55 protein-coding genes (1 of these 55 running past the window's edge) are annotated in these 57671 nt (G+C 66.7%); 21 read left to right on the plus strand and 34 right to left on the minus strand.

The window, feature by feature from the left end:
- The 10 genes from QQG74_RS03315 to QQG74_RS03360 form a co-directional block, all read right to left on the minus strand.
- A protein-coding gene (locus QQG74_RS03315) for an Hsp70 family protein (RefSeq protein WP_341718819.1) crosses the window boundary here: on the minus strand, positions 1–906 show its start. It extends 981 nt beyond the left edge of the window; the window shows 906 of its 1887 coding nt (coding positions 1–906); its start codon is at positions 904–906; the stop codon falls past the left edge of the window.
- A 209-nt stretch (positions 907–1115) separates the two neighbouring features.
- Positions 1116–1334: a hypothetical protein gene (locus QQG74_RS03320; RefSeq protein ID WP_341718820.1), complete on the minus strand. Its 219-nt coding sequence runs from the start codon at positions 1332–1334 to the stop codon at positions 1116–1118.
- Positions 1321–2046, minus strand: a complete 726-nt coding sequence (locus QQG74_RS03325; protein WP_341718821.1) for a DddA-like double-stranded DNA deaminase toxin — start codon at positions 2044–2046, stop codon at positions 1321–1323. Before QQG74_RS03325 ends, QQG74_RS03320 begins: the two co-directional genes overlap by 14 nt.
- Positions 2047–2144: 98 nt before the next feature.
- Positions 2145–3032, minus strand: coding sequence for a sugar phosphate nucleotidyltransferase (locus QQG74_RS03330; protein ID WP_341718822.1), 888 nt, complete (start codon positions 3030–3032; stop codon positions 2145–2147).
- A gap of 156 nt (positions 3033–3188) precedes the next feature.
- On the minus strand, positions 3189–5321 hold the full coding sequence (locus QQG74_RS03335) for a hypothetical protein (RefSeq protein ID WP_341718823.1): 2133 nt from the start codon (positions 5319–5321) through the stop codon (positions 3189–3191).
- Complete coding sequence (locus QQG74_RS03340) at positions 5318–6904, minus strand: hypothetical protein (protein ID WP_341718824.1); 1587 nt, start codon at positions 6902–6904, stop codon at positions 5318–5320. The genes QQG74_RS03335 and QQG74_RS03340 overlap by 4 nt, the downstream gene beginning before the upstream one ends.
- 44 nt (positions 6905–6948) lie before the next feature.
- Positions 6949–8031 carry an Ldh family oxidoreductase gene (locus tag QQG74_RS03345; protein ID WP_341718825.1) on the minus strand — a complete coding sequence of 361 codons (1083 nt, stop codon included), beginning with the start codon at positions 8029–8031 and terminating at the stop codon, positions 6949–6951.
- Positions 8028–9830, minus strand: a complete 1803-nt coding sequence (locus tag QQG74_RS03350) for a glycoside hydrolase family 3 N-terminal domain-containing protein (protein WP_341718826.1) — start codon at positions 9828–9830, stop codon at positions 8028–8030. Before QQG74_RS03350 ends, QQG74_RS03345 begins: the two co-directional genes overlap by 4 nt.
- A 113-nt stretch (positions 9831–9943) precedes the next feature.
- Positions 9944–10579 carry a GNAT family N-acetyltransferase gene (locus QQG74_RS03355; protein WP_341718827.1) on the minus strand — a complete coding sequence of 212 codons (636 nt, stop codon included), beginning with the start codon at positions 10577–10579 and terminating at the stop codon, positions 9944–9946.
- A 75-nt stretch (positions 10580–10654) separates the two neighbouring features.
- Positions 10655–10834 carry a hypothetical protein gene (locus QQG74_RS03360; protein WP_341718828.1) on the minus strand — a complete coding sequence of 60 codons (180 nt, stop codon included), beginning with the start codon at positions 10832–10834 and terminating at the stop codon, positions 10655–10657.
- Between the two features lie 610 nt (positions 10835–11444).
- Here QQG74_RS03360 and QQG74_RS03365 point away from each other — a divergent pair.
- The 5 genes from QQG74_RS03365 to QQG74_RS03385 all read left to right on the plus strand — a co-directional run bounded on the left by QQG74_RS03365 (position 11445) and on the right by QQG74_RS03385 (position 19804).
- A complete protein-coding gene (locus QQG74_RS03365; protein ID WP_341718829.1) occupies positions 11445–12800 on the plus strand; it encodes a transcriptional regulator in 1356 nt (451 codons plus the stop codon).
- A gap of 2 nt (positions 12801–12802) precedes the next feature.
- The gene (locus tag QQG74_RS03370) at positions 12803–13513 is read left to right on the plus strand and encodes an SDR family oxidoreductase (protein WP_341718830.1); all 711 of its coding nucleotides are present in this window, start codon (positions 12803–12805) and stop codon (positions 13511–13513) included.
- Between the two features lie 116 nt (positions 13514–13629).
- Positions 13630–15375 (plus strand): class I SAM-dependent DNA methyltransferase, encoded by a 1746-nt coding sequence (locus tag QQG74_RS03375; RefSeq protein WP_341718831.1) that lies wholly within the window; start codon positions 13630–13632, stop codon positions 15373–15375.
- Positions 15372–16667: a restriction endonuclease subunit S gene (locus QQG74_RS03380; RefSeq protein WP_341718832.1), complete on the plus strand. Its 1296-nt coding sequence runs from the start codon at positions 15372–15374 to the stop codon at positions 16665–16667. Before QQG74_RS03375 ends, QQG74_RS03380 begins: the two co-directional genes overlap by 4 nt.
- Positions 16667–19804: a DEAD/DEAH box helicase family protein gene (locus QQG74_RS03385; protein WP_341718833.1), complete on the plus strand. Its 3138-nt coding sequence runs from the start codon at positions 16667–16669 to the stop codon at positions 19802–19804. The genes QQG74_RS03380 and QQG74_RS03385 overlap by 1 nt, the downstream gene beginning before the upstream one ends.
- A gap of 220 nt (positions 19805–20024) precedes the next feature.
- On the opposite strand, the gene QQG74_RS03390 is transcribed toward QQG74_RS03385, so the two are convergent.
- Together QQG74_RS03390 and QQG74_RS03395 are read right to left on the minus strand one after the other, a co-directional pair.
- Positions 20025–20591: an ImmA/IrrE family metallo-endopeptidase gene (locus QQG74_RS03390; RefSeq protein WP_341718834.1), complete on the minus strand. Its 567-nt coding sequence runs from the start codon at positions 20589–20591 to the stop codon at positions 20025–20027.
- 4 nt (positions 20592–20595) lie between these two features.
- Positions 20596–21081, minus strand: a complete 486-nt coding sequence (locus QQG74_RS03395; RefSeq protein WP_341718835.1) for a helix-turn-helix transcriptional regulator — start codon at positions 21079–21081, stop codon at positions 20596–20598.
- 314 nt (positions 21082–21395) lie between these two features.
- On the opposite strand from QQG74_RS03395, the gene QQG74_RS03400 reads away from it, so the two are divergent.
- The 3 genes from QQG74_RS03400 to QQG74_RS03410 are packed head-to-tail and all read left to right on the plus strand — an operon-like array spanning position 21396 to position 25289.
- On the plus strand, positions 21396–22382 hold the full coding sequence (locus QQG74_RS03400) for a cyclic GMP-AMP synthase DncV-like nucleotidyltransferase (protein WP_341718836.1): 987 nt from the start codon (positions 21396–21398) through the stop codon (positions 22380–22382).
- Positions 22379–24133, plus strand: a complete 1755-nt coding sequence (locus tag QQG74_RS03405) for a ThiF family adenylyltransferase (RefSeq protein WP_341718837.1) — start codon at positions 22379–22381, stop codon at positions 24131–24133. The genes QQG74_RS03400 and QQG74_RS03405 overlap by 4 nt, the downstream gene beginning before the upstream one ends.
- A 4-nt stretch (positions 24134–24137) precedes the next feature.
- On the plus strand, positions 24138–25289 hold the full coding sequence (locus QQG74_RS03410; RefSeq protein WP_341718838.1) for an SAVED domain-containing protein: 1152 nt from the start codon (positions 24138–24140) through the stop codon (positions 25287–25289).
- A gap of 228 nt (positions 25290–25517) precedes the next feature.
- Here QQG74_RS03410 and QQG74_RS03415 read toward each other — a convergent pair whose 3' ends face one another.
- A complete protein-coding gene (locus QQG74_RS03415) occupies positions 25518–26273 on the minus strand; it encodes a hypothetical protein (protein WP_341718839.1) in 756 nt (251 codons plus the stop codon).
- On the opposite strand from QQG74_RS03415, the gene QQG74_RS03420 reads away from it, so the two are divergent.
- Complete coding sequence (locus tag QQG74_RS03420; protein WP_341718840.1) at positions 26238–27605, plus strand: IS1380 family transposase; 1368 nt, start codon at positions 26238–26240, stop codon at positions 27603–27605. The two genes, QQG74_RS03415 and QQG74_RS03420, sit on opposite strands and share 36 nt — an antisense overlap.
- A 112-nt stretch (positions 27606–27717) precedes the next feature.
- Here the strand turns inward: QQG74_RS03420 and QQG74_RS03425 are convergent, their stop codons facing one another.
- The 15 genes from QQG74_RS03425 to QQG74_RS03495 all read right to left on the minus strand — a co-directional run bounded on the left by QQG74_RS03425 (position 27718) and on the right by QQG74_RS03495 (position 37965).
- Positions 27718–28251: a hypothetical protein gene (locus tag QQG74_RS03425; RefSeq protein ID WP_341718841.1), complete on the minus strand. Its 534-nt coding sequence runs from the start codon at positions 28249–28251 to the stop codon at positions 27718–27720.
- 703 nt (positions 28252–28954) lie between these two features.
- The gene (locus QQG74_RS03430) at positions 28955–30367 is read right to left on the minus strand and encodes a tyrosine-type recombinase/integrase (protein ID WP_341718842.1); all 1413 of its coding nucleotides are present in this window, start codon (positions 30365–30367) and stop codon (positions 28955–28957) included.
- Positions 30364–30552, minus strand: a complete 189-nt coding sequence (locus QQG74_RS03435) for a helix-turn-helix domain-containing protein (protein WP_341718843.1) — start codon at positions 30550–30552, stop codon at positions 30364–30366. The genes QQG74_RS03430 and QQG74_RS03435 overlap by 4 nt, the downstream gene beginning before the upstream one ends.
- 26 nt (positions 30553–30578) lie before the next feature.
- Complete coding sequence (locus tag QQG74_RS03440) at positions 30579–32387, minus strand: replication initiator (RefSeq protein ID WP_341718844.1); 1809 nt, start codon at positions 32385–32387, stop codon at positions 30579–30581.
- The gene (locus QQG74_RS03445; RefSeq protein ID WP_341718845.1) at positions 32387–32650 is read right to left on the minus strand and encodes a hypothetical protein; all 264 of its coding nucleotides are present in this window, start codon (positions 32648–32650) and stop codon (positions 32387–32389) included. The genes QQG74_RS03440 and QQG74_RS03445 overlap by 1 nt, the downstream gene beginning before the upstream one ends.
- A complete protein-coding gene (locus QQG74_RS03450) occupies positions 32647–33411 on the minus strand; it encodes a hypothetical protein (RefSeq protein ID WP_341718846.1) in 765 nt (254 codons plus the stop codon). The genes QQG74_RS03445 and QQG74_RS03450 overlap by 4 nt, the downstream gene beginning before the upstream one ends.
- Positions 33398–33685, minus strand: coding sequence for a hypothetical protein (locus QQG74_RS03455; RefSeq protein WP_341718847.1), 288 nt, complete (start codon positions 33683–33685; stop codon positions 33398–33400). Before QQG74_RS03455 ends, QQG74_RS03450 begins: the two co-directional genes overlap by 14 nt.
- Positions 33685–34080 (minus strand): hypothetical protein, encoded by a 396-nt coding sequence (locus QQG74_RS03460; RefSeq protein WP_341718848.1) that lies wholly within the window; start codon positions 34078–34080, stop codon positions 33685–33687. Before QQG74_RS03460 ends, QQG74_RS03455 begins: the two co-directional genes overlap by 1 nt.
- Positions 34077–34457, minus strand: coding sequence for an RRQRL motif-containing zinc-binding protein (locus QQG74_RS03465; RefSeq protein WP_341718849.1), 381 nt, complete (start codon positions 34455–34457; stop codon positions 34077–34079). Before QQG74_RS03465 ends, QQG74_RS03460 begins: the two co-directional genes overlap by 4 nt.
- Positions 34454–34756: a hypothetical protein gene (locus QQG74_RS03470; protein ID WP_341718850.1), complete on the minus strand. Its 303-nt coding sequence runs from the start codon at positions 34754–34756 to the stop codon at positions 34454–34456. Before QQG74_RS03470 ends, QQG74_RS03465 begins: the two co-directional genes overlap by 4 nt.
- Positions 34753–35202 carry a hypothetical protein gene (locus QQG74_RS03475; protein ID WP_341718851.1) on the minus strand — a complete coding sequence of 150 codons (450 nt, stop codon included), beginning with the start codon at positions 35200–35202 and terminating at the stop codon, positions 34753–34755. The genes QQG74_RS03470 and QQG74_RS03475 overlap by 4 nt, the downstream gene beginning before the upstream one ends.
- Positions 35203–35289: 87 nt before the next feature.
- Entirely contained in the window at positions 35290–35499 is a 210-nt protein-coding gene (locus QQG74_RS03480; protein WP_341718852.1) for a hypothetical protein, read from the minus strand.
- Positions 35496–36359 (minus strand): FtsK/SpoIIIE domain-containing protein, encoded by an 864-nt coding sequence (locus QQG74_RS03485; protein ID WP_341718853.1) that lies wholly within the window; start codon positions 36357–36359, stop codon positions 35496–35498. Before QQG74_RS03485 ends, QQG74_RS03480 begins: the two co-directional genes overlap by 4 nt.
- 85 nt (positions 36360–36444) lie before the next feature.
- Complete coding sequence (locus tag QQG74_RS03490) at positions 36445–37347, minus strand: hypothetical protein (RefSeq protein ID WP_341721117.1); 903 nt, start codon at positions 37345–37347, stop codon at positions 36445–36447.
- Positions 37348–37647: 300 nt separating this feature from the next.
- Complete coding sequence (locus QQG74_RS03495; protein WP_341718854.1) at positions 37648–37965, minus strand: hypothetical protein; 318 nt, start codon at positions 37963–37965, stop codon at positions 37648–37650.
- 214 nt (positions 37966–38179) lie between these two features.
- On the opposite strand from QQG74_RS03495, the gene QQG74_RS03500 reads away from it, so the two are divergent.
- The 3 genes from QQG74_RS03500 to QQG74_RS03510 all read left to right on the plus strand — a co-directional run bounded on the left by QQG74_RS03500 (position 38180) and on the right by QQG74_RS03510 (position 43867).
- On the plus strand, positions 38180–39517 hold the full coding sequence (locus tag QQG74_RS03500; RefSeq protein ID WP_341718855.1) for a helix-turn-helix transcriptional regulator: 1338 nt from the start codon (positions 38180–38182) through the stop codon (positions 39515–39517).
- Positions 39518–39560: 43 nt separating this feature from the next.
- Positions 39561–40076: an NUDIX hydrolase gene (locus tag QQG74_RS03505; RefSeq protein WP_341718856.1), complete on the plus strand. Its 516-nt coding sequence runs from the start codon at positions 39561–39563 to the stop codon at positions 40074–40076.
- 671 nt (positions 40077–40747) lie between these two features.
- The gene (locus QQG74_RS03510; protein ID WP_341718857.1) at positions 40748–43867 is read left to right on the plus strand and encodes a DNA methyltransferase; all 3120 of its coding nucleotides are present in this window, start codon (positions 40748–40750) and stop codon (positions 43865–43867) included.
- A gap of 504 nt (positions 43868–44371) precedes the next feature.
- On the opposite strand, the gene QQG74_RS03515 is transcribed toward QQG74_RS03510, so the two are convergent.
- The 3 genes from QQG74_RS03515 to QQG74_RS03525 all read right to left on the minus strand — a co-directional run bounded on the left by QQG74_RS03515 (position 44372) and on the right by QQG74_RS03525 (position 47179).
- Entirely contained in the window at positions 44372–45052 is a 681-nt protein-coding gene (locus QQG74_RS03515) for a TrkA family potassium uptake protein (protein ID WP_341718858.1), read from the minus strand.
- Positions 45045–46403, minus strand: coding sequence for a TrkH family potassium uptake protein (locus tag QQG74_RS03520; RefSeq protein WP_341721118.1), 1359 nt, complete (start codon positions 46401–46403; stop codon positions 45045–45047). The genes QQG74_RS03515 and QQG74_RS03520 overlap by 8 nt, the downstream gene beginning before the upstream one ends.
- A gap of 218 nt (positions 46404–46621) precedes the next feature.
- Positions 46622–47179 (minus strand): DUF6506 family protein, encoded by a 558-nt coding sequence (locus QQG74_RS03525; RefSeq protein ID WP_341718859.1) that lies wholly within the window; start codon positions 47177–47179, stop codon positions 46622–46624.
- A gap of 149 nt (positions 47180–47328) precedes the next feature.
- On the opposite strand from QQG74_RS03525, the gene QQG74_RS03530 reads away from it, so the two are divergent.
- The 7 genes from QQG74_RS03530 (at position 47329) to QQG74_RS03560 (ending at position 52958) form a co-directional block, all read left to right on the plus strand.
- Entirely contained in the window at positions 47329–47937 is a 609-nt protein-coding gene (locus QQG74_RS03530) for a helix-turn-helix domain-containing protein (RefSeq protein ID WP_341718860.1), read from the plus strand.
- 136 nt (positions 47938–48073) lie between these two features.
- A complete protein-coding gene (locus QQG74_RS03535; protein WP_341718861.1) occupies positions 48074–48595 on the plus strand; it encodes a hypothetical protein in 522 nt (173 codons plus the stop codon).
- Between the two features lie 67 nt (positions 48596–48662).
- Positions 48663–49220, plus strand: coding sequence for a sigma-70 family RNA polymerase sigma factor (locus QQG74_RS03540; protein ID WP_341718862.1), 558 nt, complete (start codon positions 48663–48665; stop codon positions 49218–49220).
- Complete coding sequence (locus QQG74_RS03545) at positions 49217–50020, plus strand: hypothetical protein (RefSeq protein ID WP_341718863.1); 804 nt, start codon at positions 49217–49219, stop codon at positions 50018–50020. The genes QQG74_RS03540 and QQG74_RS03545 overlap by 4 nt, the downstream gene beginning before the upstream one ends.
- Positions 50021–50159: 139 nt before the next feature.
- Positions 50160–50960, plus strand: coding sequence for an ABC transporter ATP-binding protein (locus QQG74_RS03550; RefSeq protein ID WP_341718864.1), 801 nt, complete (start codon positions 50160–50162; stop codon positions 50958–50960).
- Between the two features lie 76 nt (positions 50961–51036).
- Positions 51037–52371: a hypothetical protein gene (locus QQG74_RS03555; protein WP_341718865.1), complete on the plus strand. Its 1335-nt coding sequence runs from the start codon at positions 51037–51039 to the stop codon at positions 52369–52371.
- A complete protein-coding gene (locus QQG74_RS03560; protein WP_341718866.1) occupies positions 52368–52958 on the plus strand; it encodes a hypothetical protein in 591 nt (196 codons plus the stop codon). Before QQG74_RS03555 ends, QQG74_RS03560 begins: the two co-directional genes overlap by 4 nt.
- Here QQG74_RS03560 and QQG74_RS03565 read toward each other — a convergent pair.
- Entirely contained in the window at positions 52916–53536 is a 621-nt protein-coding gene (locus QQG74_RS03565) for a TetR family transcriptional regulator (protein ID WP_341718867.1), read from the minus strand. The genes QQG74_RS03560 and QQG74_RS03565 overlap by 43 nt on opposite strands.
- Before the next feature lie 101 nt (positions 53537–53637).
- Between QQG74_RS03565 and QQG74_RS03570 the strand changes: the two genes are divergently transcribed.
- Both QQG74_RS03570 and QQG74_RS03575 read left to right on the plus strand, forming a co-directional pair.
- Complete coding sequence (locus QQG74_RS03570) at positions 53638–54792, plus strand: FAD-dependent oxidoreductase (RefSeq protein WP_341718868.1); 1155 nt, start codon at positions 53638–53640, stop codon at positions 54790–54792.
- Between the two features lie 394 nt (positions 54793–55186).
- Positions 55187–56257, plus strand: coding sequence for a hypothetical protein (locus QQG74_RS03575; protein WP_341718869.1), 1071 nt, complete (start codon positions 55187–55189; stop codon positions 56255–56257).
- Positions 56258–56345: 88 nt separating this feature from the next.
- Here the strand turns inward: QQG74_RS03575 and QQG74_RS03580 are convergent, their stop codons facing one another.
- Together QQG74_RS03580 and QQG74_RS03585 are read right to left on the minus strand one after the other, a co-directional pair.
- The gene (locus QQG74_RS03580) at positions 56346–56933 is read right to left on the minus strand and encodes an ATP-dependent Clp protease proteolytic subunit (RefSeq protein ID WP_341718870.1); all 588 of its coding nucleotides are present in this window, start codon (positions 56931–56933) and stop codon (positions 56346–56348) included.
- A gap of 53 nt (positions 56934–56986) precedes the next feature.
- A complete protein-coding gene (locus tag QQG74_RS03585; RefSeq protein WP_341718871.1) occupies positions 56987–57637 on the minus strand; it encodes a helix-turn-helix transcriptional regulator in 651 nt (216 codons plus the stop codon).
- Between the last annotated feature and the right edge of the window lie 34 nt (positions 57638–57671).

A 57671-nucleotide genomic window follows, 5' to 3' on the forward strand; every position in this document is an offset into this window, starting at 1 on the left:
TCCCACGCAGTAAATCCCCGCCAAGTCGCTGGGAGCCAGTTCAGCGGCGGCGATAGTCTGCTGCGTCAGGTCCGCGACGCGTCGCACCACGGGTCGGACAGCCTCGTCGAGCATGGCGCGGTTCGCGATCACCGGAGTCTGACCAGCCAGCGGTACCGTGACCGCCGGGTAAGAGATCAAAGCCTCTTTCGCCACGCGTACGCTCTCCGCCGTCGCCCAGGGTGCCGTGCCGCTCGCAGCCATGTCCCGGCCGTTTGTCAGCGCCGCTGTCAGCGTCGAGTCGACGCTGGTGCCGCCGGCCGCCTGGTCAGCCAGAGTCGCGAGCACCTCGAAACCTGCCGACCGCCGACGCAGGACCGTTACCTCAGCTCCTGCGCCCACGTCACACACGACAACGGACGACCCCACCGGCAGCCGCACACCAGTCGCCGCCAAGTGTTCGGCCACCGCCACCGGAGCCTCCACCAGACGCGGCTGCGCAAGACCTGCCCGATGGGCGACCTGCCTTATCCAGGTACGCCGACGCGGCCCCCACCCCGCCGGCACCACCAACTGCACATCCCGCACCGGCTCACCAGCGACCCGTTCGGCTTCCGCAGCCGCCCGACGCAGCGGCGCCGCAGCAAGCTCCACCGCCTCCACCCGCGTCCTGTCGACCACCAGATCCCCGTCAGCGGAACGACGCGGACTCGGCACCAACCTGCCCGGCTGCTCCTCGGCGGCCTGCCAAGCCTGCTGTCCCGTCCACACCCGCCCATCGCCCGCCACATATACGGCGCTCGGCAGAAACGGCATACCGTCGAACGACAGCACCGACGCACGACCGTCGGCCCACGTCAACACCGCCACGGTGCTGGCACTACCGCAGTCAATCGACAGCCGGACTCCCACCGCACCCATCGACATAGTCAAACATGAGGATCACATTCACGTCACCTGTCGATCACTCACGGAAAGCGGAGGTCTTAGTTGACGCCGCGAGGCTGGCCTCTTCACGAGAGCGTCCGCGCTGGGGGCGGCGAGCATTGCTCGGTCCTCCGCCGCTGCGCTCAGCAGGCTCACGGCAACCGTGCTGGACTGACGGCACGTAGTCATCCAGCGGAACCGAATGCTGCCTATTGATCGTCCGGCCCAACCCAGAACAGACCCCGCTCGGCACCATTCTCATTGTATTCGAGCACGATGAGCCAGCCGGGCCGCGTATCGGGAGGGCGGATTCCCAGCGTCAGGGCGTATGCGGTCAGTGCGGCGGTGTCGAGGCTGTGGGCCCGCTCGTGCAGGTCCGCCACGGCGGCTTCATCGCCCTGTACGGGGTGCTCGTCAGCCTGGATCATCGGTGATTCCTTCCCCGGTTCCATCGAACAGCCAAGCGCGTACGCCCCCGTTGGGGCGAACCTGGTACACGGTCAACCTATAGCCTGCCGGCAGGGTGGCCTTGATGTTCTGGGTGCAGCCGTCCTCGCCGAGGCAGGGGCGCATGTTCGTGTAGAGGACAGCGTGCCGGATGCGGTGTCGACGCATGTGCGCGGTGGCGTTGGACTCGATATGCGTGATGAACCGAAGTGACGGTAGGGGAGCGGTGAGTCCGGTGCCGGCTCCGGTGTCCCCAGGCCCGACCAATGGCGTCAACGGCCGCCCGTCGGCGTCGTACAACCGTCCTGTGGCGACATCGCGTCCGACGTGGGGTCGGATCTCGTCGACTGCCGCCTTCTGTGGCCGGGTCGGGGCCACAGCGGGTGCGACCGAGTTGGCGGCTTCGTCGCTGGCGACAGCGGCTTTGGTCCCGGTGATGATGTCGACGTAAGACGCGACGGCTTCCTCGGCATCGTGGGCAAGTTGCGCCCCCTCACGTAGCCGCTGTGTCCCGGCGGCGAGGCGGGCGAGGGCCGCTCGGGCGTACGGGTTGGTGGAGGCGCCGATCACTGCGGTCAGACGATGAGTGGCCTGATCGACTTGGTCGGCAAGGCTCAGGGTGCGCTTCCGTTGCTTGCTCAAGTCGACGCGGACCGCGTTGAGCCGCGCGACGACATCGGCGATCAAGGACAACCCACTACCTCCCCGCGTCCTGCTTACATGCTGTCGAGATTCGCGAGCTGGAATAATGGTCGAGTAAAAGTCATTCTGTGGCGGCGTTGTGGGTGCTTCTATAGCTTAGCGGCGGCATTGTTCGCCGCGAGCCAACCGGTGACGTTGCCGCAGTCGTAGTAGCTGCCGGTGGTGGGTGAGACGAGGACTTCGTGTTCGGTGGCGTACGCCTCGATGGCGTCGGTCGTCTGGTATTCGCCGTTGACGGGGTTCGGCGCGAGTTGGTCGAAGTAGCTGGTGATTTCGCCGGGTAGTAGGTAGCGGCTGATGTTGATGTAGCAGACGGGCTTCTGCCAGTCCTGGGGTTTCTCGATCATGCCGGTGAGGATGTGCGTGTCGGCGTCGTGGTTGCGGGTGGACAGGACGCCGTATCGGTGGGCTTGGCTGCCGTCGACGGTGGCTGCGGCGAGTGCGGCTGGTGTGCCGGCCTGCTGGCGGCGGGCAACGAGATCGGCGAGGTCGCTGCCGCCGTCGTGCCGCAGGAGAAGGTCGTCGCCGGTCAGGAGCAGGAAGTCGTCGTCGCCGATGAAGTCTCGGGCGATCATCGCGGGTACGGCGGTGCCGTATCGGTCATCGCGGGGCTGCTCGATGAAGGCGAAGTCGGCGAGGTCTTGGAGGTGGGCTGCGGGCGTCCACTTGTCGTCCCAGCCGCGTTGGTGGAAGTACGCCTCGGTGTCGGGATCGGCGGTGAAGTAGTGGCGTACCTGCGAACCGGCTTGGCCGGGCGCGGTGACGATGGCGATTTGGCTGATGTTGGCGCGTACGCAGTCTTCGACGGCATATTGCACGACAGGTTTGTTGAGGATGGGTAGCATGCATTTGTTGATGGTTTTCGCGACGGGAAGCATTCTGCTGCCGAATCCAGCAACGGCGATGATGGCTTTCGTTACCACGGGTTGGTCTTCCCCTTCGCGATTTCTGGCTGCGTAGATCGCCAGTGTACGCAAGGGGTGGGTAGCGGGTGTCCATGTATGACGGATCGGGGTTGGTTGTCGTCGGGACGCTTTGAACCAGCGCAATTGGTGGGCGCGGCTTGCACCGTCGCCCGCCGGTGCGTCAGGGGATCGCCGTGGGCGGCGTGGTGACGTACAGGGCCGCGTCTGTCAGGTTCGTGGCCGTTGGCGAGGTGCGGCCGGTCGGATGGTGAGGCGGGTGGCGGTGTCTGCGGAGATCTGGGATGCCGGGGTGATGCCGCCGGAGCTGGTGATGTGGTTCAAGGTTGGGGTGGGCCGGCGTTCGGGGTCGAGGTGGTGGTCGTGGGCTTGCTGGCGGACTCGCGCGAGCATGGTGTCGTAGTCGCGGGGTGTGCCGACCATGCCGTCGACGTATCGGTGCAGGGCGCCGACGCCGGTTTCGGCGATGCGTCGTCCGGCGAGTCGAGTCAGCAGGAGCAACTCGGTGTCGAAGCTGAGGTGGCGGTCGCGGGTGGCGGGCAGGATCTCGCGGAGTAGGTCGGCGGGGAAGGCTTTGAATCCGGCTTGCGGGTCGGTCACGTGATCCAGGTCGAGGAGTTCCGCGACGGCCTGTTGGTAGAGCTGGCTGGTGCGGTTTGGACCGCTGGCCGGGTAGTAACCGTAGGCGTCTGGGGTGCGGCGAGAGCCTATTGCCGCGCCCACGTTGGGATCGGTGGCGAGTGAGCGGAGGAGTAGGCCGGCCTGGTCGAGCGGATAGGTGAGGTCGAGGTCGGTGTAGAAGATGGCGGGGTATCCGACACCGGCGAGTTGGGTCAGTCCCCACAGCACCGCGCCGCCCTTCGCAGTGTTGTCCGGGCTGCTGGCGGGCTGGATCGCAGGCTCGACGTTGCCCTCACTGGTGGTCGTAGACGTGCCGTACGGGTAGCGGGCAATGGTGATGGAGATCCTGGGGGTGGGCGGGTTGCTGGCGAGGAGCTGCCGGAGACGTTGAGCTGACTCGCCGGTCGGGTCCTCATCGACGAAGAGCAGTCCGACCTTGGCGTCGGGTGTGGTGTCGGTGAGCCAGGCAAGCTGGGCGAGCTTGACCCGGGCGGCGTCCTGGCCGTGCGGGTTGCTCGGGGTAGGGGACTCCAATCGCGCGCTCTCGCCGCGCGTGGGAACGACGATGCCGATGTGGATGGGCTGCTCGGTATCGATGAAGGAATTCTTGGATCGGGCGGCTTTGACGGCGGCCATGAACCCGGCGAGGTGTAGGTCGTCGGGTATCCGGTCACGTCGGAGCTTGCTCAGGCCGCGGGCGAAAGCGAGCAGGACCGCGTCGTCGGTGAAGTGGTCGAGGGGGCGTAGCCCCTGATAGCCGGTGAGCCGGTCGGCGACGGCATGCAGCAAGGTTCTCCCGGCCGTATCGATCGCCCAGCAGGTGATGGGGGTTCCGGCGTGGGTCCGGGCGTGCTCGGTGAGCAGTTGGTATGCGGTGACGAGCACCCGCTGGTGAGGTTCCCATACCGCCCCATCCGGCGTGGTGACGTTGGCCTGCCAAGCCGCCTCCCACTCCTCGACCAGGGCCGGCGCGTGCCCGTCCGGTACGGGTGATTGCCGCTGAAAGGTCGTGACGATGGCCATGGCGGCGGCGACGCCCCAAGGGGTACCCGCGGAGGATTCCAGGCCGTCGAGGAGGGTCTCGGCGACCCGCGTGAGGCCACCGTTACCGGCGGCGCACCAGGCAATGAACCCGTCTCGCGCCGTGGCAAGGGGTTGGACGAGCGTGGTGTGCACGGTTCGGGCCACCAGCGCTGCCGCGCGGTCGGTGAACGGGTCGGGTGCGGTCTGTTGGCGCGCGGATAGGAGGGCCTGCATGGTGGGCAGTCGGTCCGGCGTGAGCGGACGACACTTGAAGGTTCCCGCGAGGGCCTGCATCAGCGCCTCGGGGTCCGCCTCGCCGGCGTGTCGGGCGAAGGATGAGGTGGCGACGAATTCGGCATCGATCATGTCTGGTCGGTGTTCGAGCGCCGCGATCGTGCGGGCGAATCGGTGGCAGCCGGTCGTGGTGGGGAACAGCAGGGCGCGCAGCCGGCCTGTGCTGGCACGCAGGTCGGGGCGGGCTGCGACCAATGCGGTGAGAATCCTGATGGGCAGGTCCGTGCGGACGTCGAGAGCGTGGACAACCTGCTCTGCCGTCTCCGGCTCGGTGACCGTGAGCAAGGAACGTAGCGCGCTGATGTCGGTGCACTGTTGGGCCAGGACCGTGGCGAGGGTGCGGTAGTCGTCAGTCGGGGCGGCCCGGGTGAACAGCGGGCTGACGGTGGTCGAGGTCGGGCTCATCGCGCCACCTGGAGCACGCGGGTGATCTTGGTGGCGGCTTGGGCTTCGGTGTCGACCGGATAGAGGAGGTTCTGGCGCAGGAACGTACGCTCGAACGGGTTGAGCTCGCCGTGGATCACCACGGAGCCGCCTGTGATGGTGAATGGCGTGTGCGGCCGGCCGATGCGGACGATGAGCTGGCGGACCTCGTCGGGTGTCGGTGTTGTCGCGGTGGCGCAGACGGCGTGTTGGGTAAGCGGGCACCGTAGTCGGCAGTTGACCTCCGGCTGGTCGTGGTGGGCGTTGTAGTCGGGCAGGTAGCTGCCGCGCACCACGACGCGTCCGCAGGAGGAGCGCTTCAGTACGGCGGGTCGATCCGGCTCCGGCACGTCTGCGTACACCTGGTCGAAGATCGTCATGATCCGCCGTTCCGTGTCGGCGGTGAGGAGTTTCTTTCCGGCGGTGAAGCTGCCTGCTGGCAGAGGAAGGCCGTAGGACATGAACGAGTTGACGTGATCGTCGGAGAACTTGAGCCCGCCGAGGACGACGACCCGGGCGCCGGCATCTTTGAAGGTCTCCCATACGGAGCGGATGTGTGCGTCGGTCGTGTTGAGCCCTTCGGCGATGGGCCGGTAGTAGGCCAGCACGTTGAGGCGTGACTGCAGAGCACGACGCAGGAAGTCGAGGCGTTTGGTCCGGTTGGGTGGCTCGACACTTTCTGGCATGGCCGCGTAGCAGACGTTGATGTCCAGGTCTACGTTGCGCAGGCCCTCCAGCTCGGCGATTTGCTCGTCGTTGAGGCCGTACTTGGTGATGCAGCTGACCCGATTGGTCAAGCCCAGCTCATCCATCCGACGTAGCGCCTGGAGGGTGCGGGGCCAGAGTTGCGGAATGAACGCCTCCGAGGTGGACATGTGCAGACCGACCGGGGTCACGTGCGGGGTGAACCATGGATGAGCCAGCAGCCGGTTGATTGCCTCATCGGCGGTGATGAACTCGACCGGCGTCCAGGAGCCGAGGTAGCCGCTGACGGTGTCGCCCTCGCGCCGGTAGCAGTAGGCGCACATCAGCGGGCAGCCGATGCCCATGTCGACGCTCATCCCACCCTTCATCTGCGACACCAGGTAGGAGGTGTTCAACCCGTCGGCACCGGCCGTGCGTTGTAGCGCCAGGATCTCGGAAGCGGGCATCACTGGCTGGTACCCGGGGTCAGGCTCGGCTTTGAGTGCCAGCGGCGCACCCGCGCTGCCGACAATGCCCGGGTACTCGAAGGACAGGTTGACCGCGAATCGCAACGCGTCGCAGTCGGCCTGGTCGAGGCCGTAGCGTTCCGTCAACGGGCGGATGATTCGGGCCGGGGCAGCGAGGAACGGTACTCGGCGTCCGGGGGGCTCGTGCATCATCCGGTCGGCGGTCACGGTGGTGAGCGCGGCGTCCAGGGCGTTGCTGGCAGGCTGGTCAGTGACATGGGCGAGTCGGGCGGTCTCGACGGCCAGGTAGGGGTCGGTCAGCGGACGCCGGTCGGTGAGCCGGCCGATGAGGGACGCTCGTGTGGCCGGGCTGTGTAGGCCGGAAGCGGGGATTGGCCGTGTGTTGTTGGGCATCGTTCCTCCAGAGGGGTTCGTTGCGGGACGACCGGCAGATGCGGTTACGGCATTCCGGTGAGGGACTCGGTCAGGGAAGTTGGATCCACGCCGTGTGCGTGACCGGCCTCGATCAATGAGGCCAGGTGCTCATCGCCGAGCGGGATGCCGTGCCAATCGGCGTCGGCGACGGTCTGCCAGGCCCGGTCCCCGGGCATTCGAGGGGCCGATTCCGTCGAAGATGGGCGTGCGCTGCGGACCGCCCGCGCGAGCTGGTCGAGGTTGATGCCGAGCTTGTCGGCGACTCCGAGCGCATCGGGCGAGATCGTGATGGCTAACAGACCGCGGCGCTCGCCAGATGGCAGGGCGGTGGAGCCGGTGAACGCGCCGGCGAGGATCTCGGCGGTCACCGCCAACGCGGAGCCTTTCGCGCCGCCGAACGCCCGCAGGACCGCTGCGCGGTGCGGGTCGCGGGTGGGTTGACCGTCTACGGCGTACGCCCAGCCGGGAGGTAGGAGGCGCCCAGCAGTGGCATGCGCGGACACTGCGCCCCACGAGGCCGTACCGCAGGCAAGGTCGACCAGGATCGGGGGCCGGCCTCCGTTCGGTACGGCGACGGCCAGCGGAGTGTTGCCCAACACTGCCTCAGTGGCCCCGAACGGGACCACGCTTGCCTTGCCCGTCTGTCCCACCACGATGGTGAGCACCCCGGCGAGGGCGCCGTGCAGGGCCGGTGAGCCGGCAGCTCCGATGTGTCCGCAACCGGCGAGGGCGACTACCGCTGCCCCGCCACGGGTGGCGATGGTGACCGCGTACCGAACCGCGATGGCTGCCGCCCACGGCCCGACCGCCAGGTCTGCATCCATCCGCGCACACACCCCGTTGCGGTTGATCAGCCGAATCCGGGGCCGGGGATTTAGCCGACCGTCGGCCAGCTTCGCTAGGTACCCACCGGTGAGCCGGGTGCCGTGCGACACCACCCCGCGTCGGTCGGTGTCAACCTGCGACCGCGCCACCGTACGCGCCGCGCGAGCCGGCACTCCAACCTGCAGGTAGCAGGCGGTCACATACTCGACCAACCGGTCGACCGGGACCCGCCGCGTAGGCCAGCGCTCCCTGCCGTCGGCTGGCGCATGGTCGGGGGTCATGATTTGTCCCAGACCGGAGAACGGAAAGGCAGTATGCCCGTGGCTCGGGCACCGAAGAGCACGTGCGCGACGCTGCGGATGCTGGCCGGGTCTGGGCTGTAGCTGGCGATGGTGACCTGCGCTGGGGACTCTGCGAGGTCGACCGGGTCGCCGGTCGCCAGATGGATGATCGGGAACGGCTTTGCGGACAGCTTGCGAGCCACCGCGAGATGGTCTGCGCTGCTGTGGCAACCGTTGTGGGTCACCACCACCGCTGCCTCCCACCGATTGATGCTTGTGGCGGCAGGTAGTGCATCCCCGGGCTCCGGCACGTCCACGAACTGCACTCGGGCGTGGTGTTCTTGAAGCGCGTTCGGCAAGGTGAATGGGGCTCGCCAAGAGGTGTCGGCGCGGAGTTTCGACGCGGGCGGGATGCGAACCACGCCCACCACCCCGCTCGGGGACAGCCGCAGCGGCAGAGCGTCCGCATCGGCGCGGACCACGGTCACGGCCGATCGGGCGACACGAAGAGCAGCAGCTGCCGCGCGACGGTCGGCGTCCTGCCACGTCTGTTCGTCCAGAAGCTCTCCCGGATCGCTTATCGCGAACCGTGCCGTGAGCGCGTCCACTCGGCGGACAGAGGCAGCCAACCGCTCACGGGTGAGCCGGCCCGTCTCGACGGCTCGCATCACCGCGGCGACGACTGCCTCTCGGCGGATCGCAAGGACGGTGTTGGATTCCCGGACCGCATGCTCTGGCTTGCGGCGACCGATCTCCGAGTCGAGAAGCAGCAGGTCAGCGCCCGCTTCGATGGCTCGTACCGCTGCCTCGCCGATGCCGCCCGCATGACGGATCACCGCCGGGATCGACAGGTTTTCCGTCACGACTACCCCGGTGAAACCCAACCGGTCCCGGAGGAGATCTTCGACGACCTTTGGGGAGAACAGGGCGGGAACGCCGGGGTCGATGTCGGCAACGGACTGGCTGCCGACCATCACCGCGCCGACCTGGGCCGAGATGGCCTCCTGAAAGGGCAGCAGGGCACCGCCCGGCAGACTCTTGACGGCTGAGATGCCGGTGTGTGGATCGACGCCGCCACCCAGGCCGGGGAAATGCTTCGCGGTCGCGGCGACTCCCGCCGCTTGCGTGCCCTTCACCCAGGCAGCGACGAGTGCGGCTACCCGTTCCGGGTCACTGCCGAACGAGCGGGTACCGAGCGCCGGGTTGCCGTCAGGGCCATAGAGGTCACACACCGGCGCCAGATTCCAGGCGACCCCCAGAGCGCGTAACTGCTCAGCGACAGCGACAGCGACTTCCCGTGCGAGCTCAGGGTCGCCGGACGCACCCAGGGCCATCGCTCCGGGCAGTAGCGTCACGTCCGGCCAGTCCAGCCCGTTGAACCGCCCGCCTTCCTGGTTGACCATCAGCATCAGCGGATCTGCACCGAGCGCCGAGGCGAGAATCCTGCGCAGGTTCGCTCCAGCAGGCACTGTCGACTTGGTCAATCGGCCCAAACCCGTACCGAACCACGCCTGGATGCGCCGTGCCTCCGAATCAAATATCAGAGGTCGGAATCCGGGCCGGAGCAGCTTACGTACAAGTGCCACGAGCTGGAAATCGTCGAACCGGGAGAATGGGCTGTTCCCAGGATCGTCCTTCCGGAGTCGTGGCGTGCCGCCGCGCGGACGCAACGAAACTCCAGCTTCGCGTAATTGCCCGCGCACGTAGCCATAGGAACGACCCATCTCGGCAGCGATCCACCGTATGGGCCAACCGTCGCTGTAGCGTGCACGAATATCGCTGGCCGCAGAACTCGTCATGGCGCTCCAAAGCTGAAGGGGTTCGGGAGTTTGAAGTTTGTTGCCGCCGCTGTGGTCAGGTGAAATTCACGCCCTTCCTCGTGCGGAAACCGTTGGTCATATGGAAGAGCCGGTCACCTCGGGTTCCGAGGGTGCGCATGGCCCGAGCGGGGCTGGCGCCACATCGGCCAGAAGGTTGGGCCATCGTGCGGCAGCCGGATCGGCGCACGGTGCATGAGTCGGTAGCCGTGACGTGCGAAGAGATCCCGGCTGCCGGGACTCGTTGCCACGAGATACGAGGAAATGCCTGCGGAGTCGAACGTGGCGTGTCGATGGCGCAGCAAGGCGGTACCCAGGCCGCTGCGTTGACGGTCAGGTGTGACGCCCAGGTAGCCGAGGCGGTGATGTCGGATGGCGGGGCTGTGCGCGGCGAGCACGGCCTCGGCTTGGCGGATGCGTTCGCCAGCAGGGCTGTGGGCGTGAGCGCGGCTGAGGAAGGTGACCAGGCTCGGTAGAGTGCTGGTACTCGGATACCAGATGCCGGCAGCGCTTCGGTCCTCGACGGTGTAGACCATGCCGCCGCCATTGCCGAGGACGTAGTCGATCAGCCCGGCGCAGAGCTCGGCGAAAACGGCACGGCGGGCGTCGTCGTCTGGGATGAACCATGCCGTGTCCGGTGTGTTGACCAGCGCGCTGACGAGCGTGCTGGTGAGAGGCGGCGCGTCGGCAAGGGCGGCATGCCGCACGCTGACGTGCGCGGTGGTGCGCATGGAGATGCGACTCCTTACGTTTGTTTGTCCTGCCCGCCGCCACGCCCTCCCCGGCAGCGACGACGGGCAGGGGCCTCAGACGCGCCAGACGAACTGCAAGTCCTCCGGCGTAGCGCCGATTCCGACGGAGGCTAGGGTGTGCGCGAAAAGCGCACCCCACGCCGGCTCGGTTACACCTTCAGCAGGAGCGAGGCCGCGCCGTTCCAGTGCCTCGTACGTCAATCGCTCGACCGTCGCCGCGTCGACCAGCTGCATCCGGCATCCGCACGCCGAGCGATAGCAGCGTCGCCGGTCAACAGATTCGAGCGGACATAGCGGCAGATCACAGCCGTTGCACACCAACCGACCCCACAACGGGTAGAGGTGGCTAGGCGTGTTCCTGCCCCCTACCATCGCGGCAAGGATCTTCAAGGCGTGCAACCGGGAACGGCATGCCGACCGGCCGCACCCACAACCCTGCGAGGTCGCAGGGTGCGCTCGGTAGACGACGGCAGCGAGGTTGGCCAGGCGCGAATCTCCCAGGCCCACCACGGGCGCCTCCGTCCGGTATCCAGCAGTCGCCGGGGCCATAGGATGTCCTCCCTGGTGAATCGGCCGGCACGGCTTTGTCGGCACCATGCGTACGACGTTTGAGCCGCCGATCGAGTTGGGAAGGCTGACCTTGGCTCCGTAAAGCACCCTTGCCTCCCGCACTTTCGGTGATCTCTCCGTTACGCGATCCGGCAACCACAGCCAACCGGGCAATGACGCGGTTGAACAGGTCCGGGGCGTAGTCTCGCTGTTGTCTCTCGCCGGACCTCCGTCGTTGATCTTCAACGGACGCGCGGGCGCGCATTACAGTGCTTACGCATCGAGGAGGTCAGCGATGGCGTCGCAGTTACCGGCATCCGATCGGGACCGGCTCATCCACCCGCTCAGCGTTGTGCGCGCTGCGAGAGGTTGGACGTACCAGGATGTGGTTGGCGTGATCGCGAAGCGCAGCCGGAACATGGCCGCTCGACGGGAGAAGGCATGGCGGTGGGAGCACTGGGGTGTGGTCCCCGACATCGAAAGCCAGCTCGCCCTCGCCGCCGAACTCGACGTTTCGCAAGATCGGGTACGCGAGGCACCATGGCCGCAGTGGCTCCCCGACGGTGACGCGATTCCGACCTCGTTTGGATGGACTCAGCCGGGTGGACTACAGGCACTCGTCAACGCATTGGAGTACGCGCACGTGGACCGCCGTGCCTTCATGAAGATCACAGGCGTGCCGCTGGCCGGCATCGCCGAAGCGTGGCTGACCATCGAACCCCGAGAGCTCGTCGCCGTCCTGCGAGGCGGTCAGGTCACCGCCGACCTGATCGAACGGATGGAGGAGGGCCTTCCGCGACTGCGGTTCCTGGAAGCAACCCGAGGCGGTGACCGAGCCCGAATCCTCATCCACGCCGAACTCGGCATGGTGGTGGATGTCCTCGACCGATCCGCCTACACGGCCGCAGTGGGTCAGCGACTGTACGCCTTGGCGGCAGAACTTGGCCGGATGGCGGGCTGGGCGTCGTTCGATGCTGGCCTGCATGCGGCGGCGCAGCGTTACTGGCTTGCCGCGCTACACGCCGCACATGCCGCCGATGACCGCCTGCTGGGAGCGAACATCCTTAAATCGATGAGCCTGCAGTGCTACGACTTCGGCCGCCCCCTAGAGGCGTTGAACCTGGCGCAGAGCGCCCACGAGGGTGCCAAAGGGGCCACCCCGCGCGCCGCCGCGATGCTGGCGCTACGGGAGGCCAGGGCTCACGCAGCGATCGGGGACGGCGCAGCCTGCGAACGCCTCCTTCAGCAGGCCGACGTCGAGTTCGGTCGCGTAGCGTCGACCGACACGGAACCCGCGTTTCTCGGGTACTTCGATGAGTCCGAGTTCAATGCCCAGGTCGGGACCTGCTACCTGGATCTGGGCCGACCGAGAGAAGCCGATGCGTACCTCAGTCGTACGCTGCGGCTGGTCCCAGCCACCAAGGTGCGGGATCGTGCCACGTACCTGATCCGTCGCGCGTCCGCGCAGGCGCAGCTCGGGGACGCCGACCAAGCCACGTCGCTCGTCGCGGAGGCGATACCGCTGATCCGTGAGGCACCATCGGAACGGAATATGCGCCGCGTTGTTCGAGCACGGCAACGGCTCCCGTTTGCCAAGACCGACCCGCGCGCTCGCGAACTCGACGACCAGCTCGCTACCCTGGGGGCCTGATCATGGCTGACGACAGCATCAAGGTCGCTGTGGTGACGGGCGCCAACCGTGGGCTCGGCGCAGCCATCGCCCGGAAGCTGGCCGAGCAAGGCTTGCACGTGGTGGTGGCTGGTCGGAACGAGTATTCCGTCGACCGCGTGGTGTCCGAACTATTGAAGGACGGACTAGCCGCCAGCAGCCACCAGCTCGATGTCAACGACCCGGCGAGTGTGGCGCGCGCCTTCGCCGACACCGCTAAGCGACACGGCCGGCTGGATGTGCTGGTGAACAACGCCGGCATCGCGATCGACCGAGGTCAGCTAGCGGCGAGCCCTGACTTCGAGCGGATCCGCAGCGCACTGGACACCAACCTGCTGGGTGCCTGGCGTTGCTGCGCTGCCGCCGTACCGGAGATGAGGAAGAACGGTTACGGCCGCATCGTCAACATCAGCAGCCACCTCGCCTCGCTGGCCACGATGGGCGACACCAACGTCTCCTACCGGGTGTCCAAGGCGGCTCTGAATGCGCTGACCCGGGTTCTCGCGGCAGAGTTGGCCGGCACCGGCATCCTGGTCAACGCATGCTCACCGGGACGCATGAACACCCGAATGGCGTACGGCGAGACCGATCGAACGCCAGCGGAAGGGGCCGACACCCCCGTGTGGCTCGCCACTCTGCCGCCAGACGGACCGACGGGCGGTCTGTTCGCCGATCGGACGCTGATTGACTGGTAGAAGACATCCGTGAGGCATCAGCTGCAGGCTGTGCGCCGCCGCCTGCTCGGACGGCACGCATGGGCTTGCGCTGGGCGTTCAGCATCTGTCGTTGAGTGATTCTCGTAAGGAGCCTTGTGAGCGCGCTCGGTAGTTTCATCTGGTCGATCGCGGACCAGCTTCGGGGCCCCTACCGCCCCAACCAGTACGGCAACGTGATCCTCCCGCTCACAATCCTGCGACGCCTCGACTGCATCCTTGAGCCAGACCGGGAGACGGTACGTGCGCTGGCGGCGAAGTACGACAACCCCAACCGGCTCAAGATCGAGGTCAAGAAGGCGACCGGCAGGCCGTTCTACAACATCTCGAACTACTCCTTCGCCAACCTGCTGGCTGACGCCGATGGGCTGGCGGACAACCTGGCCGACTACATCGACCGCTTCTCGCCTGATGTCGACGTGTTCCAGTACTTCGACTTCAAGAAGGAGATCCTCGCCCTAGAGAAGGCGGGGCTCTTGCGCGAGGTCATCACGTCCTTCAGAGCCGTTAACCTGCATCCGGACGTCGTCTCCAACGCCGACATGGGCGATGCGTTCGAGTACATCATCCGCAAGTTCAACGAGGCCGCAAACGAGACCTCCGGCGACCACTACACCCCGCGGGACGCGATCCGGCTGCTGGTCGACCTTCTCTTTGCCGAGAAGGACGCCGACCTGACCGAGGCCGACATCGTCCGCTCGCTGTACGACCCCACTGCGGGCACTGGGGGTATGCTCGCCCTGGCCGAAGAGCACCTGCTTGCACAGAACCCCGGCGCGAAGCTGCGCCTGTACGGCCAGGAGTACAACCCGCAGTCGTACGCGATCTGCAAGTCCGACCTGCTGGCCAAGGGCCACGATGCGACCAACATCGCCTTCGGTAACACGCTGACCGATGATACCTTCAAGGGCCGTCAGTTCGACTTCTGCATGTCGAACCCGCCCTACGGCGTCGACTGGAAGCAGTACGCCAAGGCGGTCACGAAGGAGCGCGACGAAGCGGGCCCCTACGGCCGGTTCGCCCCCGGCCTCCCGGCGACCTCGGACGGGCAGATGCTCTTCCTGCTTCACCTGGTTCATAAGATGCGGGCACCGGAGGACGGCGGCGGCCGGGCCGGGATCGTGATGAACGGCTCGCCGCTCTTCAACGGCGCCGCCGAGTCCGGCCCCTCTAACATCCGCAAATGGCTACTGGAGAATGACCTGGTCGATGCCATCGTCGCGCTTCCGACCAACATGTTCTTTAACACCGGCATCGCGACCTACATCTGGATTCTCGACAACACCAAGCACCCCGACCGCAAGGGCTTGGTCCAGCTCATCGACGGCACGTCGTTCTGGACCAAGATGCGCAAGAGCCTCGGCTCCAAGGGCCGCGAGATCAGCGATGCAGATCGAGCCAGGGCGGTGGAGTTGTACTCCGACTTCACCGATGCTGACCCGGATTACTCCAAGGTGCTGCGCACTGACGAGTTCGGCTACTGGACCGTCACCGTGGAACGGCCTCTCCTCGACGAGTCCGGCAACCCCGTCGTCGACCGCAAGGGCAAGCCCAAGCCGGACACCAAGAAGCGCGACACTGAGAACGTCCCATTCACCTACGGCGGCTCGACCACCGGTGTGGCTGGCAAGGTCGAGGTCATCCGGGCGTACTTCGACGCCGAGGTGAAGCCGCACGTCTCCGACGCCTGGATCGACTGGAGCAAAGTCAAGACCGGCTACGAGATCCCCTTTACCCGCCATTTCTATAAGTATGTCCCTCCCCGCCCCCTCGCCGAGATCGACGCCGACCTAGAGAAGCAGGTCGCCAAGATCCTTGAGCTACTGCGGGAGGTCGAGCAGTGACACGCGACGAATGGTTCGGCGTGCCGCCCGATGGGTGGTTGTCCGCACCGCTTGGCTATTACTTCGACGTGGCGCTCGGAAAGATGCTCAACGCGAGCAAGGACCCCGGTGACGGCAACTCTGCCCCCTACCTTGCCGCCGGCTCTATCCAGCCGGAGCATCTGATCCTCGATGAGACGAAGACGATGGCATTCTCCAGGGAGGAACTCGTTCAGTACGCGCTGCGCAAGCACGACGTCGTTGTGGTCGAGGGCGGCGCGGGTTACGGACGCAGCTATTTGCTCAGGGACGATCTTCCCGGTTGGGGCTTTCAGAACCACGTTGCTCGCCTCCGAGGCAGGGGTCCCGTTGCCCCCGGCTTCCTCCTCTACTGCTTGAAGGCGTGTTTGGCTAGTGGATACATCGAGGCCAACAACCGGACTGCCACGCTTCCGTCGCTCTCCCGCGATGCCCTTCGCTCGATTCCGGTCCCGATGCCGCCCCTCGAGGAGCAGCGCGCCATCGCCGACTACCTCGACCGCGAGACCGCCCGCATTGACACCCTTATCGAGGAGCAGCAGCGGCTAATCGAGATGCTTCGCGAACGCCGGGAGTCGGTCATCACTCGCACCGTGACCCGAGGACTCAAGCCGGGGATTCCAACGACCGACGCTGGTGTCGCCACGTTGGACCATGTGCCGCAGCATTGGCAGATCGTGCGTATCAAGAACGTCGGCCGTGCCCTGATCGGCCTTACCTACGCGCCGGAGGATGTTGTTGACGAGGGAGAAGGCGGAACTCTCGTTCTGAGAGCCGGGAACATCCAAAACGGACGACTGGCCCTGGGCGACAACGTCTACGTGAACGGGAAGGTCCCTACTGACCTTCGCCTAAGGTTAGGAGACATCGTAATCTGCGCCCGGAACGGCAGCCCAAAGTTGATCGGAAAGAATGCCGTTGCTACGGAAGCCGTTGTCGGGCAGACTTGGGGCGCGTTCATGGTCGTTCTTCGGTCGCCGATCAACGGTTATCTACGTTGGGTGCTGAACTCTCAAATATTCCGATCGCAGACTGGTCTCTTCTCGACGGCGACGATCAACCAGTTGACCTCGGCGACGCTCCACAATCTTCGGTTCGCACTACCGCCAGCAGACGAGCAGAGGCGCATTGCTGCATACCTAGATGAACAGACCGCGAAGATCGACATGCTCATCGAAGAAAGTGGGCGATTCGTCGAGCTCGCTCGCGAGCGGCGGGCGGCGTTGATCACCGCGGCGGTGACGGGGCAGATCGACGTACGGGAAGTGGCGTGATGGGCGATCACAACGAGGTCGTCTTTGAGTCCGAGATCTGCGCGTACCTGGAGTCCCAGGGGTGGCTCTACTCGGCAAACGACACTGGCTACGACCGGGAGCGGGCGCTCTTCCCCGAGGATCTGTTTACCTGGCTGGAGGAGACCCAGCAAGCGGCGTACGAGAAGGCGTTGAAGGCGGCGGGGTCACAGGCGAAGTTCCTCGATGTGCTGACCACGGCGCTCAACAAGCCTCTTGACCATGGGGGCGGGACGCTGAACATCCTGCGCAGCGGGGTGCAGTACATCGGCGGTGGTCGGTTGAAGATGGCGCAGTTTCGGCCCGAGACCAGCTTGAACGCGACCACCAATGAGCAGTACGCGGCGATGCGGGTGCGGGTTATGCGGCAGGTGCACTTCTCCACCGCCGACCGGCGCAGTATCGACCTGGTCTTCTTCGTCAACGGGCTCCCGGTGGCCACCGTTGAGTTGAAGACCGACTTCACCCAGTCTCTCGATGAGGCGATCAACCAGTACCGCAAGAACCGGCATCCGCTGACCAACGGGCGGCCGGAGCCGCTGTTGTCGTTCGGGCATCGGGCGCTGGTGCACTTCGCGGTCTCCAACGATCTGGCCGCGATGACCACCAAGTTGGAGGGCGAGAAGACGCACTTCCTGCCGTTCAACATGGGTCACGAGAGTGGCGCGGGGAATCCGCCGGGTGATGGCGGGCGGTCGGCGACGGTGTACCTGTGGGAGCGGGTCTGGGAGAAGGACGCCTGGCTCACGATCATCGGCCGGCTGATGATCGTGGAGACCAAGGAGGAGTGGGATGTCGCCACCGGGACGTCGGTGCGGCGGACGAGCATGCTGTTCCCACGGTTCCACCAGTGGGAGGCCGTGACGAACATCGTGGCCGCAGTGCGCGAGGAGGGAGTGGGGCATCGCTACCTGATCGAGCACTCGGCAGGGTCGGGGAAGACGAACACCATCGCCTGGACCGCGCACCGGCTGGCGCGGCTGCACGTCAACGACGAGAAGGTTTTCGACTCGGTGATCGTGGTCGTGGACCGCACCGTGCTCGACGGGCAGCTCCAGGAGGCGATTCGGCAGATCGACGGGTCGGGGAAGATCGTAGCCACGATCAGCCCGGAGGACGTGCGTAAGGCGGGGGCGAAGTCGAAATCCGGGCTGCTGGCGACCGCGTTGAAGAACGGGGAGCTGATCATCGCGGTGACGGTGCAGACGTTCCCGTTCGCGCTCGACGAGATCCGGGCCGACTCGTCGTTGAAAGGCCGGCGGTTCGCGGTGATCGCCGATGAGGCGCACTCGTCGCAGTCCGGGCAGATCTCCCGCAAGCTCAGGGCTGTGTTGACCGCGGAGGAGGTCAAGGAGATCGAGGAGGGTGGTGAGGTCGACGTCGAGGCGATCCTTGCCGCGGAGATGACCGAGCGAGCCGAGTCGGAGCGCATCTCCTACTTTGCGTTCACGGCGACGCCGAAGCCCAAGACTCTGGAGCTGTTCGGCCGCAAGGGTGCTGACGGCACGTCGGTTGAGTTCCATCTCTACTCGATGCGGCAGGCGATCGAGGAGGGCTACATCCTCGACGTGCTCAGGGGCTACCAGTCCTACGACACCGCGCTGAAGATCGCCGGTCGGGCCGACAGCGGCGACGGCGGCGAGGTGGTGGAGGAGGCCGCGGCGCGTAAGGGGCTGATGCGGTGGGTGAAGCTGCACCCGACCAACATCAGCCAGAAAGTGCAGATCATCGTCGAGCACTTCCACGCCAACGTGGCCCACTTGCTGGAGGGCAAGGCGAAGGCGATGGTCGTGACTGACTCGCGCAAGGCCGCGGTGAAGTACAAGAAGGCGATTGACGCCTATATCGCCAAGCGGGCTGCCAAGGACGCCTCGTACAACTACCGCACCCTGGTTGCCTTCTCCAACTCGGTGACGATGGCCGAGGACGAGGAGTGGGCTTCGGACTGGGGGCCGCAGCCGAGCAAGGACGACGAGTTCACCGAGGCCAAGCTGAACCCCGGCGCCGGCGCGGACCTGGCCGCCGCCTTCAAGGGCGCGACGTACAAGATCATGCTGGTCGCCAACAAGTTCCAGACAGGGTTCGACCAGCCGCTTCTCTCGGCGATGTACGTCGACAAGAAGCTCTCCGGGGTCACCGCCGTGCAGACGCTGTCTCGGCTCAACCGCACCCACCGCACGGGGGGCGGGGAGCAGAAACGCAAGACGTTCGTCATCGACTTTGTGAACAAGCCCGAGGACATCCGGACTGCGTTCGAGCCGTACTTCACCAACGCCACCCTGGAGACCGAGACCGACCCGTACATCGTCGTGCACCTCTCCAACAAGCTCGCCCAGGCCGGGATCTATACGCCAGAGCAGGTACGCGAGGTAGCCGAGTTGTGGGTCACCCGCAAGGGCAACAACGCGCTCTCGGCCGCGATCAGCCCGGCCAAGAACGACTTCGCCCGCCGCTACGCGGCTGCGATCGAGGCCGACGACAAGGTCACCCTCAACACCCTCGACCTGTTCCGCAAGGACGTCTCCACCTACGTCCGGCTCTACGACTTCATGAGCCAGATTGTCGACTACGGCGACCCGTACCTGGAGATGCTCTCGATCTTCCTTCGGCTCCTGGAGAAGGTCATTACAGACTCCTCCTGGGCCGCGGAGGTCGATCTCTCCGACGTGGTCCTGGTCGGCGTGAAGCACACTAAGGCGACTGCGGTCGACATCTCGCTGACCGGTGACGGCAAGCTCAAGGGCATCGGCGCTGCGGGCACCGGCACCCGGAAGGAGCCGAAGTACGTCGCACTACAGGTCGTCATCGACAAGATGAACGACCTCTTCGGGGCCGAGTCGTTCTCCGCGTCCCAGGTCCGTGAGTTCGTACAGGGACTCGTACAGCGGCTGCTCGCCTACCCGGGCCTGGTCAACCAGGCCAAGGTGAACTCGAAGCGGCAGTTCATGGAGTCGCAGGACTTCCAAGCGGCGGTCACCGAGGCGGTCGTCGACAACCAGGACGCCCACAACACCATGGCCGACTACTTCTTCAGCGACGGTCCAGGCATCAACGCCGTCATCATGGCGCTCGCGGACGCCTTCTACGAAGCAGCGATTGACCAGCAGACCGACGTGTGAGTAGGCCAGCCCCGGCGGATCTCATCGATGCCCAACACCTCGACAGGCTGCGGCTGGACGGGCAGCACCGCAGCGGCATGCACGGCGAGCACGACGACGACCACCAGCCACGACAGGCCGTGATCCCGGGCCGCCTGCACGACCGCGCGTCCCCCGTTGGCGACCAGCGCCGGACGCGGGATTTCCCGCTGGGGGTACGTGGTTGCGTCCGGGGCTCGGCTTAGCGTGTTCCGGGGGTGCGGCTTCGCCGAGCTTGCAGAAGGACACCACTGGTGTTGATGCGGAAGCGCGCCATAGGGAGGCTCACGTTGTGCTTCTGTGCGACGGCTGCGGCGTCCGCTCCGGCGTAGATTTCTTTGAGGAGGAGGGCGCGGGGTAGTAGGAGGCATCCTGCTAGCCAGTTTGCTTCGTCTTCCTGGTCTCGGTCGCAGGTGAAGAAGGTGTGGCCGGCGATCTGCTGCAGCTCTCGTACGTCGTGGGCGAGGAGTAGGTGGGCTAGTTCGTGTGCTAGGTCGCTGTTGGTGCGGCAGGCGTCGCTGCATGGGTTGTATACGACGACAGTGCGGCCGTCGGGTAGGTGGAAGGTCGCGGCGGAGAATGCACCGGGCTGTTCGGCGTTGAGTTGCTCGATTCTGCTGCGGTCGATGAGGTCGTCGGCGGCGTAGATCTCGACTTTGAGCTGTTCGGCGAGGTTGCGGATCGGCAGTGGCGCGTACGGCTGGAGACCGAGTTGGGTGCGGGTTCGGTCGGCGAGCCTTTCGGCTTCGGCCTTGAATCCTCGGCGCATGGCGCTATCCGTTCGCAGCGTCGTGGCGCGTGCGGTCGTGTTTGTTGGTCAGTGCGTGCTGAATGTCGCCGAGCAGCTCGCCGAGCATGCGGGATGCGTCGGGGGTGAAGGTGCTGGCGGCGCGGAGGTGAACTTTGACGGGTCGGTTGGTCACGGCGAGGCTGGTGTAAAGCTCGCGTACCAGTCCGGCGATCCTCTCGGCGGCGGCGTCGGACAGATTCGGGTCGCGGGCAAGGTGGTGTGCGATCACCTCAGGTGTGTCCACCGCGCGGACCTGGGCTGGCTGGAAGAACCGCTCGGGCGCGAGGCCCAGCCATTCGACAATGCGGCGGAAGTTGGCAAGGTCGGGCAAATGACCCTTTTCAACTCGGGCGAGAGTGTTGAACGGGACATCGGCTTGTTCAGCCGCAGCGCGCAGGCTAAGCCCGCGCCGTTTGCGTTCGCCAGCCACGAGAGTCTTGAGTTGGTCGATGTCTACTGGCTCGCTCACCCGTCCTCCTTCCGCGCGAAGTTGAGGCTCACCGTAACGACCGCCTCGGCAGTCATGTTGGGTGACCCGACACGAATAGATCAACTCATATTTGTACCTCCTGAGGTACACGTCGTATGATCTGCTTCAGATCCAGGCTAGCTCGGTCAAGACCCGGTTGCCTCCCTTCTGCGTGGGCTGCAGTCTCGTGTCCCCCCGAAGGTGGTGACGCATCCGCTGAGTGCCTGGGCGACAACGTGAAGCGGCCGGGCCGGCGGCCGGCGGACCCCTTCGGGGATTGATGTGTTCGGCGGGGTCAAGGAGGCCCCCTCCTCATGAAGCTTGTCGGGTACTTCGACACGTTGCTCACCGACACGGTCAACCTGAGCAGGTACAAGCTCGACCGTCTCGATGACCGGGTCGACGCTATCTACCGGGCGCTGAAGAACGACGCGGTCCTCGGCCCGTACGTGCGGTCCAAGATCGCGCAGGGCTCCTGGGCGCACCGCACGATCATCCAGCCTCAGCCGGAAAAGGAGTACGACGCCGACTTCCTGTTGCAACTGGATGAGAACCCGGAGTGGTCGCAGGACAAGGGCCGATACATCGGTGAGGTGTATGCCGCGCTTGGCCGCAGCAGCGCCCACAGCGACATGCCGCGATCGAGGAAGTGCCGATGCGTCAGGTTGACCTACGCCAACCTGTGCCACGTCGACATCGTGCCCTACCTGATCCTGCCTGACGGCCGGGAGGTGATCGTCAACCGCGACCTCGGTGAGTGGGAGGACACCAACCCAACCGGTTTCACCAGGTGGATGCGCACCCAGGACGACATCACCGACGGCAACCTGCGCAAGGTGATCCGCCTGCTGAAGTTCCTACGCGACCACAAGGGCACCTTCCAGGGCGTCCGGTCGATCATCCTGACCACGCTGGTCGGCAACGTGGTGGACGCGAACAAGACGGTCTGGAATCCGGGCTACTACGCTGACGTGCCCACGACGCTGCGCAACATCACCCGCGACCTTGACACCTGGCTTCAGGCGAACGACAGCAAACCGAGCGTCGAGGACCCGTCGCAGTGCGGCACCACGTTCGACCACCGTTGGGACGACGTCACCTACGCCAACTTCCGCGACAAGATGAGCAGATACGCCGCCGCGATCGACAAGGCGTACGAGGAAACCGACAAGACCAGCAGTATCGCGCTCTGGCAGGACCTGTTCGGCGACGGCTTCAAGGCTCCTGCGCCGAAGCAGGCATCGGGACCGTTTACCCCGGCCGCTCCTGCGGTGCCGGTCCGGTCCGGCCGGGCCGGGTGACCCGCAAGAAGACCGCCGGGAAGCCGCAGCTGCGGCCCACGCTCGGTCAGCAGCAGGCAGTCGCCGAACTGCGCGAGATCATCGCCGCCCACACCGGCCTGATCACGTTGGTCGGCGAACCGGTTCTCCGCGAGCAAGGACTCCTCGTGGTGACGGTGCGCCTCGCCACGGGGAGTTTCACGGTAGCCGAGGGCGGCCTGCCCTTGGCCGCAGAGGGCGAGGACGTCGTCATCGGCGTCCCCCGGGACTTCCCATGGATACCACCGCAGCCATGGGTCACTCACACCCGCTTCGCCGGGTATGCGCACGTCTTGCTAGGACGTGCGCTCTGCATCTACCTCGACACGAGCCGCGAGTGGCACCCCGACCTGGGCATGCGAGGCTTCCTCGACCGGCTGTGGAACTGGTTCGCCGACGCGGCGGCAGCCAGGTTCGACCCGGCCACCGCCCTGTTCCACCCGGTCGGCGGGGTGCCGCACCGCACGCCCGGAACGCCGACGATCGTCGTGCGTAAACCCCTGCACGACCAGGGCAGAGCATTCTTCCGCGCCACGCTGAACACCCGAACCCCGGCTCGGCTCGACCTGGACCGCTGGGCCACGTCCGCAGCCGCGGGCGACGTGGCGCAGGTCATCGTCCTGCCCGAAGCGCTACCCTATGGCGCAGGTCTCACCCTGCCTGAGGTTCTGGCTCACGTCGCTAGCACCGGGCACGTCGGTGCGGACCAACTCGCCACGCTGCTGGCCCGCACCGCCACACGTAACGCGAACGGCACCGCGCTCTACCTGATCATCGCCTCGCCGCACCACGCCTCCGCCGGTGGCCACCACCTCGTGGCCGCCCGGTTGCCCGCTCCCGCCGCCGATGTCCTGCGCGCGGTCATGCGGAAAGGCAGTTCACTGGCGACGATCAACAGCCGGGCGATCCCGGCCAGCATCCCGATGGAGTGGTGTCACGTGTCCGACGAACGACCCGAGATTGCCTCCCGCCGCGACGCGTCGCGTCCCGTGTCTCGATTCGCCGGCACAACCGTCGAGGTGTGGGGATGCGGGGGCCTCGGCTCCTGGATCGCCGAGTTCATCGCCCGCGCCGGAGCAGCACGCATAGTCCTGCGCGACCCCGGCGAGGTCCAGGGCGGCTTGCTCGTCCGGCAGAACTACGTCGAGACCGACATCGGCGGCAACAAGGCAGACCAGCTCGCCCAACGGCTACGGCAGATCAGCGACGATCTGATCGTCGAAAGCCATCCCGCAGGATTCCCTACCTGCCACAAGCTCCCCGACTGCGATCTCATCATCGACGCGACGATCAACAACGGTGCCGGCATCTATCTCGATAAGGCGGCCCACCGGACACGCGACACCGCCCGGCCGGTGCTCGCCATGGCCGCAACCGATCTTCGCACCGCAACCCTGGGCCTGCTGACCGTTTCCGCCTCCGGGTATCCGACCGGACCGGCTCACATCGACCAGCAGGCCGGGCCGCGAGTCCTCGCCGACGGCACGCTGGAACGCTTCCACGGCCTGTGGCAAGAGCCCGCCGAAGGAGATGAAATGGTGCCGGCCCGAGGATGCTCGGTCCCGACCTTCCACGGATCCGCAGCCGACGTCGCCGCCGTCGCCGCGTCCCTCGTGAGTCTGCTCGCCCAGCACCTGAACACCACCATGTCCGGAACCCACCTGGCTGCCGTCGCACACGCGCCGGGAAGCGGCCCGCACCATCACTTCATCCCTGCCACGGAAGCCGAGTAACCCGATGGCATTGACCGAACCCGAACGGCGCAAGCTGTGGGTCAAGGCAGGCGGACGTTGCACCCTGTGCAAGGCATACCTGCTGGAAGGCAACCTGACCGCCAAGGAAGTACCGCTCGGAGAAGGCGCCCACATCGTCGGACAGCAAGCCACCCCCGGATCACCCCGCGGTATGGGCTCCGACCTCGGAGCCGACGACCGTGACAGAGCAGAGAACATCCTGCTGGCCTGCGCGTCCTGCCATACAGAGATCGACAAACAGCAGGTCACTGGACTGCTGACCATCGACGAACTGACCCGCCGCAAACTCCAGCACGAGAATCAGATCCGGCACCAAACCGGGCTGACCACCGACCGGCGCACCACCGTCCTGCGAGTCCAAGGCTGGGTACGCGGTGCCGCGATGGAACTCAGCAAGGACACTGCCGCCCTCGCCGTGATTCGCGCCAGCGACCGCTTCCCCCTCTTCATGCCGGCCTTCGACCAGCACGGCATCGAGATCGACCTGCGCCACCTACCTGGCGAAGAAGACGGCACACCCGCGTACTACGCCGCAGGCCGCGCCAGAATCGACTCCGGCGTGAAGGACCGGCTCTACGAAGGCATCCGCACCAATCAGGTCCACCACCTCAGCGTCTTCGCGATCGCCCGCCTCCCACTTCTCGTATACCTCGGATGGGCACTGGACGACGGCGTACCCACTGACGTCTACCAACGCCACCGCAGATCCGACGACTGGCTATGGCCCACGGGCGGCCAAGACACCCAATTCACCATCGAACCCATCCGCGACGAACACGCCGAAGCCACCGACGCAATTCTCATCACCAACCTTTCCGGCACCACTCACCTGAAAAATCTCCCACCCGCTCTTACCACGTGCCCTGCCTTCTGCCTGCGGGTCGACGGAGACGCCGCCCATGAAGACATCATCGCCACACCTCAGGCGCTGAGGTTCCTGGAAAAGGCAATACGGCGGTTCTTTTCCAACCTCGAAGCAACTAACAAACCGCTCCAGCGCCTCCATGTATTCGGCGCCCTGCCGGTATCCGCTGCAGTCACACTCGGCCGAAGCCTCAAAGCCGCCGACCTCAGACCAAAAGTCGTTCTCTACGATTTGACGCAAAGCGGATATGCGCAGGTCATGGAAATTTGACAGATAAAGTCGGCCGGCTCTGGCGACTCCCCTAAACTTAGTTGCCGCAGGCGTCCGGAATGGCTCCCGATCAGGGGATCAAAACGTTAATCTGGCACGGGTGCGCCGAGTCGTGCATAACCGCTAGCCCAGAGGCCGCGCTGCTCGTGTGGAAATTTCTCCAGGCGCGCTATGAGGAAGCATCGACCAGAGGCGCCGGGCGACGCGCGGAAGGACGACAGGAGATTCCTACGGCGTGGGTTGGATCGCGTTCAGCCAGGCGAAGATCTGGGTCGCGGCGAGCACGAGCTGATCGCATTCGTCACGGTCCACCGCTTCGCCCTCGTGGGCGATCTTGTTACGTAGCGTCCTGAGCCGTTTGGCCTTGATGAAAAGCGCTTGGTTCGACAGCCTGAGGGACACCCCGAAGGCTTGTTGATAGAACCGGTCGGTGATCTCATCGAGGTTAGACACCCCGCCAAGCCCTTGGCGGCGCTCAGGATTGGCCCGCTCGATCACGACCCGCTTTGCCTTGACCTCGCAAGCGATGGCAGCCATTAGGACAGCGCGTTGCGCGTCGACGGTGTCGGCTCCGCCAGCGAGGAAACGCGCGTCGGCGAGCAGAGCTTCGGCTGCGGGCGGTTCGCCGGTGGGCACCAATTCGCGTGCGCGATTTAGCTGGTCGACAGAGAGCGCGAGCCCGCCGTGGCGCAGAGTTAGGGATTGTTTGGGGCCGAACGCCAGGAAGCCGACTCCGGTGGCTTCGTCGACCAGCCGGCTTCGGCCATATTGCTGTGGGATCTCGGCGGTGATGCCTAGCCTCGGCCCTTCGTTAAGGGCTGTCCAAGGAGTGGACCGGAAACGAAGAAGTGCCTTCTGATCAGGGAAAATAGGGCTTGTCGAGAGTCCTGTTAACCCGTCACGGAAGGCACTTGCTGGGTGAAGACTACCCGAACACGTCCGAAGATCATGGTCACGGGGGACGGGCGAGGCGTGGTCGGTCACGCCGGCGCCCGTCTGCTCGCCGATCTCGCGGATACGACCGGTTTGACCAGCGCATTCAGCCAGGCACTGGCAGGACTGCGGCAGCGGCAGGGCGGGCACGACCCGGGCCGGATCGCGGTCGATCTCGCCGTGATGCTCGCCGACGGCGGCGAGGCCATCGCTGACCTGGCAGTACTGCGAAACCAGCCATCCCTGTTCGGAACGGTCGCGTCCGACCCGACCGCGTGGCGACTGTTGTCGCAGCTCGACGAAACGATGCTGGCCGAACTGCGGGCCGCCCGGGCACACGCCCGCGAGGTCGCCTGGGCCCAGCACGCCGAGGTCCGCGGCGACCTGCCGCAACCGATGGTGGCCGGTCAGCGGGTGGACGGCCTGGTCCTGGACATCGACGCGACCATCGTGATCTGCCATTCCGAGAAGGAGTCCGCGACCCGCACCTGGAAGAAGACCTTCGGGTTCCACCCACTGCTGTGCTTTCTGGACAACACCGGCGAGGCCCTCGCCGGTCTGCTGCGCGAAGGCCGGGCCGGCTCGAACACCACCACCGACCACATCACCGTCCTGGACCAGGCTCTCGCCCAGATCCCCGACATCCACCGGCACGGGACCCCGATCCTGCTGCGCTCGGATTCGGCCGGATCCAGTCACGGTTTCCTCGCCCACATCCGGTCCTGGCGCGAACGTCACCTCGACATCCGCTTCAGTGTCGGCGCCGCGATCACCGAACCGGTCAGGGAAGCGATCCGGGCCGCGACCGGCTGGGTCCCCGCTGTCGACACCGGCGGTGACCTGCGCGAACATGCCGAGGTCTGCGAGATCACCGGCCTGTTCGAGGCGGCCGGCTGGCCCGAGGGCACCCGGTTCCTGGTCCGCCGGGAACGCCCGCACCCCGGCGCCCAACTGTCGTTGTTCGACACCATCGAAGGCTGGCGGCACCAGGTCGTGGCCACCGACACCCCGCCCGGCACGGGCAGCATCCAGTTCCTGGAAGCCCGGCATCGGGCTCACGCCAGGGTGGAGGACAAGATCCGCACCGGCAAGACCACCGGCTTCGGCCGGTTCCCGTCCCGCGTCTTCGCGATCAACCAGGCCTGGCTCCAACTCGCCCTGACCGGCATCGACCTGCTCGCCTGGACCCAGACCATTCTCCTGGACGGCGACCTCGCCAAAGCCGAACCCAAGAAGCTTCGCTACCGGCTGCTGCACGTCGCGGCCCGGATCACCCGCACCGCCCGCAGGACCCGCCTCGCCATCGCCGCCGACTGGCCTTGGGCCGATGCCCTGAACAGCGCATTCACCAACCTCACGGCACTACCCCGCCCCACCGGCTGACCCCGCGACTCACGCCCCGACCAGCAACACAGAGGAACCCGGCCCCGCGCCGGGCCTTTAGCATGCCACCAAAACAGCAACAAACACCCGAATCACATTCATCGAATGATGGCTATGGGTCGACGCTTAAGCGAAAGACCGAGGCTAGCCAGGGCTGTCCCGCGATGGTGCGAACGTGGGCCAGCCAGGCATGGGTCAGTCGTTCGGCGACGTCCCGGCCACGGGTCCAGAGGTGCTCGGCCTTGCTCTCGTACTCACGGCGCGAGGCAGCGGTGTCGGCGGTTCCCTGTTCCCTTTCCTTCAGCCAGTGCTCCCGGTCGGTGAGCCAGAGAGGCCCGTTGAAGGCGACGCGGACCTCGACGAGATGCACGACGGCTGCCGGGTAGCTGCCGCTGCCGGAGAAGACGGGCGCACGGCTGATGGCAGGAACTGGCTCCACCTCGGGCTCGTCGTCTCTGAGGAGGTCGTTGGGGTGGCGGGGCAGGGTGAGGGTGACGTGATAGCCATCGGTCTCCCACGTGTATCGGCTGCCAAGGGCACCGGGTTCGACCCATATGCCTCGCAGGGCGAAACGAATGATGGTGGCGACACGGTTGCCGGCGCTCGGTCCTTCGACCTCTCCATCATGGGTTTCCTGGATAGTCACGAAGCCTCGCTTTCCCCTCTGCCTTGCGGGTGCCTACCGCTGGGTGGTCTTCGGCGGGCCGCCGAGCACAGGCGGTCCGGTGAGCTAGTCGATGTCAATCGTGGTCTGGAGGGGCGAAGACTTCCAGTCAGTATTCGGAGCCAAGGCAAGAGACGGACTCGCCCGAGTACGACGAGGGGCGCAGGTTGGTGCCCCTGACGGAGAGCCGACCCACGCCCTCAAACGCGCGACCGTACGTCACTTGACCTGCCTGTACATCACCAAGGTGCATGGCGATTTCCAGGGCAGGGCACCAACCTGCGCCATCATTCCGCACCCGGGCCCCCGCCAGGGATCGGGAAAGCGCCCCCCGTTTACCCCCCGAAAACCCCCGCTAAATGTTGACTACTAGCGACGATCGTTGATCGGCGGCTGGCCTCGTTCGGGCAGGTCAACCCTGGTTCTTGACGATCAACGACAAGTCCGAGCGGGCGCTGGTCGACAACCGTGTGTCGCAGGTTCGAATCCTGCCGGGGGCACCTCAAAGATCAGGGAAAACGTCCCGTGAGCTGGCCATACGCACGATGATCGATCGGTAGGCGTGTGCAGCTGTAGGCCACTGGAAGCGGCTGATTGTCGTGGGTCGCGGAATATTCGCGGAATGACCTTGGGAAGGTTTGCCCAGTTGAGGAAGCACGCCCGAGGCAGGATCCGAACGAGGGCATCATACGGGCCAGGCTAGGCCGGTCAGGGCCTTGTCAATCCGGCTGTTGACGGTGGCCTCTTCGCCATCGATGCACTTGGCGTAGACCTTGAGCAGCACGTCGACGGAGTGGCCGGCCCGTTCGGCGACCTCGGTTGCCGGTACGCCAGCGTTGAGCCACAACGACACGGCAGCGTGCCGCAGGTCGTACGGTCGGCCAGCGAGCGGGGAAGCAACCTGACGTGGAGTCAGCGCCAGACGTCGCGCCGCTTCCCATACCCGGGAGTACGTCGAGGAGGCGACGACGTTGCCCCGGTCGCTACGGAACAGGCGCCCATCCGAGGCGACCCCATACCGTTCGATGTGCTCTCGCAGGATTGTCACCAGAGCCGGCGGGATCGGAACGCTGCGTGGCTCATCTTCGGCACGGTGTTTCAGTCCGCGATCGTCGTGAACCTGGCCGCTGTCGGTCCACCGCTTACCGGCCTGTGGGCGACTCTTCGCCAGCGTCAGTCGACCCCATCCCTTCGCGGGAAGGTCGCAGTCCTGCTCCCGGAGCCCCAGCGCCTCACCGGGACGGAGCGCGGCGAAGTACAGGCACGCGAAGAAGCCGACCAGGCGCTCACCGCGTTTGGCCGTTCCACGTTGACCGACGTACGTGAGGGCGATCAGCAGTTCCAACGCCTGGTGCTGATTGACGACCACCCGCCGGTCGACGACCTCGGCGACCTTCTTGCGCTGCGAACGCACGCGGAGCTTGTCGATCGGGTTGAACTCCAACTCCTCCAGCTCGACCGCGTACTGAAGGGCGTTGTAGAACACCGACCGCTTCCGACGCACGGTGGTCGCGGCGGCCGGCTTGCCGTCGAGCTTCACCGCCAGGACGTCGAGCACCCGCCGAACGGTCCCTGCTTCCCGCAGGTCAGACAATGGCAGCGAGAACTGACGTAACCAGCGCACTGCGTCGGCAATGTCCGGTGGCATGTCCAGACCACGGGCCGGCGGTGGCAACACATGGTCTAGCAGTGCCCGACGAAGGAGCTCGACCGGCGGCCGTCCATCGGCGTCCTTGACGAGCGCCGCTGTAACGGTGGCAAGCGCTTCGGTCATGCTGCCGCGCGACTTCGCCGCTGCGCCGGGCCACTTCATGTCGACGTACTTCGTGGTGAAATCTAACCACGTTACTGCCGTCGGAGCTTCGGTCATCGAGTCTGGGAGCCCGGTGCCGACATCGAATGCCTCGCCCTGGTTGGCGGCCTGCATCAGGTCGGATCGGAAGCTGTCAGCCAGCGCCCGCGTGGTGAACGTCCGGGACTTCTCGCGGCCGGCGATCACCCAACGAACCGTGTACGACCGCTTCCCCTTCTTCCGACCACCTTCCGCAGCGTTGGTGTTGGTCTTGATCGCCCAGATACGGACGCGGCGAGACTTCACGCTGCCACCTCGCGCCGCTGCTCTAGCCAGATCCGGAGATCTTTCTTTGATATCCGCAGTTCCCCATTGGGGAGCCGGATGCAGGCCGGAGCGATGCCGAGTTCCCGCCAGCGGTAGAACGTCCGGCGCGAGACGTTGTTGAGCGTGGCAAGCACCTCCGGAACGGTCATCAGTTCGTCGTCCAAGGTCAGAGTCCTTCCCTCCTGTCGGGTCACGCGGCAGCCGGTGCACTGCCGGTCGGGGTGGTGCTGAGTTCGTGGGCGAGTTCTTCGCGGCCGGCGCTTCGTCGCTCTCTGGCCATGGCGGCGGCGGTGGCGGCGAGCAGAGCGTCTCCGGTGGTGTGCCAGCCGACGCCGGCGAAGGTGAGGGTGCCGACGATGAGGGTTGTGGTGTCGTCGTGGTGGTCGACAGCGCGGAGCGTGCCGGGGTGCTCGTCGGCCTGGTCATGATGCTCGTGTCGCCGGAAGCTGACGCGGGTGTCGCGCAGCAGTTGGAAGGTGACCGAGTAGCGGCGGCCTTTGGTGAGGAAGTGGCCGCCGAAGCCGAGCATGTGAGCCCATCGGCGTAGCCGAGCGTAGGGGTTGCCGGTGGCGGGTTTCGTCGGTTCGGTGTCAAGGGCGGCTTGACGTTCGGCGACGCAGACGGGGCAGGCGGCGTAGCGGGTGTGGGTGCCGCAGTCGGGGCACTCCCACGGCTGGGTGAAGCCGGGCCGGGGCCGGGGGTCGCGGGGCCGCTGGGATAGCGGCACGGGTGTGTGGGTGGGTCGGCCGATGCGCCAGCAGGCGTCGATGAGGCGGGCGGTGTGGTCGCCGTCGGGGTCGGCGTAGTCCCCGATCGAATCGGCGGTCAGGCGGGTGGAGGTGTGCCCGGTGGCCTCAGTGCTTTTCGTGGCGTACTTGGCAAGGTAGCCGGCGACCATGCCGTCAGTGACTTCACCGTGCCCGGTGGTGGTGTCGATCGGCCGTAGGTCGACCTGCTCGCCCCAGGCGATCGGCCACCCGCCGGGCCGGTCGGGGTGCTCCGGGGTGTGGAAGGTGATCTGCGCGGCGGCGTGCCGGAGCGCGCCCACGAGGTCGTCGACGGTGAAGCCGGCCGGGGGTGGGACGACGGCGGTGGGGTCGGTGGGGTGGACGCCGTCGAGGCGGGCGATGGCGTGGAAGTGCACCGCTCCCCGCGCCTGCAACTCCGCGACCTTGCCGGGCGAGAGCCGCACCGGAGGGACCTTGCGGATGTTGCCGGAGGCGGTGACGACCTCGACGCGGGGAATGGCGCGACGGCGGGCGAGTTTGGCCAGCCAGCGTTCCGCGGCTTGTTTGGTGCGGTGCCACAACTCCCCGGAGAACAGATTCCACACGACCTGGTGGCCGTGGTCGTAGCAGTCCAGGCACAGCGGCCGACCGAGGATGGCATCACCGGGTTCGTGTCTGGCCCAGCACACGGAGGGTTGGCCGTGGGGGCAGAGGCCGGCGGTGGGGTCGGTGGCGCGGCGGGCGTGGCATGGTTCGGCCCGGCAGTCGCAGCGGCGGCGGCGGTTGGCGCAGGTGTGGCGTTTGACGGTGCGGGTGTGGACGGTGCCGAAGGATGGTGCGGTGAAGGTGGCGAACACGGCCGGGTGCGCGGCGACGGTTGCCGGGACGCCTTTGCCGCCGACGAGGCCGGCGCGCAGGAGTTGGTAGGCGTCGCGTTGGTAGGTGTGCGCGCAGGAGGGGCAGACGGTGGCGCGGCGGTTGCCGCAGGCGGTGTAGATCGCGGCGTCGGGCATGGCATCGGTGTGCCGGGCATCCAGCACGCGGCCCGTGGACGGCTCGACGTGGAGGAGCTGGCCGGCGAGGCGGATCGGGCGGGTGCAGCCGGCGGCGGCGCGGACGTGCTCCAGCCAGCCGTAGTAGTCGGGTTGGGTGGCGCGCAGGTAGGCGGAGCCGGCGGTGGTGTAGTCGTAGACGGGTGGGGTGGTGTCGGCGTTCGAGCCCACACCCCGGGCCAGAGCGGTCCGGGGTGTGAGGTCCAGCGTCGACGCCATCAAGCCGCCACCCCGAGGGGGCGGGTGGTGATGGTGCGTTCGCGCACGATGATGCGGCAGGCGCCGCATTGGCGCTTGGCCGGCTCATGCCGGTGACAGGGGATGACAGCGGTGGTGTTGCCGCAGCGGATGGTGACCGGCGTCCGGCAGGGACCGCCGGGGATGACGTCGACGACGGTGCGGCGGGTCTCGAACGGGTGCGGTTCCGGGTGTGCCGGGCAGGTGTGGGTGAGGTGTTCGACGTCGACGAGAACGATGGTCATCGGGCACCGCCGGTCACGGTGGTGAGGAGTTGCCCGGCGACAGCCGGGGTAACGTCGAGTCGGTCGGCCAGCTCGGCGGCGGTGATGGCCCGTCCGGTGGTCTGTTCGTGTTGCACGGCGGAGAAGCGGGCCATGGGCAGTAGGTGGGTGGGGACGTCGACCGGCTCGGCGGCCGGCACGGTCATGGGCTCCGGTTCGACAGCCGGCGCAGGGGCCGGCTCGGGCTCGACGGCCGGGGTTGGTTCGGGTGCGGTGATAGCGGCCGGCGGTACCGGCTCAGTGGTGGCCGTGACGTGTTCGGCGGTGTCGACTCGGATCGGGTCGACCGGCGTGGCTACCGGCGGGTTGTCGTCTTTGACGGGGGCGAGGACGAGTTTGACCAGGGCCATGAAGGCCAGGGCGGGTACGGCGGAGAGGAACCAGCCGGTGGGGCCGACTTTGCCGACGGCGACGCCGAGTTGTGCGGCGAGGGAGAAGCCGGCGAAGGCCACCAGGAGTACGAGGGGGTAGCCGATGGGTCCGCCGTGGCGCTTGCGGCGGCGGATGATGAGTAGGCAGGCGACGGGGACGAGTTCAGAGATGACGGCGTTGGCCCAGCCGAACCAACCCGGCGTGTTGTCGGGGCTGTTGGCCATGGTCCAGTCGTGGACGTGGGTGAAGGAGGCCGCTCCGGCGGCGAGGCCGACGAAGATGACGATGAGGACCAGGACGACGCCCTCCATGCGTGCCGCCCACGAGGCGGGCGGGTTAGTGGTCGCCATGAGGAATCACCTCCGGGAGACGATCGGTGGGGATGAGGTCGACCACGCCGGAGCAGTGGGCGCACATGATCGGCACCAGGCCGAGCAGAGCCAGTTGCTGGCGGAAGCAGGGCAGGCAGACGAAGTCGGCCGGGAACAGGCCCTCGCCCTCACACAGCAGGCAGCGACCGAGACAGGCCGGGCAGGGTACGAAGACTGGGCCGAGGATGTTGTGAACCCCGGCGGGGGTGTTCTGTTCGATGCACAAAGGGCAGGAGTCGTTGAGGAAGCCCATCACTCGCTCCACTTCTCGTCGTCGGCGAGAGCGAGGTGAAATGCGCCGGGCGTGCATGCCGGGCAGGGCTTGACCAGGTCGATGAACGGGTCATACGGCATACGGCGCGCATAGTCGGTTCCGTCCAGCCGGACGGTGATGGTGCCCTTGTCGTGGCACAGCGGGCAGCGGGTGGGGTCGGGGGCCAGGCAGCGGAACGCCAGCGGTTCGGGACCTTGTGGCTGGGCGATGAGGATGGTGACGCTGATGCCGAGCAGCGGGTCGGTGAAGCTCAGCCAGTCGCTGGCGGGATCGAGAAGCGTCGGCTGCCAGTCCGACACCGGCAGGAAGGTGTAGATGGCCGGGCCGTACGGGCCAATCACAGTGATGGCGGCAGTGGTGTCCGAGGTAGTCACGGGGTGCTCCCTTCGTGGCAGTCGAGGCATTCGCCGTAGCGGCGGGGGATGTAGTAGGGCTTGACCTGGCCGCAGTAGCGGCAGGTCCGCCGAGCAAGCAGCGCTTTGCCGATCGCTGCGCGTTGAGCCGGAGTGGCGGTGCGCTTGGGTTTGGCCCAGTCGAGGCGGTAGAGGTAGGCGACCCGCTCACCGCGTCGCCAGAGGATCTGCGCGACCGGGTCATGACCACCGGGACGGAGGCCGGCGGCGCGGAGTTGCCGGCGGGTGGCCAGGCCGGTGGGGGCCATCCGGTAGGGAAAGGTAGGGAACCCGTAGCGGGTGCCGAGCGGGTCGTAGAAGCGGACCTTGAGGCCGATGTGGTCGGCGAAGTCGGTCACGGCTGGTCACCGCCCCAGCGTTGTTGGGCGGCCTGGCGGGAGATGCCGAGGCGTGAGCCGATCTCGGCCCAGGAGTAGCCGAAGGCACGCAGACCGATTACGGCAGCGGTAATCGCTTCGTCGATGGCGGTGGACAGGGCGACGAGGTCACGGAGGGCTTCGACGTCACCGGTGGCGACGCGGCGGCCGTGGGCGCGGATGATGCGCCGGGCGAACGCGGCGAACTCGGTGTTCTCGACGACGTCCCGCCGCTTCTGAACCGGGACGTGAGGCGTCAAGGTGCGCTTGACGGTGTTCACCGGTTCTCACCCCCGGTGGTGTGGAGGCGGTCCCACTCGTCGGCGGCGGCGTGGAGGATGCCGAGAACGTCGGTCAGGGTTTGGGTGGGCTCGTCGTTCCACTCGGCGACGATTTCCGTGGTGGAGGTCCAGGAGCCGCTGGTGGAGTCGAAGTCAGGGGTACGGCCGTCGTGCCAGAGGAAGTCGGCCAGGCAGCGGACCGTGTTGTCTCGCAGGATGGCGGCTGTCGGGTCGCCGCATTGCTGGGTTTCGATGCTGGTGGCGGTGCCGTAGACGGCCAACGTGATGGCACCGAGGGTGCAGGCCGGCGGGAAGGCGGGGTGTTCGCCCGACTCGTAGGGGTTGCCCTGGGTCCAACCGCGCAGTTCGAGGTAGCGGGCAGCCATCCGCAGCAGGTCAGCAGGTGTGACCTGTAGGTCGGTGGGTGGGTTGTGGGTAGCCTTCATGGCAGCCACGTCCTTCCGGTAAGGGCTGTTGGTGGAGGTCGGCGGAACCGGACTGCTTTCCACGGCTGGTGCCGGTTCCGTCGACTGCTAGTGGGTGCGGAGCCGCAGGTAGCGGCGGTGGCGGGTGTCGTCGCCGCCCATGGCGTGTGGGGCGGAGACGAAGACGAGCCGACCCGTGGCGCGGGCGGCGTGGATCATCACGGCCAGGTCCTCCGGGGTGCCGACGATCCAAATCTCGGTGAATTGGTTGAAGCGCTGGTTGTTGGCTTTGGCGTGAGCGCGTTCGCGGGTGGTCATGCCGCCATTCCCCAGTCAGCGGGGGAGCCGGGCGGGGTGGTGATGGTGCCGGGCCGGCGGATCCACGCGGCGTAATCCGCGATGCCGGAGATTTGGGCGTCGGTCAGGTAGGCGACTTTGATGCGGCGCGGGACACCGCCTTCGGCGATCAGGTATGCGGCGCCCTGGTTGGTGGGGGCGATATCGGTAGCGGAGTAGCCCTGTTCGGCCCAGCCGTGACCGAGGACGATGTTGGAGCTGTTGGGGGTGGTGCAGCGGAACGCGGCGCGGTAGCCGAACAGGTCCCGCAGCGAGGTGGGAATGATGTCGAACGACGGCCGCTGGGTAGCGGCGACCACCGGGATACCGGCGGCGCGTCCCCGGGCGACCAGGTCGCGCAGGAGAGCGACGAACTCTTCCTGTTCCTGCTTGGCACCGACGGTGGCGGAGTAGAAGGCAATCTCGTCGACCAGGACCGTGATGACGGACAGGCCGTCGGCGGCGGTGACCTTGCGCCGGTTGTGGGCGCGCAGCCAGGCGTAGCGGTTGTTCATCACCAGCTGGAGGCGACGCAGGACGTCGAGGGCGGCGGTGATGTCGGGGCCGATGAACGCGTCAGCGCAGTCTTCCCACTGGCCAAGCTCAACGAGCTTGCCGTCCAAGAGCACGAGGCGGGAGTCGACGCAGAGGGCGGCGTGAGCGGCGATGCAGTTGAGCAAGCCGGACTTGCCTCCGCCGGGTTCACCACCGGCGAGGAGGTTGCGGTAGGCGAGGGTGATGTAGACGGGCTGGCCGAACTCGTCGATGCCGATGAAGATCGGGTCGAACATCGACAGGCCAGGACCCACCGGCACCGGAGCCGGTTCCGTAACAACGGACATGGAAGCTGCCCTCCTTGGGCGTTGGTGGGCGCGAGAAGCCACACGAACGAGCCGTACGGCTCCTCGCGTCCGGGTCGGGTGAGGGTTAAATCCAGTCGGAGACGTCGTCGGCATCCGCCGACGTCGAAGCCGCGGGCTTGCTGCCGTTGGCCGCAGCGGTGGCCGGCTTGGCCGGCTTGCGCTCACTGGTGCCTTGCTGGGGCAGGGTGATGGTCGGGGCCTGCACGTCGGGCAGGTCCAGAGCGGTCGGCACCACCGCAGGTGCAGGTGCCTGCTCGACGGTGGGGGTGTCCGGGTCGATCACGTCGACCAGCGGTGAACCGACGTTCGCCGTGAGGACTTCGCGGCGCTTGATGTCGAACCGCACGAAGGCGGAGTTGCCCTCCGATGCCCGTTCGATGAGCACGGTGGAGGCGTGGCAGGTCACGGCGATCTTGTCCAACCGTGATTCGAGGTCCTTGACCGACAGGCCAGGGCGCAGGTACACCCACACCCGCTCGCCGACCGGGGTCGGAGTGGCCCACAGGATCAGCGGCAGACTGCCGGACTGGTTGGCGATGATGAACTGCGCGAAGCACACCCGCAGGCGATGCCTCACCACGAGGCACCACGCCCACGCCACCACCTGACGGCGGATCGGCGGGACAGCGGCCGGAACACCGACGACCAGGGCGACAACCAACAGCGTCACCAGGGCCGGAGTGTTCGCGGCGAGCTGGACCCAGCCGGTCAGCAGCAGGCCGGCGAGCATGATTTCCGGGGTCCACCACCACAGCAGCCGGATCACCGGCCAGATACGGACCAGCACCCACACGATGCCGCCCAGCGGCACGCCGACGAACACGCCGACGAACAGGGCAAGGATCGGGTGCATGTAGGAAGCGGCCACCACGGCCGCCAGCAGGCCGACGATGACCGCCGTCAGGACGAACGCCATCCGGGCGTTGCGGGCCCAGGAACGGTGAACACGGGCCTCGATGACCGTCACCGTTCCGGTTGACTTCCCGCCGAACGGACGGCGAGGGCTAGACTTGGACACGACGAGTCCTCCCAAGTACGAGTTGGGTCGGATGAGTTGGAGGGCACGGGGTCGGCAGATGTAGGAGTCGACCGACCCCGCGCCAGCTCACACGGGATGCCACCACCACAGGTGGTGACCGGGCCGGGAGCGTAGGAGTCGGAACCACTCCCGGACCGTTCACTTCTTGAATTAGCGGACCTCAGGCCGCTACGCGCGGAGGCGCGAGGAAGACACCGCAGGCGTCACACAGCACGCTGTGCGAGGAACCTACTTGGCCGAGGTACCAGCCTTCGGCTTCAGCGAGATCGCACGGAACGCCACGCCGTTACGCCCGTTGGTCGCCCACGGGATGGCCTCCAACTGCTCGACCTCGATGAGCTGCCCCACCATCACACCCGGCTTCTCACCCGCCGTGGTGATGGTGATGACCTCACCGCCGTTCTCGTCGAGAACGAAGACCTGAGTCGACCACATGAGCCGGCCCGTTCCCTTCTCCGACCGCTGATTGCCGTTCTGGTCGTTCTTCGGCTCCGGGTCCTTCGACACCGTCACCTGCTTCGCCTTGGTGTCCACGTACAGCTTCATTTCTGCTCCTGAAGGGAGAGGGCTTTCGCCCCGGGTGTCCATCACCCGTGGATCCATCAAACCGCGCATCCTCGGCTCCCGGCAGGGTGACGACATATGACGGGAAGGACTGAACATGGCAGGGGGTGACGAGGGATGACGCACCCCTTGCATTGAGTGCGAAGAATGGGGCATGGTGAAGCGGGCAGACTGTAGGCTGAGCACCGAATCGGGGATGAGCATGACGCCACTACGGCAAGCTCGGCAGTTGCGCGGCTGGTCGAAGGCTCGGCTCGCGCATGAGTTGGAACGCCGCGCGCAGGGCAGGCACGCCCTTGCGACACGGACGAGTTTGCTGCGAATGATCTCCGCCTGGGAGAGCGGCGAACGAGACGCCTCCGACCCGTACCATTCGCTGTTGTGCGAGGCGTACGGACAGAGCGCAGACCAGCTGGGGCTCAGCGGCGGCACCGATCGAGCCCGCTCGGACATCGGGCTCGCCTACAGCGTCTCGCTTAGCCAAGCGGCATCTACCCTCGGCGACCTATCGCGCTTCGATGAGATGAAACACACGGCGGTGACCCTTGGCAGGTACATGCCAGACGCGTTAAATGCGGCGTGTCTCGATTGGCTTTTTGGTAACGCAACCATGGACCTTCCGGGCGAAGGAAAAGCCGTAACGCCACACGATGTGGACGAAATTCGAGCAATGACAAGCACCTTCGACGGGCTCGACCGAAAATTCGGTGGAGAACATTGCCGGACGATGGCGGTACGTTACCTACGGAATCGAGTCTTGCCGCAGGTGCGAGCGCCAAAGCCGGAGAAGGTTGGAAGGGAAATCTTCAACGCTACAGCAGTTCTGTGCGAATTGATCGGTTGGATGGCCTACGACACCTCGCGTCACTCGCTTGCTCAGCGCTACTTCACCCAAGCGTTGCGCTTTGCGGAGGCTGCTGGCGACCGGGCCTACGCTGCCTATGTACTGACGAGCATGGCGGACCAGGCGTTGTATCTGGGGCGACCAGACCAGGCGCTGCGGCTTGCCCAAGTGGCACGAGACGCGAGCCTTCGAGCCGGTGTGCCGGTTGTGATCACGGAAGCATCCATCTTCGAAGCACGAGCCCATGCAGCCCAGGGCGACGAAACGGGGTGTAGAAGGGCTCTCATCAGGGCAGAGGAGAGCTTCCATCAAATCGTGCCTCAGGATGGCCCCGACTGGGCGAAGCATTGGGGCACTGTCCTCTTTGCCAGTCATGCCGCCACCTGCTGGATCGATCTGGGACAGCCGAAGGAGGCTCGGCCGCTCATGCAGTCTGTCTGGGAAAGCGGCAAGGACCAGGCGCGGCGGCGGGTCTATGCGGCTTCTCAGCTTGCCCGCGTGGCGCTCCTCGATGGCGACATCGAGGAGGCGACCGCCCTTGGCGCGACGGCTCTTGAATCAGCCGGCGGTCTCACATCCCACCGTTCGCAGGAGCAGCTGAAGCAGCTGCGGCAGAGATTCGTTCCCCACGCCCGTCATGCGTCCGTCAAGGAGTTTGAGCAGCGTGCTGACTTCCTCCTGGCAAGCTGAGGTGCCTGCCATCCCCGTCAGCACGATTCAGTACGGTGAGGCTGTGACGCTGGCTGACGACCTTTCTGCCGAGGGCGAACCAGAACGCGAGTTCAACCCTGGCATCGCTCAGCGACTTCCGCGCAAGCGGGTAGCCGGTGGAGCACTCATCCGCGACCGAGCCGGACGCATCCTGTTCGTCGTGCCCGGCTACAAGCCCTTCCTCGACATCCCAGGCGGGATCGCGGATGCTGACGAGTCGCCTTTGGCCGCCTGCCGTCGAGAGGTCCGGGAAGAGATCGGACTGGACCTGCCGATTAGCCGACTACTAGTAGTCGACTGGATGCCCACCCACGGCATCTGGCCTGATGGGTTGATGTTCATCTTCGACGGCGGCCAGCTCGACGACGACCAGGCCGAGGCCCTCAAACCGACCGACGACGAACTAACCGGTCTCCGCTTCCTCACTTATGAGGAAGCGGTGGGGCAGCTGCGCCCATCGATGGCACGTCGGGTCGGATCGGCGCTTCACGCCCTCACGGAGGGACAGCCACGCTACGCCGAGTTCGGCCGTTCCTGATCAGCAGTTGCCGGCCGGCTGCCGGCTGCCGGCAAAGTGGTTCAAACTTTCTGTACGTCTTCAAGGCGGCCCTGAACGGGCCGCACGCGCCGCCGCCTGGGCGCGCGTCCGTCGCTCCGCTGGCGCTCCGACTCCGGCCACGCAACACGCCCGGCGGCTGGCGCGAAGGGCGGGTAGCCCGGTGGGCCGCCGCATGACGACAGCAGCATTGACCGGGTGGTGGTGGGCCGGCAGCCGGCCGGGCCGCGCGGCCACGAGCCCGCACGGCGCAGGAAAGCGGACGCCGGCCGCGTCGGCGAGCTGGCGGCGGTCGCGGGGTTGCGGCTACTGCGCCTCCGGCGGGGGCGCTCCGGCTCCAGGATGGCCGGGGTCCGTCGGCGGGTCGCGGTCCGTGGGTGGTTGCGGTGGGAGCCATCCCGTCTGCCATCGACCCGGGCGAGCCGAGCAGACCACCGCCCGACCCGCCAGCGTCCGTACGAGCCGTCAAGGTCCGCTTGACGTGGCGGGCCGGGCGGCGGCCCGCTCCCCAGGAGGGCGGGTCGACGGCAGACGGGATGGCACTCTCCATAGTTGGCTGAGGTGCGGCGGATCCGGATAACTAGAGCGAATGGGACGACGGGCCGAGCGTCTCAGGGCAGAGCTTTTGTTGGTCTTCCGAGTACACTCGGCCCGTGGCGAGCCTCTTCAGTCGTAACAGGCTGCGTGACGCAGCGAAGCTCATTAGCAACGAGCAAATCCAGGAACACCTGGCGATTGTGAGGACTTGGCGCGATGACTATCACCGTGGCAGCCTGAAAAAGGACAAGGAAACGAGCCGCGAGCAGGCCTACAACCAGGACTTCTTCATGCGTATCTTGGGATACCGGGAGAAGCCAGCCACGCCCTACACATTCGAACCCAAGGCTACTACCCTCAAGCACCAGCTCCCCGATGCTGTTCTCGGATACACGGATGCTTCAACGCAGACTGAGAACATTGCAGCCGTCCTGGAACTCAAGGGTGCTTCCGTTGCACTCGACCGCCCGCAGCGGCGCGAGGGCAACATGAGCCCGGTCCAGCAAGGCTTCAAATACAAGACTCAGTACAGGCGGTGCCCGTTTGTAATTGTAAGCAACTTCTATGAGCTTCGACTGTACAACGACAATCAGTTGGACTTCGAGCTTTGGACGCTCGATGACCTACTTGAACCGGCCAACGACTACCTGAATTTCAAGTCATTCTACACTCTGCTCCACGCCAACAATCTCACGTCTAGGCAGGGGCCCTCTAAAACAGAAGATCTCCTGATCGACATTCGCGTCGAGCAGGAGAACATCGGGAAGCAGTTTTTCGAAGAATACCGAACAACTCGTCTCGAACTCCTGCGAGACATCTATCGGAACAATCCTCCGGTCCGCGCCAACTTCGGCATAGGCATTGAGAAAGGGCAGAAGATCCTGGACCGGATCGTCTTCGCTTGCTTCGCAGAGGACGCCGGACTCCTCCCCGACAACATCATCGAGCGCGTCGTCACGCATGCCGACCAGTCTGCATTTGACGAGACGCTGTGGAGCGCCTTCACGCGGTTCTTCGACGCTGTTGACGTAGGCAGCCCGAGGCTTGGTATTCCCCAAGGGTATAACGGCGGTCTCTTTGCCGCCGACAAGGTCCTAAACGCGCTGCGAATCTCGGATGAAACAATGCGGCGTGTTACAAGACTGAGCCGCTATGACTTCAGTGAACATCTGAGCGTCAACATTCTCGGGCACATCTTCGAGCAGTCGATTTCAGATCTCGAAGAGATTCGATCGAAGGTTTCCCAGGCCGCCACCGGCGAAGCGCTAGTCGACCTCCAGCGAGACAGCGCACGCAAGGGCGGCGGGATCTACTATACGCCGGAATACATTGTTCGGTATATCGTGGACAACACTGTTGGTCTCTACTTGAGGGAGGCCGAGGAGCGCCTCAAGGAGAAGCATGGACTTAAGGGGTCGATCCAAGAGGCGACATATGCTCGCCGTGAGCGGCAGGCGTATCTTGAGTATCAGAGCGTTCTACAAAAAATCCGCATTCTTGACCCTGCTTGCGGATCTGGCGCGTTTCTTGTTTACGCCTTTGACTATCTCTTGGCGGAGAATAGGAGAGTGGACGCCATTCTCGGAGGCGACCTTCTTGGGACGGAAGACTATGTGAGGTTCATTCTCCGCAATAACTTGTTCGGCGTCGACTTGAACGATGAATCCGTCGAGATCACCAAGCTTAGTCTGTGGCTAAAGACAGCCCGACGAGGCCAACAGCTCACATCTCTCGATGAAAACATTCGGTGCGGAAACAGCCTCATCGCTGACCCTGCGCTCGCAGGACGGAAGGCGTTCGATTGGGAAGCGGAGTTTCCGGATGCCTTTAAGAGCGGCGGGTTTGATGTGGTGGTGGGTAACCCGCCCTATGTGAGCGCACTGGAACTGAGTAGGCATCTGTCGAGTGAAGAGAAGAAGTATCTCAAGAAGAACTACCGAACCTCCGTCGGTACGGTTGATCTCTATATCTACTTCTTCGAGAAGGCGCTCACAGTCATCAAGGACGGCGGAAAGATGGCCTACATCTCTCCCAACCGTTTTCTCTCGGCGTCCTACGGCAGAGCCTTGCGCGAATGGCTGGTCTCTACTTTTAAAATCAGCCAGCTAATCGATTACTCGGACAAGCGGGTATTCGAGGACGCCAGCACGTACCCCGTCATCGCCTTCATCGACGCTGTGCGGCCTGACTCTCATTATGTCGTCAGGTCGGGAAAGATTGATGAGGAGACGAAACTGCCTGAGCTCTACGAGATGGAGTCCTCCAAGCTAAGCCTGCTTAATGACACCATCCTCGGATTCCTGCTCAACGACAAGCTGCCGCTCACTGAAAAGGTCTTCAATGCGTGCGTTCCGCTAACCATCGCAGGTAAGATCAATGCCACCTCGACGGCTGCGGAGGCTGACGACTTCGCGGCACTCATCGGTGAAGTTACCGGGTTTAAACTGATCAACACTGGAACCATCGACCCATTTTCTAACCACTGGGGGTTGCGACCTTTTAAGAAGCAGGGCAAGCAGTTCCTCAAGCCGCGGTTGCCGGCCGACGCCGCTTTGCTCGGTCAGGGCCGCATGGACCTCTACAGATCCCCAAAGATCATCGTTTCGAAGATCGGCCTTACGTGCGAAGCGTTCTACGATTCCGGCGGTGACTACGCCTCAATTGACACTAACTGCATTCACTCGTTTGCGGACGATTTCGCGCCTGAGTACATCCTCTGTTGGCTGAACTCGACTCTGTACAATTATGTGTTCGAATGCCTATTCGATGGCCTGAGGATGGCTGGCGGATATCTTCTCTATTCTGCCCCTAACTTGAGAAACACTCCCATAAAGCGGATTACCCTTGACGAGCAAGCTCGATTTGTCGACGCGGCAAGGAGGCTCCAGGAGCTGTACCAGGCGCTAAACGAAACGAACGACCGCGTGAGAACGCTGCTGACTGTTGGCCTTCAAGCCTCGAAACTGCCGACCCGGCTCGGAAGCTGGTGGCGGCTCGATTTTCCCGAGTTCGTAAAGTCTTTGAAGGTCAAGGTGTCCTTCGAGCAGTCTGAGCAGTTGCTTGCGCTGTTTCAAAAGTACGCCCCGAGGCTTACGGGGCTTGAGGACGACATCAAGCAGATCCGGGATGCCGTCGACTTTTGGTTCTACGAAATCTTTGAGTTGACGGCTGCCGAGGTTGCAGAGTTGCGAAAGGCCACCTCGGTCCAGAACCTATCTGCGGAACCGGCTGGCTGAAGCGGCTGGCTTGGGGTCAACACCTCGCCATTAGGGCAGGGAGGAGGGGCGAGAGTGGCGTCCACGCGCTGTGGGTACCAATCGCCGTTGCGATGCTGGGCGTAGGTGGAACCCTGGCTGCGGTAGGACGACGATCAGTGCCCGGTCCTCGCAGGACGGGTACGGCCAGGGTGGGCGCACGCATGATGATCGGGTCAGCCGCTACCGCAAGATCCGGAACAGGTACGGAATGATCAAGGCTGCGTTTGGCGTGAGGTTTGCCGTTCGGCCTAGTAAATAGCGCAGCCCGAGGCCAAGCGCTATACCGTTCCTAAACCGTGTGTCGCAGGTTCGAATCCTGCCGGGGGCACCAACGTTATGCCTTGAGCAGCAACAAGCTGGCTATGGCTTCATGGAACGACGGCGGTGACGAGCCGGTCCAGGAGTGCTCCGACTGTGGGGAACGGGCCGTGGTCTCGATACAGCTGGCCAGTCCTACTGCTGTGTCTCGCTGAATTCGGCGGGTTACTCCGCGGCGGCGAATCGCTCGACGTTGTCGACCTGGCCGACCACCAGGATCAGATCGCCGTAGCTTAGGACGGTGTCGGGGGTCGCGTGGGTGAAGCCGGTTCGTCGGCCGCCGACGCTGGCCTCCGGTTTCACCGCCACCACGGTCACCCCCCACCGGCTGCGCAGCCGGGACTCACGCAGCGGCATGCCGACCACGTCGTGTGGCGGTTTGGTCTTGATGACGGCGAAGTCTGCGTCGACCTCGACGTAGTCGAGGATTCGGCCGGTGAGCAGGTGGGCGGTGCGTTCGCCCATGTCGTGTTCGGGCGCGATGACGTGATGGGCGCCGACGCGGGTGAGGATGTTGCGGTGCTGCCCGCTGACGGCCTTCGCCCAGATATCGGAGATGCCGAGCTCGGACAGCAGGGACGTGGTGAGGATGCTGGCCTGGATGTCGGTCCCGATCGCCACGACGGCCCGGTCGAAGTCTCCGACGCCCAGTTGGCGCAGGGCCTCGATGTCGGTCGAGTCTGCGGTGATCACGTGCGGGATCTGCCCCACGAGACTCTGCACGACCTTTGGGCGGTGGTCGATGCCGAGGACCTCGGTGCCCCGCTTGACCAGTTCCAGGGCCAGAGCGCTGCCGAAGCGGCCCAGGCCGATCACCACCACCGGCTCGCTGCGGATGTCAGCCAACGATTGTCCTTTCCTCGGGAAGCTCGTAACGCCGGTTCCGGTCCCGTAGCGCCAGTGCCGAGGCCAGGGTGAGGGGCCCAATTCGGCCGGCGAACATCAGCATGACGAGTAGCACGTCGGCCTGTGGAGGCAGATCACCTGTGATGCCGGTGGACAGGCCGACGGTGCCGAAGGCCGACACGACCTCGAACAGCACCGCGTCGAGACGGTACGGGGTGATGGCCAGCAGGGTGAAGGTGGCCGCGGCCACCGCGCCGGCACTGAGCAGCACGACCGCGAGGGCCTGACGCTGGTTGCTGGCGGGAATTCGGCGGTGGCCGACGTTGACGTGGGTCTCTCCGCGCATTTCCGACCACAGTACGAAGGCAAGCAGACCGAACGTGGTGACCTTGATGCCACCGGCCGTGCCGGCGCTGCCGCCACCGATGAACATCAACACGTCGCTGGCGAGCAGGCTCTCTGGGCGCATCGCGCCGATGTCGACGCTGTTGAATCCGGCGGTCCGGGTCATCGCGGACGCGAAGAACGCGGCGAGCAGCTTCTGCGGACCCTCCAGCGTGCCGAACGTCTTCGGGTTCGAGTACTCGGCGATGGTGAACACGAGGGTGCCGAGCAGCAGCAGAGCGGCGGTGAGCACCACCGTGATTCGAGTGGTCACCGACCAGAACGAGGGGCGTCGCCAGGTACGTGCCAGTTCGAAGACCACCGGAAACCCCAGCCCGCCGAGGATGACCGCAGCCGCGACCGTGAGCGTTATCCAGGGGTCGGCGACGTAACCCATCAGGCTGTCACTGTGCGTGGAGAAACCGGCGTTGTTGAACGCGGAGATCGCGTGAAAGACGCCCTCGTAGAGCGCGGTACCGAACGGCCGTTGGTACGCGGTGGCGAACCGGATGGTGAGCAGCACGGCCACCACCACCTCGCTGACCAGGCTGAACAGCACGATCCGACGCACCACCCCGCGTACATCGCTCAGGTTGAGGCTCTTGGTCTCCGCCTGAGCGAGGAACCGGGCCCGCAGTCCGAGCCGGCGCGACAGCAGCACGGTGAACAGCGTGGCCAGGGTCATGATGCCGAGGCCGCCGACCTGGATGAGCAGCAGGATGACCGCCTGCCCGAAGCCGGACCAGTACGTGCCGGTGTCGACCGTGATCAGCCCGGTGACGCACACCGCCGATGTGGCGGTGAAGAGCGCGTCCAGCAGCTCCGTGCGGTGCCCGGACCGGGTCGCCCACGGTAGGGAAAGCAGCCCGGTGCCGATCGTGATCGCCGTGGCGAAACCCACGGCGATCATCTGCGCCGGGTGCCGAAACCGGTCACCTCGTCGTTGCCACGCCGGCGGCCGGGTCACGAGCCGCACGGCTGGCCCCGGGACACGCGTGAACACCGGCGCACCGGCAGCCCCGGCCTACTCGCCGGACCACAAGCCCGGGTGGCGAACCGGTCCCCCCGTCTCCTGCGGCCAGCAGCGATGGACACAGGGCGCATCCTCCCACGGTCAGCATCCCTTCCCATGCCGGCCCGTGTGATGCGATTGTCGATCGCATACTTCGGCACGCGTCAAGCTGTTCACGCGAACGAGGCCGCGTAGGCGGCGGCTCCGCTCAGCGACTCGAACGGCCAGGTGACCAGCGCGATGTCGGCGTCAAGGCCGACCCGGTCGGCGACGTCGGCGGCGGTCACCAGGTCGGTGCCGCCGCACAACTCGACGCGTACCGCGCCGTCGGCGAGTTCGGCTGCGGCGAGTTCGGCCATGGCTGCGCGCGGCACCCGGATGATGCTGGTACGAGTGCCGTCCGGGTGCCGACGGACGAGGCGATCGGTGGTGGGGTCGGCGGTGTCGTCCTCGATCAGGATGGCGAACGACCCGCGCGGTGGTGCCAGGTGCCCGGCCACGCCGACCGGCGCGAGACCGTCGACCGCGTGGATCACCTGTCGGGCACCGGCGAAGCCGAACCCGCCGTACAGCTCGATGAGTCGCACCTCGGAGCGGGCGCCGTCGGCGGCGATGGTCGCGGCGGTGGCGGGATCGGGCACCCACACCACATCGGAGGTGTCCGTGAGGGGCTCGCGCTCGCCGCCGGCGGTGGCATGTGGGTCGAGGATGAGGAAGAGTTCGGTGGCCACAATGGTCCTTCCGAGCGTCGGGTGGGATTGATCATTTGACGTTATGACTTCAACCGAGGTTGAGGTCAACTCGGCCGTACGCGATGTGGCGCGCTGGTCGGGAGCGGCCCGGTCCGGTTATCGCGGCGCTGCGGGCTAGGGTGGTGAACATGTATGCACCCGAGGATCGCACCGCGAAGGCGATCATTCGGGACGCCGCCCTGGAACTCTTCGGCGAGCAGTGGCCGACGGCGGCGTCACTCAAGCAGGTGGCGGAGCGCGCCGGCGTCTCGCAGTCGCTCATCATCAAGCATTACGGGTCGCGCGACGGCCTGATCGCTGCGGTCGACGCCCATGTGCTGGGCGTGTTGGGTAACGCGTTGGAGGCGCTCGCCGACCCGACGGGGGCCAGCCCGCCCGAGCGTTTCCTCGCCTCGGCCGACGCCCTCTCCGCCCCGGCGGCCAGCCGGTATCTCGCGCACCTTCTCGTCGGGAACACGTCGCGCTCGGTTGAGGCGTACCGGTTGTTGCAGGGTTTCGCCGACTCGCTGATGGGCCGGATGGCCGAGGCCGGCGCGGTCGCCCAGGACGTGGACCGGGCGCAACTCGCGGTGGTGCTGCTGGCCCACGAGCTATCGATAATCCTGCTGCGTGATCGCATCGCCGACGTGCTCGGCGCTGATCCGATGGGTCGTGACGGCCTGCGACGCTGGTGGGACACCATCGACCGGCTCTATTCCGGTACGGCGATCCGGGCGCCTGCCCCGGCCGAGGGCTGAGGGGCGCGAGGCGTACCGTTCGACGGGTGCATAAACGTTCACTATGCTGACTGTTAGTTCACCCGGACCCGAGCGAGCGGCGGCCATGTTCACGACCACCTCCACGCGAACGCGTACCCCGGCCGACGATGTCGTCGTGTCCGAGTCGGCACTGGCCCGCACCGGGACCATCGTGCTCGCCGGTTTCGCTCTGCTCTGGGCGATGTCCGGAGCGGCCCTGGCCCCCGCCGCCGCGCGCATCCCCCTGGTCGTCGCCGCGTGTGTGATCACCGCGATCGTCCTGGTCCTGCGGCTGGCCCGGCGCCGGCCCTCGGGTAACCGCCACCTGTCGGCGTCCTGGCTGCGCCGATTCAATCTGGTCGGCGCCGTGCAGGGACTGCTGATCGGGGGCGTCTGCCTGGTCGCCGTGCCGGCCGGGCAGCCGAGGCTCATCCCCACTCTCGTCCTGTTCGTGGTCGCGGCGCACTTCGTGCCGCTCGTCGCGATTTTCCGGCAACGTGAGTACGCGGGAACGGCGCTCGCGCTCGCCCTGGTGGCCGCCGCGTCCCTCGGGTCGTACCTCATGGGAATGCCGGAGCCTGCGGCGGTCATCGCCGGGCTCGGTGCCGCCGTCGTGCTCTGGGTGACCGCGCTCGCCGTCGGTGCGAGAAGCATGTGACGCCGATCACATTCGATCGGGACCCTGGTCGGACCGGCCGGTCGTCTTACCAGGCGTGAGAAGAGGCATGGACGCGGCTGACGAGGGCGAACTCGTCCGCCGCGTCGCCCGTGGAGATCGGCGGGCGTTCGACGAGCTTTATCGGCGTACCGCGCCGTGGCTGGAGGTACGCCTGCGCTGCCGCTGCGCCGACCCGGACGTGGTCGCCGAGGTGCTCCAGGACACGTACCTGACGGTTTGGCGGGCGGCGGGCAGCTTCGCCGGTGTCCAGACCAAGAGCAGCGGCGGGGGAAAGGGCAGCGCGGTGGGCTGGTTGTGGACGATCGCCGCGCACCGGCTGGTCGATGCGTTCCGCCGCCGGGCGCGGAAGGCCCGGGTGCCGCAGGTGGAGTTGATGCCGAGCACGGCACCCGCAGCCGAGGACGAGGTGATGGCCGCCCGGGTCGGCCAGGAACTGGAGCAGGCCCTGCTGGTCCTGCCGCCCGAGGTGCGGGCCGCCTTGCGGGCCACGGTCCTCGACGGGCTCTCCACCCGGGAGGCGTCAGTGCTGCTGGGCGTGCCGGAGAACACCGTCAAGTCCCGCGTACGCCGAGCCCGGATCGCCCTGCGGGAGGCGCTGTCATGACCACCCATCCCACCCTCGCCCAGATCGACCGGTACGCGGCCGGGGACCCCGGTCTCGACGAGCCCAGTGTGTGGGCGATCGAGGTGCACCTTGAGGAGTGCCCGGATTGTCGGGCCCGGCTGGCCGGTAGCACCACAGTGCACACCAGGGCGGTGATCGAGCAGGTCGCGATGCGTCTGGATCGCGAGATCGCGGCGACGCCGGTGGCCGCCGGCCCGCGCTGGTCCTGGTCGGTGCTGCGGCACCGCTGGTTCGTCGGCACGCTGCTGCCGTGGCTGGCCATGACCGCCACGGTGCTTGCCTGCGCTGCCGTGCTCGGGGTGCTGTGGGGCGGGCTGCCCTCGCTGGTGCTGCTGATCGCGCCCCTGGCCCCGTTGCCCGGCGTGGCGGTCGCCTGGCATCGTCGTGCCGACCCGGCCTGGGAACTCATCGCGGCCACTCCCGCCGCCGGTCTGACGACGCTGCTGCGGCGTACGGCGGCGGTGTTGGTCTTCGTCATTCCCGCGCTCGTCCTGGCGGGCGCCGGTACCGGGGCGTCGTTGGCCCTGATGCTGCTGCCCTGCCTGGCGTTCACCGCGGCCACCCTGCTGCTGGGAACCCTCGTCGGGGTACGCCGGGCCGCGATCGGACTGATCGCGATCTGGACGCTCGCGGTGATCGCACCCAGCCTCCTCGCCGCCCGGATGCCGGTGGTGCTGGCGGCGGAGAGCGCCCGCAGTTGGGCGCTGGTCACGGCCCTGCTGACCGTCATGGTCCTCCTCCGGGCCAACGGATTCCGGCGCCTGTCCCACCACGACTAGGACCGTCCCACCGCGACTAGGACCGTCCCACCGCGACCAACTGGCCTCGCGACAACGGCCAGCCGGCCGCAGCGCAGTACCACCATGCCGAAACACCGCCATGCAGCCTCGCTGGCGATAGATGAAGGAGATGATGACGATGCGTGCCGTGAGCGCGGTCGAAACGGCCGTCACCACCCATCCCTGGGCGATCCACGCGGAGGGCCTGAAGGTCCGGGCCGGCCGGTTCATGGCCGTCGACGGCCTGGATCTGGCCCTGAGCACCGGTGTGCACGGACTGCTGGGCCCGAACGGCGCCGGAAAGACCACGCTGATGCGCGCCCTGGCGACCGTGCTGACTCCGGCCGGCGGGCGACTGACGCTGCTCGGGCACTCGGTCGACGGACGCGCCGAGCTGCGACCGGTGCGGCGCACGCTGGGCTACCTGCCGCAGCATTTCGGCTTCTACCCGCGGTTCACCGTACGCGAGTTCGTCGGGTACATGGCCTGGCTGAAGGAGATGCCCAAGGACGCCATCCCGGCGGCGGTGCAGCGCGCCATCGACCGGGTCGGGCTGACCGCCAAGGCCGACGCCCGGATGAAGACGCTCTCCGGCGGCATGCTGCGCCGGGCCGGCATCGCGCAGGCCATCGTGAACGACCCACGGATCCTGCTGCTCGACGAGCCGACCGTCGGGCTGGACCCGGAACAGCGGCTCGACTTCCGCGAGCTGCTGCGTGACCTCGGCACCGACAGCTGCGTGCTGGTCTCCACCCACCTGGTCGAGGATGTGGCGGCGGCGTGCACCGACGTCGTCCTGGTCAATGAGGGGCGCCTGGTGTGGCAGGGCACCCCCGAGCTGCTGACCGCGCAGGGCGATCAGGGGCACGCCGGCGACAGCCCGGCCGAACGGGGTTACTCCGCGATCCTCCGCCGGCACCGCGCGGAGGCCGCCCGATGAGCGAACGTGGCGAGCGAATCATCGAGTTCAGTGCGGTCGTGCCTGATGACGGCACGCAGCGGAGCGGAGTGCCGGCATGAGAATTCTGGGTCTCGAACTGCGCCGTTCCGCCGCGCTCGGTGCCGCACTGATCACGGTGGTGATCGGGGTCGGCGCGCTCTATGTCGCCACCGGCCGCTGGTCGGTCGGCTGGATGGCGCTGGCCATGACCATCCGGGAGTACCTGCTCCTGTTGTGGCCGTTGGCGCTGGCCGCCGGTGCCTGGCAGGGCCGCCGGGAACACCGGGCGAAAGTCGGCGAACTCTTCACCACCACCGCCCGGCCCCGCGCTCAGCGGATGCTGCCGGTGCTCGGTGCGATGGCCCTCACCCTCGCGATCGCCTACCTGCTGGTGACCGGGGCCGGCATCGCGTGGATCATCACTACCGCCCAGCACCTGCCCCTGCTGAACTTCGCCGTGGTCACCGGCGTCGGTGCGTTGTCCCTGGTCGCTGCCGCGTGGCTCGGACTGGGTGTCGGGCGGATGCTCCCCGCCCTGGTGACCGCCCCGGCACTGGGGGTGGCTGGCGTCCTGCTCGTCTTCTTCAGCGCCGTCCGGCTGGACGACTGGCTGGCTGCGGCGCTCACCCCGGTCCACGGTTCGAGCCCGTTCCACGCCTACCAGACGATCGACAACCGGGTAAGCGGCTCGCTGGCGATCTCGATGGCCGCGCTCGCCGTCACCGGCCTGCTGCTGTTCGTGGCCGGTGGCTGGCGCGGCCGTACGGCGGCGCTGGTGCCGCTGGTGCTCGGGCTCACCACGGCGATCGCGGTCGTTCCTCGGGATGAGGACGTGCTGAACTGGCCGATCGACCCAGTCGCGCGGGAACTGGTGTGCACCGAGGACACCCCGACGGTGTGCGTCAGCCGGGTGCACGGCAACCTGCTCGAAGCGCTGACTCCGTTGGCCCGGGAAGGGCTGACCATCCTGTCGAAACTGCCGGACGCACCGACCGCCGTGCACGAGGACACCAACGCGTACGTGTCAGGTGACGTCAGGCCGGTGGGGGATGACGTTGTCACGATCGAGATCCGGACCGACGAACGTGGTGGGCTTGCCCACCCGGCCGCCGTGGTTCCCATGCTCGTCAAGCGGTTGGGCGTGGGGTACGACGGGACCTGCCAGAACGGCGATGAGGTGGTCGAACGCGCGGCGGCCTACTGGCTGATGGGCCGCGAGCCGCAGTCGGACGTCGGGATAGTTCCCGGGATGATCTTCGAAGACCCGCAGATCAACGCAGAGGCCGTCAGGCTGTGGCAGGGGCTGCGTGAGCTTCCCGACGACGAGGCGCTGGCCCGCGTCACGGCGGTCCGCGACGCCCTCCTGGCCTGCGCGGACGTCACCGGTCTGCTGCCCGGGAGCGCCCGGTGACCTGGACGCTGCTGTATCTGCGTTCACGGCGGGTACCCCTGGCGCTGGCCGTGGCCCTCGGCGGCGCGGCAGTGGTCTGGGCGCTGTGGCTGGCCTTCGCCGCGGATCGGGACATCGCCCTGCCGGTGGTCGCCATGACGGTCCTGCTGATGGCCGCGGTGCTCTCGGCCACCCTTGCCGGTCCGGACGAGAATCTGGACCGGACCGCCTCGATGCGCTGGCCCTGGCTGCGTGCGGCGCACCTGCTCGCCGCCCTGGCGGTGATCCTGGTGGTCCAGTTCGCCACCATGTACACCGGAGCCCGGTTCGGACCGGCCGCCCTGGTCGCCCGCGACGCCGCCGGCCTGCTCGGGTTGACCGCCCTGTGCGCGACGGTGGTCGGCGCGGAACGGTCCTGGTTCCTGCCGCTGGGCTGGACCGCAATCGCGGTCACGTATCCCCAGGACGGCGGCTGGAAAGCGGCGGTGACCTGGCAGAGCCAGGCACCCGACGACAAGGCCGCGATGCTGACGGCGGTGGCACTCGCCCTCGGCGGGCTGATCGCCTACTCGATCGCCGGCCCGGCCCGCCGGGAGGTATCCGAGTAGAGAGCCCTGGTCAGCTCGGCGATGGTGCGGCGGATCCGGGTTCGTGCCGCCGCCGCACCGGTCGCGGTGAGTACGACGTGGTGCAGCACCGCGACCATGGCCAGGGCCAGCGCCGCCGGGTCGGCCCCGGCGGGCACTCGGCCGAGTTTCCGTTCGGCGGTCAGATAGCCGGCGATCGCCCGCTCGATCGCCGCAAGTGCGCCGGCCTCGTCGCCGAGTACCGCCTGGACGCCGGCCGCCAGGTCGGGTCGGAAGGCCAGCAGCCGGGTCAGGGTGAGCAGCGTGTCCAGCGGTGTGGCCAGCAGGGCATCGCTCAGGTTGTCGGCGACCGTGCCGGTGCCGGCCCGGCTGGGCAGCCCGGCCACCGTGCCGGCGATCTGGAAGGTCCGGTCGACCGCGTACCCGACCAGGAAGTCGTCGAAGTTCGCGAAGTGTGCGTACAGCAGACCGGTGGCGACACCGGCCTGCTGGGTCACGGCGCGGCTGGTGAGCCGGGCCGGCCCGGCTTCGGTGACGACGGCTTCGAGCGCGGCGAAGAGCTGCTGCCGGGGTTCCGTGATGGCGACTCCGCGTGGCATGGCCCGAGTGTAGGCGTTGGGTCGGCCGGCCTTGCGGCGAGAATGAACATCTGCTCATACTGTGTTTGAGCGAATGCTCATAGCTGGTTTGAGGAGGATGGATGAGACGTGCGGTGATCGTGGGTGCCGGCATTGCCGGCCTGGCCACCGCCCTGCGGCTCGGTCGGGACGGGTGGCACACCCTGGTGGTGGAACGCGCCCCCGCCCGGCGCAGCAGCGGTTACCTGGTGAACCTGCTCGGATCGGGCTACGCCGCCGCCGAGCGGCTCGGTCTGCTGCCCGCGCTCCGCGCGCACGAACTGGGGCTGTTCACCACCGTGCTGGTCCACGCCGACGGACGGCCCAAGTTCACCGTGCCCCGGGCCATCGCCGAGGCCACCCTCGGCGCACGGACCATAACCGTGTTCCGTGGCGCGTTGGAGGCCACGCTCTACGAAGCGGTGTGCGACCGCACCGAGATCCGCTTCGGCACCACCGTCACCGGCATCGACCAGGACCCCGACCGGGTACGGGTGGCGCTCAGCGACGGCAGCACCGAGGAGGCCGACCTGCTCGTCGGGGCCGACGGGGTGCACTCCGCCACGCGTGCCGAGGTGTTCGGCACCGGCTTCCGGGTCGACCTGCCGTACGTCGTCGGTGCCTTTCCCCTGGCCGGCTCGGTGGCCGGCGTTCCCGAGTCGTCCGCCACCACGTTCATCGGCCCGGGACGTACCGCGGCGCTCGTCAACCTGGGGCCACACGGGTCATCGGCGTTCTTCACCTACCGATGCGCGGACCCGGCGGCTGAGGTGGAGCGCGGCCCGGTGGACGCGCTCGGCGCGGCGTTCGGTGATCTGGGCGGCGGGGTGCCCGAGGCGCTTCGCCACCTCGGCAAGGACCCGTCCGGCGCCTACTTCGACGCGGTCAGCCAAATCGTGCTGCCCCGCTGGAGCAGCGGCCGAGTGGTGCTGCTCGGCGACGCGGCCTGGTGCGTGACGCTCTTCGCCGGGCACGGCGCCGCCCTCGCGCTCGCCGGGGCCGACCAACTCGGCGCCGCCCTGCAACGGCACGACGACATCCCGGCGGCGCTTATCGAGTGGGAGAACGCGCTACGCCCGGAAGCCGTGAAACGCCAGGCGCTCGCCCGCCGGGGAATGCTCCAGTACGCACCACCCAGCCGATTCCACATCCGGATGAACGACCTGGCCATCCGGGCGATCACCCTGCCCGGCATCCGTGGCCTGGTCCGGCGCGGCATCGAGCGCGCGAACCGCTGAGACCTGGTCGGCCGGCACCACCGCTCTTCGGCGAGGAGAAAAAGCGGTACGCCGTCGAACCAGGCTCGGCTGCCGTACGTAGAGCGCGTACCAGCCGTCCAATCGGACCTAAGGAGCGCAGGTGGATCGCGATCGAGAATGGGACAGGTATTCCTCTTCGAACAGAGCTTCCCAGTCGTACCGACGGCCGGGGAGACCGAGCGGTAGCTCGGGCAGCAGCGGGGACGATGCCCCGACCTCGTCGAGTCGCTACAGCCAGGCCTTCGGTGGGGGCGACCCGCGCCGGGGCAGCGAAACCTCCAGCAGCGACTACGACAACCCACGGCGGGCCAGCAGCAGCACGGCCAGCTCGGCGCTGCCCGGAGCGCCAAGCGCCAATGACTACCGCAACATTGTGGGCGCCTATCCGTCATCCGACCGGGGCAGCAATTCGGCATCCGACCGGAGCAGCCCCGGCCCGGGGGAGCTCATCGACCTCGAATGGGGCGACGGCCAGGTCAGCCGGCACCAGTTCGACCGCAACAACCGCCTGTTGACCTTAGCGAAGCAGGCGGGCAACTGGGTGTGGTTGCACGACGAGAAGATCGCCACGTTGATCGCGGGGCTCGGGTCGCCGCTGATGCAGGCCATCGGGGGGCAGACCAGCAGCCTCGGTACGGTCAGTGCCGGGGTGGCGATGGCCGGCGCTCCGGCTGCCTACGTGTTCACCAAACACATGGTGAATGCGGTGCGTGGCAAGAACCACGACGTGTACAGCGCCGCGTTCGGCGCGGTCACAGCTGCTGGCGCGTTCGCCTGGGGGCTGGGCACTGGGGGCGTGGGCGGCGACAAGGCCCGTGACTACGGTGCGATGATCCACGGCGTCGGTGTACCGGCGCTGGCCGCTAGGTCAATGAATTGGGCCTCACCGCCGCCGCAGCAGCGGACGGAGCTGCCAATGTACAACCTGCCCAACACGAACATTGCCAGCGCGGCTTCTGTGCACAGATCCAGCGGCAGTTCCTACCCCCCGCCCACCCCTTATGCCCCACCGATGCAGCTCGGCCCTTATCCGCCCGGGCCTTCGACCCAGCCCACCTCCTATGCTCCGCCCGCTCAGTACGCCCCGAACTCCGCTTACGCCCCATCCGCGATGAGCTACGGGGGGCCGGCCAACTACGGTCCGTCGGCTGGCCCCTATCCTCCGCCGCCCGCACCCTTCGGTCCGTCGGCCCGCCCCTACGCTCCGCCGCCCGCACCCTTCGGTCCGTCGGCCGGCCCCTACGCTCCACCCCCCGCGCCCTCCGGTCCGCCGGTCGGCTCCCAGGGGCGGGTCAACCCTTACAGTTCGGGCGCCGAGATCCGCGGTCCGGCGCCGTTGCCGCAGCGACGCCAGTCGACCTACGGACAGAGCAACCTGCCCGCTCCACCGGCCGAGCGTCAGCAGCGGGGTGGACGCAGCGCGGGTGGGGGTGGCCGCAAGTGACGATTCGGCCGTAGAACGGTCAGCCGAAGCCTCGCCCGCATCCCGCCGGTGGCCCGTGACGCTTCTCCCGGTCACGGGCCACCGGCGTTCAGCCGGGAGAAACCTGGGTGGCGACGGTGACGACCTGGTCGATCAGGCCGTACTCACGGGCCTGTTCGGCGGTGAACCAGCGGTCCCGGTCCCAGTCCTGCTGGATCTCGGCGACGGAGCGTCCGCTGTGCTGGGCGATCAGCTCCATCATGGTCCGCTTCACGCTCAGCATGTTCTCTGCCTGGATGGTGATGTCGGCGACGGTGCCGCCGAAGCCGCCGGAGGGCTGGTGCATCAGGATCCGGGTGTGGGGCAGCGCGTACCGCTTGCCGGCGGTGCCCGCGGTGAGCAGGAACTGACCCATCGAACCGGCCAGGCCCAGCGCCAGGGTCGCCACGTCGTTGCGGACGAAGCGCATGGTGTCGTAGACGGCCATGCCGGCGGTCACCGAGCCGCCCGGCGAGTTGATGTAGAGGTGGATGTCCCGCTCCGGATCCTCGGCGGAGAGCAGCAGGATCTGACCGCAGATCCGGTTGGCGATCTCGTCGGTCACCTCGCTGCCGAGATAGACGATCCGTTCCCGCAGCAGCCGCTCGAACACCTGGTCGCCGAAGGTCCGCTGGCCGTCGTCAAGCATCGTGGTCATGTCGTCACCCCTCCACCCGCCGGCGTGCGACATCTCCTCGCCCGGGTGCCGGCTCAACCAGCCTGCGCGGCGCGTGCGGTCGCTTTCCAGTGGTTCTGCCGGCGGCAGATCCGCCCACGGCAGAACGCGTGGCCGGGCTGGCGGCGGCACTGCGGACGCGAGCGGTTGGCGGCCGGCAGCCGCAGCGGTGACCGGCCCCGGGCGATCGCACCTGACGCAGCGTCCCGGTCGGCAAAGACGATGATCCGGATCCCACCGGTCAGGCTGCCGCCCAGGTCGCCGGTCGGCCCGTGCCCGCCGAGCCACCGACCGGTGACCGACGGGATGTCGAAGTCGTGCAGCCGGGCCACGGGATGGGTGGAGCCGTCCGTACCGAATCCGAACGGAGCGGTCCGGCGTCCGGCCGACACGTGTCCCGCCTGGGACGCGGCCGGTAGGTAGCGGGCCCGAGGTGCGATCGGCCGCCGTCGTTCGACCCGGCGCAGCTCGTCGCGAACCTCTTCGAGCAGGTCGGAAAGGTAGAGGCCGAGTGCGCGGCAGATCGCCCCGAGCACCTCGGAGGAGGCCTCCTTGCGCCCCCGTTCGACCTCGGAGAGGTACGGCACGGAGACCCCGGCGGCCTGGGCGAGCTCGCGCAGGGTGAGCCCCTGACGCTGGCGTTCGCGGCGCAGCACCGCACCGATCACCTGTCGCAGCAACGACATGCCGGGCCTCGCTTCCGCCGGTCCTGCGCTGACC

The organism is Micromonospora sp. FIMYZ51, from assembly GCF_038246755.1.
Taxonomy (GTDB): Bacteria; Actinomycetota; Actinomycetes; order Mycobacteriales; family Micromonosporaceae; genus Micromonospora.

Coding starts and splice junctions, on each gene's coding strand:
- QQG74_RS03530 (WP_341718860.1), top strand. CDS start 47,329: ATGTATGCACCCGAGGATCGCACCGCGAAGGCGATCATTCGGGACGCC.
- QQG74_RS03385 (WP_341718833.1), top strand. CDS start 16,667: ATGGGCGATCACAACGAGGTCGTCTTTGAGTCCGAGATCTGCGCGTAC.
- QQG74_RS03480 (WP_341718852.1), bottom strand. CDS start 35,499: ATGACCACCCGCGAACGCGCTCACGCCAAAGCCAACAACCAGCGCTTC.
- QQG74_RS03500 (WP_341718855.1), top strand. CDS start 38,180: ATGAGCATGACGCCACTACGGCAAGCTCGGCAGTTGCGCGGCTGGTCG.
- QQG74_RS03565 (WP_341718867.1), bottom strand. CDS start 53,536: ATGCCACGCGGAGTCGCCATCACGGAACCCCGGCAGCAGCTCTTCGCC.
- QQG74_RS03420 (WP_341718840.1), top strand. CDS start 26,238: ATGGTCACGGGGGACGGGCGAGGCGTGGTCGGTCACGCCGGCGCCCGT.
- QQG74_RS03320 (WP_341718820.1), bottom strand. CDS start 1,334: ATGATCCAGGCTGACGAGCACCCCGTACAGGGCGATGAAGCCGCCGTG.
- QQG74_RS03485 (WP_341718853.1), bottom strand. CDS start 36,359: ATGTCCGTTGTTACGGAACCGGCTCCGGTGCCGGTGGGTCCTGGCCTG.
- QQG74_RS03345 (WP_341718825.1), bottom strand. CDS start 8,031: ATGACCCCCGACCATGCGCCAGCCGACGGCAGGGAGCGCTGGCCTACG.
- QQG74_RS03410 (WP_341718838.1), top strand. CDS start 24,138: ATGGCATTGACCGAACCCGAACGGCGCAAGCTGTGGGTCAAGGCAGGC.
- QQG74_RS03580 (WP_341718870.1), bottom strand. CDS start 56,933: ATGACCACGATGCTTGACGACGGCCAGCGGACCTTCGGCGACCAGGTG.
- QQG74_RS03540 (WP_341718862.1), top strand. CDS start 48,663: ATGGACGCGGCTGACGAGGGCGAACTCGTCCGCCGCGTCGCCCGTGGA.
- QQG74_RS03390 (WP_341718834.1), bottom strand. CDS start 20,591: ATGCGCCGAGGATTCAAGGCCGAAGCCGAAAGGCTCGCCGACCGAACC.
- QQG74_RS03455 (WP_341718847.1), bottom strand. CDS start 33,685: ATGGGCTTCCTCAACGACTCCTGCCCTTTGTGCATCGAACAGAACACC.
- QQG74_RS03550 (WP_341718864.1), top strand. CDS start 50,160: ATGCGTGCCGTGAGCGCGGTCGAAACGGCCGTCACCACCCATCCCTGG.
- QQG74_RS03350 (WP_341718826.1), bottom strand. CDS start 9,830: ATGACGAGTTCTGCGGCCAGCGATATTCGTGCACGCTACAGCGACGGT.
- QQG74_RS03365 (WP_341718829.1), top strand. CDS start 11,445: ATGGCGTCGCAGTTACCGGCATCCGATCGGGACCGGCTCATCCACCCG.
- QQG74_RS03445 (WP_341718845.1), bottom strand. CDS start 32,650: ATGACCATCGTTCTCGTCGACGTCGAACACCTCACCCACACCTGCCCG.
- QQG74_RS03545 (WP_341718863.1), top strand. CDS start 49,217: ATGACCACCCATCCCACCCTCGCCCAGATCGACCGGTACGCGGCCGGG.
- QQG74_RS03495 (WP_341718854.1), bottom strand. CDS start 37,965: ATGAAGCTGTACGTGGACACCAAGGCGAAGCAGGTGACGGTGTCGAAG.
- QQG74_RS03450 (WP_341718846.1), bottom strand. CDS start 33,411: ATGGCGACCACTAACCCGCCCGCCTCGTGGGCGGCACGCATGGAGGGC.
- QQG74_RS03570 (WP_341718868.1), top strand. CDS start 53,638: ATGAGACGTGCGGTGATCGTGGGTGCCGGCATTGCCGGCCTGGCCACC.
- QQG74_RS03585 (WP_341718871.1), bottom strand. CDS start 57,637: ATGTCGTTGCTGCGACAGGTGATCGGTGCGGTGCTGCGCCGCGAACGC.
- QQG74_RS03370 (WP_341718830.1), top strand. CDS start 12,803: ATGGCTGACGACAGCATCAAGGTCGCTGTGGTGACGGGCGCCAACCGT.
- QQG74_RS03400 (WP_341718836.1), top strand. CDS start 21,396: ATGAAGCTTGTCGGGTACTTCGACACGTTGCTCACCGACACGGTCAAC.
- QQG74_RS03340 (WP_341718824.1), bottom strand. CDS start 6,904: ATGCCCAACAACACACGGCCAATCCCCGCTTCCGGCCTACACAGCCCG.
- QQG74_RS03440 (WP_341718844.1), bottom strand. CDS start 32,387: ATGGCGTCGACGCTGGACCTCACACCCCGGACCGCTCTGGCCCGGGGT.
- QQG74_RS03355 (WP_341718827.1), bottom strand. CDS start 10,579: ATGCGCACCACCGCGCACGTCAGCGTGCGGCATGCCGCCCTTGCCGAC.
- QQG74_RS03475 (WP_341718851.1), bottom strand. CDS start 35,202: ATGAAGGCTACCCACAACCCACCCACCGACCTACAGGTCACACCTGCT.
- QQG74_RS03360 (WP_341718828.1), bottom strand. CDS start 10,834: ATGCAGCTGGTCGACGCGGCGACGGTCGAGCGATTGACGTACGAGGCA.
- QQG74_RS03555 (WP_341718865.1), top strand. CDS start 51,037: ATGAGAATTCTGGGTCTCGAACTGCGCCGTTCCGCCGCGCTCGGTGCC.
- QQG74_RS03335 (WP_341718823.1), bottom strand. CDS start 5,321: ATGAGCCCGACCTCGACCACCGTCAGCCCGCTGTTCACCCGGGCCGCC.